Source organism: Streptomyces macrolidinus (assembly GCF_023887685.1).
Lineage (GTDB): Bacteria > Actinomycetota > Actinomycetes > Streptomycetales > Streptomycetaceae > Streptomyces > Streptomyces macrolidinus.
On sequence record NZ_JAMWMR010000011.1, the window covers coordinates 1 to 57,671 of the forward strand.

At 68.6% G+C, this 57,671-nt stretch carries 52 protein-coding genes and 1 pseudogene; 29 read left to right on the forward strand and 24 right to left on the reverse strand.

Annotated elements, in window-relative coordinates:
• Positions 1-148: 148 nt before the first annotated feature.
• On the reverse strand, positions 149-1,228 hold the full coding sequence (hisC, locus tag NGF19_RS14655) for a histidinol-phosphate transaminase (RefSeq protein ID WP_252425323.1): 1,080 nt from the start codon (positions 1,226-1,228) through the stop codon (positions 149-151).
• A gap of 382 nt (positions 1,229-1,610) precedes the next feature.
• Between hisC and NGF19_RS14660 the strand changes: the two genes are divergently transcribed.
• The 4 genes from NGF19_RS14660 (at position 1,611) to NGF19_RS14675 (ending at position 6,763) form a co-directional block, all read left to right on the forward strand.
• Positions 1,611-2,723: a LacI family DNA-binding transcriptional regulator gene (locus NGF19_RS14660; RefSeq protein ID WP_252425324.1), complete on the forward strand. Its 1,113-nt coding sequence runs from the start codon at positions 1,611-1,613 to the stop codon at positions 2,721-2,723.
• 271 nt (positions 2,724-2,994) lie between these two features.
• The gene (locus NGF19_RS14665; RefSeq protein ID WP_289734913.1) at positions 2,995-4,089 is read left to right on the forward strand and encodes a metallophosphoesterase; all 1,095 of its coding nucleotides are present in this window, start codon (positions 2,995-2,997) and stop codon (positions 4,087-4,089) included.
• 193 nt (positions 4,090-4,282) lie between these two features.
• Positions 4,283-5,179: a hypothetical protein gene (locus NGF19_RS14670; protein WP_252425326.1), complete on the forward strand. Its 897-nt coding sequence runs from the start codon at positions 4,283-4,285 to the stop codon at positions 5,177-5,179.
• 153 nt (positions 5,180-5,332) lie between these two features.
• A complete protein-coding gene (locus NGF19_RS14675; RefSeq protein WP_252425327.1) occupies positions 5,333-6,763 on the forward strand; it encodes a YibE/F family protein in 1,431 nt (476 codons plus the stop codon).
• A gap of 60 nt (positions 6,764-6,823) precedes the next feature.
• Here NGF19_RS14675 and NGF19_RS14680 read toward each other — a convergent pair whose 3' ends face one another.
• From NGF19_RS14680 to NGF19_RS14695, 4 genes and pseudogenes are all read right to left on the reverse strand, one after another.
• Complete coding sequence (locus NGF19_RS14680; protein ID WP_252425328.1) at positions 6,824-7,261, reverse strand: SsgA family sporulation/cell division regulator; 438 nt, start codon at positions 7,259-7,261, stop codon at positions 6,824-6,826.
• A 579-nt stretch (positions 7,262-7,840) separates the two neighbouring features.
• Positions 7,841-8,173, reverse strand: a pseudogene (locus tag NGF19_RS14685) (helix-turn-helix domain-containing protein); the annotation flags it as partial.
• Positions 8,174-8,421: 248 nt separating this feature from the next.
• Entirely contained in the window at positions 8,422-8,634 is a 213-nt protein-coding gene (locus NGF19_RS14690) for a DUF5326 family protein (protein ID WP_252425329.1), read from the reverse strand.
• A 168-nt stretch (positions 8,635-8,802) separates the two neighbouring features.
• The gene (locus NGF19_RS14695) at positions 8,803-9,120 is read right to left on the reverse strand and encodes a cupin domain-containing protein (protein WP_252425330.1); all 318 of its coding nucleotides are present in this window, start codon (positions 9,118-9,120) and stop codon (positions 8,803-8,805) included.
• A gap of 57 nt (positions 9,121-9,177) precedes the next feature.
• Here NGF19_RS14695 and NGF19_RS14700 point away from each other — a divergent pair, with 57 nt between their 5' ends.
• The 5 genes from NGF19_RS14700 to NGF19_RS14720 all read left to right on the forward strand — a co-directional run bounded on the left by NGF19_RS14700 (position 9,178) and on the right by NGF19_RS14720 (position 12,938).
• Complete coding sequence (locus NGF19_RS14700) at positions 9,178-9,558, forward strand: phage holin family protein (RefSeq protein ID WP_252425331.1); 381 nt, start codon at positions 9,178-9,180, stop codon at positions 9,556-9,558.
• Positions 9,559-9,571: 13 nt separating this feature from the next.
• Positions 9,572-10,063: a low molecular weight protein-tyrosine-phosphatase gene (locus NGF19_RS14705; protein WP_252425455.1), complete on the forward strand. Its 492-nt coding sequence runs from the start codon at positions 9,572-9,574 to the stop codon at positions 10,061-10,063.
• Positions 10,060-11,214, forward strand: coding sequence for a cystathionine gamma-lyase (locus NGF19_RS14710; protein ID WP_252425332.1), 1,155 nt, complete (start codon positions 10,060-10,062; stop codon positions 11,212-11,214). Before NGF19_RS14705 ends, NGF19_RS14710 begins: the two co-directional genes overlap by 4 nt.
• A 247-nt stretch (positions 11,215-11,461) precedes the next feature.
• A complete protein-coding gene (locus NGF19_RS14715; protein ID WP_252425333.1) occupies positions 11,462-12,367 on the forward strand; it encodes a LysR family transcriptional regulator in 906 nt (301 codons plus the stop codon).
• An 88-nt stretch (positions 12,368-12,455) separates the two neighbouring features.
• Positions 12,456-12,938, forward strand: a complete 483-nt coding sequence (locus NGF19_RS14720) for an NUDIX domain-containing protein (RefSeq protein ID WP_252425334.1) — start codon at positions 12,456-12,458, stop codon at positions 12,936-12,938.
• Positions 12,939-13,009: 71 nt separating this feature from the next.
• Here NGF19_RS14720 and NGF19_RS14725 read toward each other — a convergent pair whose 3' ends face one another.
• On the reverse strand, positions 13,010-13,633 hold the full coding sequence (locus NGF19_RS14725; protein WP_252425335.1) for an HAD family hydrolase: 624 nt from the start codon (positions 13,631-13,633) through the stop codon (positions 13,010-13,012).
• Positions 13,634-13,862: 229 nt separating this feature from the next.
• Here NGF19_RS14725 and NGF19_RS14730 point away from each other — a divergent pair, with 229 nt between their 5' ends.
• A complete protein-coding gene (locus NGF19_RS14730; RefSeq protein WP_252425336.1) occupies positions 13,863-14,729 on the forward strand; it encodes a GNAT family N-acetyltransferase in 867 nt (288 codons plus the stop codon).
• Between the two features lie 35 nt (positions 14,730-14,764).
• A complete protein-coding gene (locus NGF19_RS14735; protein ID WP_252425337.1) occupies positions 14,765-15,217 on the forward strand; it encodes a GNAT family N-acetyltransferase in 453 nt (150 codons plus the stop codon).
• Between the two features lie 61 nt (positions 15,218-15,278).
• On the opposite strand, the gene NGF19_RS14740 is transcribed toward NGF19_RS14735, so the two are convergent.
• Both NGF19_RS14740 and dnaB read right to left on the reverse strand, forming a co-directional pair.
• Complete coding sequence (locus NGF19_RS14740) at positions 15,279-16,664, reverse strand: serine hydrolase domain-containing protein (protein WP_252425338.1); 1,386 nt, start codon at positions 16,662-16,664, stop codon at positions 15,279-15,281.
• 80 nt (positions 16,665-16,744) lie between these two features.
• Positions 16,745-18,220 carry a replicative DNA helicase gene (dnaB, locus tag NGF19_RS14745; protein ID WP_252425339.1) on the reverse strand — a complete coding sequence of 492 codons (1,476 nt, stop codon included), beginning with the start codon at positions 18,218-18,220 and terminating at the stop codon, positions 16,745-16,747.
• A gap of 458 nt (positions 18,221-18,678) precedes the next feature.
• On the opposite strand from dnaB, the gene NGF19_RS14750 reads away from it, so the two are divergent.
• Complete coding sequence (locus tag NGF19_RS14750; protein WP_252425340.1) at positions 18,679-20,016, forward strand: MATE family efflux transporter; 1,338 nt, start codon at positions 18,679-18,681, stop codon at positions 20,014-20,016.
• 152 nt (positions 20,017-20,168) lie between these two features.
• Here NGF19_RS14750 and rplI read toward each other — a convergent pair whose 3' ends face one another.
• The 4 genes from rplI to rpsF all read right to left on the reverse strand — a co-directional run bounded on the left by rplI (position 20,169) and on the right by rpsF (position 21,899).
• A complete protein-coding gene (gene rplI / locus NGF19_RS14755) occupies positions 20,169-20,615 on the reverse strand; it encodes a 50S ribosomal protein L9 (RefSeq protein WP_252425341.1) in 447 nt (148 codons plus the stop codon).
• Positions 20,616-20,633: 18 nt separating this feature from the next.
• Positions 20,634-20,870 carry a 30S ribosomal protein S18 gene (gene rpsR, locus NGF19_RS14760; protein WP_003949403.1) on the reverse strand — a complete coding sequence of 79 codons (237 nt, stop codon included), beginning with the start codon at positions 20,868-20,870 and terminating at the stop codon, positions 20,634-20,636.
• An 81-nt stretch (positions 20,871-20,951) separates the two neighbouring features.
• A complete protein-coding gene (locus NGF19_RS14765; protein WP_252425342.1) occupies positions 20,952-21,533 on the reverse strand; it encodes a single-stranded DNA-binding protein in 582 nt (193 codons plus the stop codon).
• Positions 21,534-21,608: 75 nt separating this feature from the next.
• Positions 21,609-21,899 (reverse strand): 30S ribosomal protein S6, encoded by a 291-nt coding sequence (gene rpsF / locus NGF19_RS14770; RefSeq protein WP_004985983.1) that lies wholly within the window; start codon positions 21,897-21,899, stop codon positions 21,609-21,611.
• 263 nt (positions 21,900-22,162) lie between these two features.
• On the opposite strand from rpsF, the gene NGF19_RS14775 reads away from it, so the two are divergent.
• From NGF19_RS14775 to NGF19_RS14785, 3 genes are all read left to right on the forward strand, one after another.
• Positions 22,163-22,480 carry a hypothetical protein gene (locus NGF19_RS14775; RefSeq protein WP_252425343.1) on the forward strand — a complete coding sequence of 106 codons (318 nt, stop codon included), beginning with the start codon at positions 22,163-22,165 and terminating at the stop codon, positions 22,478-22,480.
• A 161-nt stretch (positions 22,481-22,641) separates the two neighbouring features.
• Complete coding sequence (femX, locus tag NGF19_RS14780; protein ID WP_252425344.1) at positions 22,642-23,760, forward strand: peptidoglycan bridge formation glycyltransferase FemX; 1,119 nt, start codon at positions 22,642-22,644, stop codon at positions 23,758-23,760.
• A 127-nt stretch (positions 23,761-23,887) separates the two neighbouring features.
• Complete coding sequence (locus tag NGF19_RS14785) at positions 23,888-24,919, forward strand: alanine racemase (protein ID WP_252425345.1); 1,032 nt, start codon at positions 23,888-23,890, stop codon at positions 24,917-24,919.
• 91 nt (positions 24,920-25,010) lie between these two features.
• On the opposite strand, the gene NGF19_RS14790 is transcribed toward NGF19_RS14785, so the two are convergent.
• Both NGF19_RS14790 and NGF19_RS14795 read right to left on the reverse strand, forming a co-directional pair.
• A complete protein-coding gene (locus tag NGF19_RS14790) occupies positions 25,011-26,516 on the reverse strand; it encodes a glycosyltransferase family 87 protein (protein ID WP_252425346.1) in 1,506 nt (501 codons plus the stop codon).
• Between the two features lie 129 nt (positions 26,517-26,645).
• Complete coding sequence (locus NGF19_RS14795) at positions 26,646-29,339, reverse strand: transglycosylase domain-containing protein (protein ID WP_252425347.1); 2,694 nt, start codon at positions 29,337-29,339, stop codon at positions 26,646-26,648.
• A 374-nt stretch (positions 29,340-29,713) separates the two neighbouring features.
• Between NGF19_RS14795 and NGF19_RS14800 the strand changes: the two genes are divergently transcribed.
• From NGF19_RS14800 to NGF19_RS14815, 4 genes are all read left to right on the forward strand, one after another.
• Complete coding sequence (locus NGF19_RS14800; protein WP_252425348.1) at positions 29,714-30,394, forward strand: PadR family transcriptional regulator; 681 nt, start codon at positions 29,714-29,716, stop codon at positions 30,392-30,394.
• Positions 30,395-30,438: 44 nt separating this feature from the next.
• Positions 30,439-31,521 (forward strand): inositol-3-phosphate synthase, encoded by a 1,083-nt coding sequence (locus NGF19_RS14805; RefSeq protein ID WP_252425349.1) that lies wholly within the window; start codon positions 30,439-30,441, stop codon positions 31,519-31,521.
• A 76-nt stretch (positions 31,522-31,597) separates the two neighbouring features.
• Positions 31,598-32,860, forward strand: coding sequence for an MFS transporter (locus tag NGF19_RS14810; protein WP_252425350.1), 1,263 nt, complete (start codon positions 31,598-31,600; stop codon positions 32,858-32,860).
• Between the two features lie 117 nt (positions 32,861-32,977).
• A complete protein-coding gene (locus NGF19_RS14815; RefSeq protein WP_252425351.1) occupies positions 32,978-33,472 on the forward strand; it encodes an LppU/SCO3897 family protein in 495 nt (164 codons plus the stop codon).
• Between the two features lie 105 nt (positions 33,473-33,577).
• On the opposite strand, the gene NGF19_RS14820 is transcribed toward NGF19_RS14815, so the two are convergent.
• Positions 33,578-35,047, reverse strand: a complete 1,470-nt coding sequence (locus NGF19_RS14820; protein ID WP_252425352.1) for a CCA tRNA nucleotidyltransferase — start codon at positions 35,045-35,047, stop codon at positions 33,578-33,580.
• A gap of 276 nt (positions 35,048-35,323) precedes the next feature.
• Here NGF19_RS14820 and NGF19_RS14825 point away from each other — a divergent pair, with 276 nt between their 5' ends.
• The 7 genes from NGF19_RS14825 to trxA all read left to right on the forward strand — a co-directional run bounded on the left by NGF19_RS14825 (position 35,324) and on the right by trxA (position 45,032).
• Positions 35,324-37,747 (forward strand): DUF6049 family protein, encoded by a 2,424-nt coding sequence (locus NGF19_RS14825; protein WP_252425353.1) that lies wholly within the window; start codon positions 35,324-35,326, stop codon positions 37,745-37,747.
• A 45-nt stretch (positions 37,748-37,792) separates the two neighbouring features.
• A complete protein-coding gene (gene murJ, locus NGF19_RS14830; RefSeq protein ID WP_252425354.1) occupies positions 37,793-40,063 on the forward strand; it encodes a murein biosynthesis integral membrane protein MurJ in 2,271 nt (756 codons plus the stop codon).
• 118 nt (positions 40,064-40,181) lie between these two features.
• Positions 40,182-41,879, forward strand: a complete 1,698-nt coding sequence (locus tag NGF19_RS14835) for a protein kinase family protein (RefSeq protein WP_252425355.1) — start codon at positions 40,182-40,184, stop codon at positions 41,877-41,879.
• 25 nt (positions 41,880-41,904) lie between these two features.
• Positions 41,905-42,618, forward strand: coding sequence for an RNA polymerase sigma factor SigM (gene sigM, locus NGF19_RS14840; RefSeq protein WP_252425356.1), 714 nt, complete (start codon positions 41,905-41,907; stop codon positions 42,616-42,618).
• Positions 42,615-43,544 carry an anti-sigma factor family protein gene (locus tag NGF19_RS14845; RefSeq protein WP_252425357.1) on the forward strand — a complete coding sequence of 310 codons (930 nt, stop codon included), beginning with the start codon at positions 42,615-42,617 and terminating at the stop codon, positions 43,542-43,544. Before sigM ends, NGF19_RS14845 begins: the two co-directional genes overlap by 4 nt.
• A gap of 136 nt (positions 43,545-43,680) precedes the next feature.
• Positions 43,681-44,652, forward strand: a complete 972-nt coding sequence (gene trxB / locus NGF19_RS14850; protein WP_252425358.1) for a thioredoxin-disulfide reductase — start codon at positions 43,681-43,683, stop codon at positions 44,650-44,652.
• 44 nt (positions 44,653-44,696) lie between these two features.
• The gene (trxA, locus tag NGF19_RS14855; protein WP_252425359.1) at positions 44,697-45,032 is read left to right on the forward strand and encodes a thioredoxin; all 336 of its coding nucleotides are present in this window, start codon (positions 44,697-44,699) and stop codon (positions 45,030-45,032) included.
• A gap of 100 nt (positions 45,033-45,132) precedes the next feature.
• Here trxA and NGF19_RS14860 read toward each other — a convergent pair whose 3' ends face one another.
• The 9 genes from NGF19_RS14860 to rpmH form a co-directional block, all read right to left on the reverse strand.
• Positions 45,133-45,750 (reverse strand): GNAT family N-acetyltransferase, encoded by a 618-nt coding sequence (locus NGF19_RS14860; RefSeq protein WP_252425360.1) that lies wholly within the window; start codon positions 45,748-45,750, stop codon positions 45,133-45,135.
• Positions 45,751-46,073: 323 nt separating this feature from the next.
• Positions 46,074-47,171, reverse strand: coding sequence for a ParB/RepB/Spo0J family partition protein (locus NGF19_RS14865; RefSeq protein WP_252425361.1), 1,098 nt, complete (start codon positions 47,169-47,171; stop codon positions 46,074-46,076).
• Positions 47,168-48,241: a ParA family protein gene (locus NGF19_RS14870; protein WP_289734995.1), complete on the reverse strand. Its 1,074-nt coding sequence runs from the start codon at positions 48,239-48,241 to the stop codon at positions 47,168-47,170. Before NGF19_RS14870 ends, NGF19_RS14865 begins: the two co-directional genes overlap by 4 nt.
• A gap of 303 nt (positions 48,242-48,544) precedes the next feature.
• Positions 48,545-49,261, reverse strand: a complete 717-nt coding sequence (rsmG, locus tag NGF19_RS14875; RefSeq protein ID WP_252425362.1) for a 16S rRNA (guanine(527)-N(7))-methyltransferase RsmG — start codon at positions 49,259-49,261, stop codon at positions 48,545-48,547.
• A gap of 157 nt (positions 49,262-49,418) precedes the next feature.
• Positions 49,419-49,931 carry a Jag family protein gene (locus NGF19_RS14880; RefSeq protein WP_252425363.1) on the reverse strand — a complete coding sequence of 171 codons (513 nt, stop codon included), beginning with the start codon at positions 49,929-49,931 and terminating at the stop codon, positions 49,419-49,421.
• A 15-nt stretch (positions 49,932-49,946) separates the two neighbouring features.
• On the reverse strand, positions 49,947-51,233 hold the full coding sequence (yidC, locus tag NGF19_RS14885) for a membrane protein insertase YidC (RefSeq protein WP_252425364.1): 1,287 nt from the start codon (positions 51,231-51,233) through the stop codon (positions 49,947-49,949).
• A gap of 3 nt (positions 51,234-51,236) precedes the next feature.
• Entirely contained in the window at positions 51,237-51,590 is a 354-nt protein-coding gene (gene yidD / locus NGF19_RS14890) for a membrane protein insertion efficiency factor YidD (protein WP_252425365.1), read from the reverse strand.
• Positions 51,587-51,961, reverse strand: coding sequence for a ribonuclease P protein component (gene rnpA / locus NGF19_RS14895; protein ID WP_252425366.1), 375 nt, complete (start codon positions 51,959-51,961; stop codon positions 51,587-51,589). Before rnpA ends, yidD begins: the two co-directional genes overlap by 4 nt.
• A gap of 18 nt (positions 51,962-51,979) precedes the next feature.
• Complete coding sequence (gene rpmH / locus NGF19_RS14900) at positions 51,980-52,117, reverse strand: 50S ribosomal protein L34 (protein ID WP_003956500.1); 138 nt, start codon at positions 52,115-52,117, stop codon at positions 51,980-51,982.
• A gap of 410 nt (positions 52,118-52,527) precedes the next feature.
• Here rpmH and dnaA point away from each other — a divergent pair, with 410 nt between their 5' ends.
• The 3 genes from dnaA (at position 52,528) to gnd (ending at position 57,632) form a co-directional block, all read left to right on the forward strand.
• On the forward strand, positions 52,528-54,378 hold the full coding sequence (dnaA, locus tag NGF19_RS14905) for a chromosomal replication initiator protein DnaA (RefSeq protein ID WP_308288485.1): 1,851 nt from the start codon (positions 52,528-52,530) through the stop codon (positions 54,376-54,378).
• A gap of 1,064 nt (positions 54,379-55,442) precedes the next feature.
• Positions 55,443-56,573: a DNA polymerase III subunit beta gene (gene dnaN / locus NGF19_RS14910; protein ID WP_252425367.1), complete on the forward strand. Its 1,131-nt coding sequence runs from the start codon at positions 55,443-55,445 to the stop codon at positions 56,571-56,573.
• A 183-nt stretch (positions 56,574-56,756) separates the two neighbouring features.
• Positions 56,757-57,632 (forward strand): phosphogluconate dehydrogenase (NAD(+)-dependent, decarboxylating), encoded by an 876-nt coding sequence (gnd, locus tag NGF19_RS14915; RefSeq protein ID WP_252425368.1) that lies wholly within the window; start codon positions 56,757-56,759, stop codon positions 57,630-57,632.
• Positions 57,633-57,671 lie beyond the last annotated feature (39 nt).

Below are 57,671 nucleotides of genomic sequence, written 5' to 3' on the forward strand. Positions count from 1 at the left end.
AAGTGCGGCCATCGGTCCCGACATGACTCACGCGGTCCTGGACATGACTCCGCCCCCAAGATCAGCAACGCGAGCTGAAGATCTTGGGGGCGGTACAAGCGATCCGCGCGGATCCCTCGGGCGACCCCCGAGCGATCCCTGGCGATCTCTAGAGATCCCGGTGGAAGTCCTCCGCCACCTTCATGAAGATGTCGTTCGCCTCGGTCTCGCCGATCGTCACGCGCACTCCTTCGCCCGCGAAGGGCCGCACGACCACACCGGCCTGTTCACAGGCCGCCGCGAAGTCGGTCGTGCGCTCCCCCAGCCGCAACCACACGAAGTTCGCCTGCGTCTCGGGCACCGTCCAGCCCTGGGCACGCAGCGCCTCGAGCACACGCGTGCGCTCGCACACCAGCGAACCGACCCGGCCGAGCAGTTCGTCCTCCGCGCGCAGCGAGGCGATCGCCGCCTCCTGGGCCAACTGGCTGACGCCGAAAGGCACTGCCGTCTTGCGCAACGCCGCGGCCACCGGCTCATGGGCTATCGCGAAGCCGACCCGCAGCCCGGCGAGGCCGTACGCCTTGGAGAACGTGCGCAGCACGCAGACGTTCGGACGCTCGCGGTACAACTCCACGCCGTCCGGCACCTCGATATCACGGATGAACTCCCGGTACGCCTCGTCGAGCACGACCAGCACATCACGGGGCACCCGGTCGAGGAAGCGCTCCAACTCGGCCCGGCGCACCACGGTGCCGGTCGGGTTGTTGGGGTTGCAGACGAAGATCAGCCGCGTCCGGTCGGTGATCGCGTCCGCCATCGCGTCCAGGTCGTGCACATCACCGGGGGTCAACGGCACCTGCACCGATGTCGCACCACTGACCTGCGTGATGATCGGGTACGCCTCGAAGGACCGCCAGGCGTAGATCACCTCGTCGCCCGGACCACTCGTGGCCTGCACCAACTGCTGGGCGACACCGACCGAGCCCGTGCCCGTGGCGATATGCGACTCGGGTACTCCGAAGCGCTCCGCCAGCTCGCACATCAGCCCCGTGCACGCCATGTCCGGGTAGCGGTTGAACGACAGGGCCGCCGCCGTCACGCTCTCCATCACGCCCGGCAGCGGTGGGTACGGGTTCTCGTTCGAGGACAGCTTGTAGGCCACCGGTCCGCCGGCCGCCGCAGGCTTGCCGGGCTTGTAAGTGGGGATACCCTCCAGCTCGGTACGCAGCCTCGGGCTCGTCTCGCTCACCGCAGTCCTCCTCACACGCGCCGGCTCATGGCCGCCACCGGCTTCCAATGCTTCTCACCTTATGAGGATTCGGCGCCGCTGCGAATGGGCTGTGGACAACCGGCTCCGCACCGGCACGCCAGGGGCGCATTGCCGCTCGCCGCGCGCGCGGGTGGCTCACGCCGTGGCGCGCATCCCTCGTGAAGGTGAGTTGAGACCGCGTCGGCATCCCGGCGCCTGGGCGGGCGCATGCGCACCGACACATCACGTACGGATGTGGTGACGTTCAATTCCCCTGCTATTCACCGCATTTGATGCTTGTTGACCATGCAGAAACGTGCCTGCCGAGGGGTGCATATGCGTCCGCGCCCCGCCACCGTATGCGCCCTACTATCGGCTCGCCATGACAGCAGCAGGGAAGCACCAGGTGAGCCAGGCGGAGACCTCCCGCCGAGGCAACCGGCCGGGCCGAGCGGGCATCAGAGACGTGGCGGCTGCCGCCGGGGTCTCCATCACGACCGTCTCCGACGCCCTCAACGGCAAGGGCCGGCTGCCGGACGCCACCCGACGCCATGTCCGCGAGGTCGCCGAACGGCTGGGCTACCGCCCCTCGGCCGCGGCCCGCACGCTCCGTACCGGCAAGTCGGGCCTCATCGGCCTGACCGTGACGACCTACGGGGATGAACCTTTCACCTTCACGGAGTTCGCGTACTTCGCGGAGATGGCCAGAGCCGCCACCTCGGCCGCGCTCGCCCGCGGCTACGCCCTGGTCATCCTGCCCGCGACCTCGCGCCACGACGTGTGGTCGAACGTCGCCCTGGACGGCACGGTCGTCATCGACCCGTCCGACCAGGACCCCGTGGTCAGCGAGCTGGTGCGCCAAGGGTTACCGGTCGTCTCCGACGGCCGCCCGGCAGGCGCCCTCCCCGTCACCGCATGGGTGGACAACGACCACGAGGCCGCGGTCCTCGGCATCCTCGACCATCTGGCCGAGGCGGGCGCCCGCCGGATCGGGCTGCTGACCGGCACCACGACGGACACGTACACCCACCTGTCCACGACCGCGTACCTGAGGTGGTGCGAGCGCGTCGGGCAGGACCCCGTCTACGAGGCCTACCCGGCCCACGACCCGTGCGCGGGCGCCGTCGCCGCCGACCGACTGCTGGCCCGCCCCGACCGCCCCGACGCGGTCTACGGACTCTTCGACCCGAACGGCACGGACCTGCTGGCCGCCGCCCGCCGCTACGGCCTGCGCGTGCCCGACGACCTGCTGCTCGTCTGCTGCAGCGAGTCCACCGTGTACGCCAACACCGAACCGCCCGTCACCACGCTCTCCCTCAAGCCGCGTCGGATCGGTACGGCGGTGGTGCAACTCCTCATCGACGCCATCGAGGGTGTCGAGACCGAACAGCCCATCGAGCGGGTGATACCGACGGAGCTGATCGTGCGTACGTCGTCCGAGCGGCGTCCGCCCCGTACGACGATCAGCCCGCCCCGGTCGCCGGAGAAGGGATAGGCCGGCGATGACCCGCGGGGGACACACAGGTCACCCGCACACGCCCGGGAACGACGGCCGGTGTCCCGACGGTGAAAGCCCTGCCCAATCGGGGCGAATGCCGCGGTGGACCCTGGTCCGTCCCCGATTCACCACCCCTGGGTCATCACACGGCGCGATCCGCATTCCTATGATGGGCCCACGACACCGCGGGCCGCTGCGACCAGGCAGTCCGATGCGGTGCACAGGCAGTCCGATGCGGTGCGGATGCGGCGCGATGGTGGAGGGGTCGATGACTCAGGGGGCCGGTCAGGGACCCGAGGTGGAGCGTACGGCGACGGTGCGTGACTTCCGGGTGCCCGCGTATGTCCACCAGGCCGGTCCGTACACACAGAGCACGTCCCCGGGCGAGGCCGCCGAACCCGTGGCCGCGCAGAAGTCGTTCGCCCGCGGGTACTCCGACGAGTACACGCCCACCGAGCGCGATCTGCCGGTGATCAACCGTGGTGACACGCTCCAGGTGACCGTCGACCCGGTGCCCGTACCCGCCCCGCAGACCTCCGACGGGCCCGGTCCGCTGTTCGTCGTCGGGGATGTCCACGGCTATCTCGACGAGTTGGTCTCGGCGCTCCAGGAGAAGGGGCTCATCGACGCCGCGGGGAACTGGTCCGCGGGCACGGCGCGGCTGTGGTTCCTGGGCGACTTCACCGACCGCGGGCCCGACGGCATCGGCGTCATCGACCTGGTGATGCGGCTGTCCGCGGAGGCCGCCGCGGCCGGCGGCTACTGCAAGGCGCTCCTGGGCAACCACGAGCTACTGCTGCTGGGCGCCAAGCGGTTCGGCGACACCCCCGTCAACTCCGGTGCGGGCACGGCCACGTTCCAGGCGGCCTGGCTGCTCAACGGCGGCCAGAAGAGCGACATGGACCGGCTCCAGGACCACCATCTGCAGTGGATGGCCCGCCTGGACGCCGTCGAGAAGGTCGACACGTATCTGCTGGTGCACTCGGACACCACCGCCTACCTCGACTACGGCGACTCCATCGAAGCGGTCAACGACACCATCCGCGAGACACTCACGCGTAATGACCCGGACGAGGTCTGGGACCTGTTCCGCAAGCTCACCAAGCGCTTCTCCTTCCGCGACGAGGGCGGCGCCGACGCCGTACGGTCCCTGCTGGACACCTACGGCGGTACACGCATCGTCCACGGCCACAGCCCCATCCCCTATCTGCTGGGCCAGGTCGGTTCGGAGGACGGCGAGGACGACACGGGTCCGGTGGTCGAGGGTCCACATGTCTACGCGGACGGACTGGCGATCGCGATGGACGGCGGCGTGACCATGAACGGAAAGCTGCTGGTCCAGCAACTTCCGCTGCGCGGCTGAGCGTTCACAAGCAGGGAATTCCCCGGAGTGACGGCTGCCGGAGAACGGTGACGGCCGGGGCAATTTCCGGAAACCCCCTGTCACCCTATGGCGTCACCGCTCTACCATCTGCTTATCCGTAGCAGGCTCCCCTCCGTTTCTGCCCGACGGCTCGTCAGCATGCCGAGCCCCAAGCCCTACGGAGCATCGGGGGATGCACATGAACAGCGTTCCGCAGCACCTGCTGAGCGAGGACCGCCAGGACTACGAGCGGATCCTCGATGAGGCGCTGCGCTCCGCAGCACACCGCCCTGAACCGACCGTTGCCGGACAGCGACTCACCTTCGACCAGCTCCGCACCATGGCGCTGGACGCCACCGCCCTGATCACCGCGGCGGCGGCCACCGAATACCAGCACTACGTGGAGGTCCGCGAGGAACTGCGGCGGCCTGCGCCGTCCGCCCCGAGCGTCAAGGAGAGTGCCGCCGACTCTTCTGAACCGGCTCCGGCTCCGAGCCCGAACTCGGCCTCGGAGCCGGATGGTCCAGGGCTCGCCGCTTCGGTGGGAGAGGCCGCGGCGAGTGCCGGAGCCGGTGCCGTCGTCACGGTGCTCGCCCCCGTCCTCGCCGGCGCCGCCGCGGCGATCTTCCTGCTCGTGGGCTACCTCCTCAAGATGGTCTATCCCGACGAGGCCTTCGTCCGGACCCTCCTGACCACCGGGTGGGTCTTCGGCGCGGTGACCGCGGCGGCGATGCTGGTCGCCGCGACAGGACTGCTGCTGACCGCGCTGCGCCACGGCTCCGCCACCGAGGAGGCCGCGGCCCGGGAGGCGTTGGCGGCGGAGGTGGCCCGGGCCAGGGAGGCCTGGCACGAGGCGCTGCGGGAGCGCGGCATCCTGCCGTTCCTCCGCCGCGCCCTCGTCGTCCCGGACACGACCGTGACGAGCCGGAAGGAGCCGGAACCGACCTCCAGCCGTATGCCGCACCTCGGCTACGACCGGCCGGGCTTCAGCAGCCCGGAGAACGGCCCCGCCTCTGGCCCGCGCCCCCGCTTCAGCAGCCCGGACTTCACGAGCCCGGACTTCGGGGGGCCGGAACACCGGCCGGAGTGACGGACGTCGTCCATCCGCCCTTCGCCGGTGCCGCCGCCGAGGGCGGTACCGGTACGTCCGCACGGGCGCGCGTACGTCCGGCACAGGCGCGCGTGCGTCCGGCGCGCGCGGGCCGGACCGTCCGGGGCCGCGCGTTCTTGCAATGATCGGGCGATGACCGCGCCGCAGCATCCGCCGCCCTTCCCGCCCGCCGAGCCGTCTCCGGTCCCTGGTCCGGGCCGACCACACCGTCATGACTCCGGTGAGGGGCACGGCTCGGGGGACGGCCGTGCCCATGGACCGGGCGGCGGGCACGGCCACTCCCACAGCCATGGCCCTGCCGCCCCTGTGTCACGGCATCTGCGCCGCCTCATCGCCGCGGTCCTCGTCCCGTTCACCGCGGCGGTCGTCGTCGGACTCGCCGTGCTCTGGCCCGACGGCCTGCCCACGCACCCGCGCAGCGGCGTCGGCTTCGACCGGCAGACCCAGCAGGCCACCGTCACCACCGTCACGGACATGCCCTGCGCGTCCGCGAACACGGCCCCCGGAACCGACCCCGCGTCCGGCTCCGGCGGCACCTCCACCACCGAGGGCGCCCCGACCCGACAGCAAGCCGGGGACTGCAAGAAGGCGACGATTCGCGTCGACACCGGCACGGGCAAGGGCCGTACGTTCACGGAGATCGTCCGGCCGGACCAGTCACGGCAGTTGCACCAGGGCGAGAAGGTCGTGGTCGCGTACGAACCCTCCGCGCCCAGGGACTTGCAGTACTCGGTGACCGATGTGAACCGCTCGTTCCCCATGGCGCTGCTCGCCGGGATCTTCGCCGTCGCCGTGGTCGTCGTGGGACGCATGCGCGGCGTCATGGCGCTGATCGCGCTGACGGTCAGCTTCCTGATCCTGAGCCTCTTCATCCTGCCCGCGATCCTCCAGGGCTCGAATCCCCTGCTCGTGGCGGTGATCGGCGCGAGCGCCATCATGCTGATCGCCCTCTACCTGTGCCACGGCCTCTCGGCGCGCACCTCCGTGGCGGTCCTGGGCACGCTCATCTCACTGTCCCTGATCGGCGTCCTGGGATCGCTGTTCATGGGCTGGGCCGCGCTGACCGGCAACACGGACGACAACACGGGCCTGATCCATGGGCTGTATCCGCACATCGACATGAGCGGTCTGCTGCTGGCCGGTGTCATCATCGGTTCGCTCGGTGTGCTCGACGATGTGACGGTGACCCAGACCTCGGCCGTCTGGGAGCTGCACGAGGCGAATCCGTCGATGGGCTGGCGCGGTCTGTACCGGGCGGGCATCCGCATCGGCCGTGACCACATCGCCTCGGTCGTCAACACGCTCGTCCTGGCCTACGCGGGCGCGGCGCTGCCCCTGCTGCTGCTCTTCTCGATCGCCCAGAGCAGCGTCACCACGGTCGCCACCAGCGAGTTGGTCGCCGAGGAGGTCGTACGCACCCTCGTCGGCTCGATCGGGCTCGTCGCCTCTGTGCCGGTCACGACGGCGCTGGCCGCCCTCGTGGTCTCGGCCGACCGCCCCGCAGTGACCGCCGCTGCTCCGGCACCGGCACGCGGCGGGAAGAGGCGCCGCCGCAAGCGCTGAAGCGGCCCGCACCGCGCGACGGACCGCGGGAGGCGAACCGTTACGGCGCCAGGATCGCCCTCAGCCCGCGCTCTGCTCCTCCGCCAGGATCCGGTCCAGGACCTCGTCCAGACGGGCGTCGAAGCCGGAGAGAGATCCTTCCTGCCCCAGTGGTACGAGCTTGTCCGTACGGTCGAGGAACGCCACGAGCGGCACCGCGCCCGACCGGAACAGGGCCTGGTCGGCGCCCACCTGAAGCCGGATCAGCACATCGCCGAAGGAGTCCGGTTCGGCGGGCGCGATGTGCACATCTCCGATACCGCACGGCCGACCCACCCCGTCGACCAGCAGCTCACGCCCGAACGCCCAGGTCACGGGCGCATCACCGGGAAGGTGAAAGGTCAGCCGCACGGCATAGGGATCACATGTCTCGTACCGCAGTTCCACCGGGATACGGAACGAAAGCTCGTCCGAGACGAGAAAGCTCATCATGACCTCTGCCTGTACCGACTCACGCATCGCCTACCCCGTCAGTTGCCGTCGACTGGCCAGGAATCGTCCCCCTGACACCTGCTGGAAGTTTGCTGAAAGTGCACAGCAGATCACAAGGCGTGAGTTTTCAGATGCTGATAGAGAAGGCGCGCGCCCTCGAGGCCTTCCCGGCCTCCCCCTGCGCCCCACCTGCGCCGAGCAGCGGTCGTTGGCCTGGTACGCGGGCGGACAGACACCCATCATGACGGCCACGTCACGTACCGCATAGGGGGTATCGCCCGAACGGGGTAACGGTCGACAGGGCCCCGGCCGGATCCGATCGCTTCGCCGGGCCGGGACCGTAGGCACGGGCCGCTCGCAGAAACGTGCCCCGCCGAACCCGGGCCGCTCGGCCGCGTCGGGCCGCCCGGGAAGTCGGCGACGCCGCGGATCTCGCTCCCGCTCCGCAGGAGAAGCAGTAGACCATGTGGGGCAGCGGAGGCGATCGGATCACGCCATTGTGCGAGGGCATGCGAAGGCGTGCGACGACGTCAGAGGGCGTCACCCTTCAGGCAAGGCATCCATGCAAGACATCCAGGCAAGGCGTCATCCCTCACGCTGGGACGTCTTCTGCCGGACCGCGTCGCTGCTCAGCCGCTCGGCTGCCTCGCCGAGGAAGAACAGGCCCTTCTCGCGGCGCAGATAGCCGTCATGGGTCAGGGTGCGCAGCAGGTGGTACGCCGTGGGAAGCGCCAAGCCGACCTCGCGGGCCAGTTGCTTGGCGGGCGCCCCGTACGCGTGGTCGGCGACGGCCTCCAGCAGCCTCATCGCCCGCTGCACGGATCCGATGAGCGTGGTGGAGTGCGGCTGCACGCGCGGGAGGCAGGCCTCCGCCGATGAGGTGCGCCGCTGTGCGGGCGGGGCGGGGGGAACTGGGGGTGCGGGGCGGGCCGTGGCCAAGGATCACTCCCGAAGCGCGAGGAGGGCCGCCCGTGCGGGGACACGGGAGGTGGATGCGCCACGCGCGGCGCCGGCCGCGCGCCGAACTCGGACTCTAACGGTCCACCGCCACCCAGCGATGGCCCTCAGGGGAAAACTTCCCTCGGCCGAGCGAACCTCGCCGCCCCGTTATCGACCGGCCGTCACCGCTCGCCCCTGACGCGCCGTTCCCCGCCCGCGCGACGACGGCGCGGCGCACTCCGAGCGGCTCACCAGTCACCGCGTGACGAGGAGTTCGACATGAACTTCCGTACGACGTAGATCAGTCCGCCGACCAGCGCGACGAAGAGCAGCACCTTGAAGAGGAGCGCGATGACGAAGCCGACGACGCTCGCTATCACGCTGCCGAACACGACCAGAGCGATGACCGGCACCGCGATCCACTTCACCCACCACGGCAAACTCGCGAAGATCTCTCGCATCGCCTTGTCCTTGTCTCTCCGCCCGCCGCCCCGCGTCCTGTTCGGGGGCTCCGCTTCCGGGCTCTTCGGTGTCCTGCCTTCGATGCTAGGGGCGCCAGGGGGCGGACGGGGCGCTCCGCATCCCTTGTCCTCCCCTGATCGTCCCCCTAGGGAACCCCGAGACGGGCCTCAGCTCTCGGGCGGAGAGAACACCACCAACACGCGCAGATCCTCGGTGATGTGGTGGAACTTGTGGGCGACCCCGGCGGGCACATAGACGACGCTGCCCCGCGCGACCTGGGTGGTCTCCGTACCGACGGTGATCGCGGCCCGGCCGCTCACGACGAAGTACACCTCGTCCTGGCGGTGGGGCTGTTGGGGGTCCAAGGCGCCCGCGTCGAGTGCGTACAGGCCCACCGACATGTTCCGCTCCCGTAGGAACTGAAGGTAGGCGCCGTCATGGGCGGCGCGCTCCGCGTCCAGTTCGTCCAGTCGGAATGCCTTCATCGTCCTTGTTCCGCCCTTGCTCGCTCGCTGCCGCCCCCGTCTGCCACGATCAGACACATGAAGCAATTCGTAGTCAAGACGATCGCCAACGCCGGGGCCCTGGCCGTAGCCGTCGGGCTGCTCGACAAGATCTCCCTGACAGGTTCCAGCACCGGTAAGAAGGTCGGCACGCTGCTCGTCGTCGCGCTGCTCTTCGGCCTGGTGAACTTCCTGGTCAAACCGGTCCTCCAGGTGCTGGCCTTCCCGCTGCTCATCCTGACGCTCGGCCTGATAACCCTGGTCATCAACGCCCTGATGCTGCTGCTCACCTCGTGGATCGCGGGCAAGCTGGATCTGAGCTTCCATGTCTCGGGCTTCGGGACCGCCGTGATGGGTGCCCTGATCGTCTCGATCGTCTCCTGGGCGCTGAACATGGCCCTGCCGGACGGCAAGGATTGATCGGGTGAGCCGTATGTCCTGGCGTATCTGCTTCGTCTGCACCGGCAACATCTGCCGCTCCCCGATGGCCGAGTCCGTCTTCCGCGCGCGTATCGAGGAGGCCGGTCTCGACGGTCTGGTCGAGGTCGACAGCGCCGGTACGGACGGCTGGCACGCGGGAGAGGGCGCGGATCCGCGGACCGTCGCCGTCCTCGAGGCGAACGGTTACGCCGGCGAGCACACCGCGCGGCAGTTCGATCCCGCGTGGTTCTCCCGTCTCGACCTGGTGATCGCCCTCGACTCCGGCCATCTCAAGGCCCTGCGCCGCCTGGCACCCGGTCCGGAGGACGCGGCGAAGGTCCGGCTCCTGCGCTCGTACGATCCCGCCGCGCACGAGGACCTCGACGTCCCCGACCCGTATCACGGAGAGACGGACGGCTTCGAGGAATGCCTCGAGATGGTGGAGGCGGCCAGTACGGGCCTGCTCGCCGCGGTGAGAGAACACATGGAGGGAGGGACCGCATGACGGCACCGGACTTCGACACCTCCGGCGCGCCGGGTGACGGTACGCGCGCGGTGCGGGCGGGGCTGCCCGAGCCGGTCAAGTACGAGCCGACGCTCCCGGGGCCCGTCTTCGCCGCCCACTACCACCTGCCGGGCGAGCCGACAGGTCCGTACACCTACGGGCGGGACGAGAACCCCACCTGGACCCGTCTGGAGCAGGCCATCGGCGAGCTCGAGGCGCCCGGCCGGGACGGCGTCGAAACGCTCGCCTTCGCCTCCGGCATGGCGGCGATCTCGGCGGTCCTCTTCTCCCAGCTCCGCGCCGGCGACATCGCGGTGCTGCCCGCCGACGGCTACCAGGTACTGCCCCTGGTCCGCGAGCAACTGACCGCGTACGGCATCGAGGTACGCACCGCGCCGACGGGGGCCGACGCCCAGCTCGGCGTCCTCGACGGCGCGAAGCTGCTGTGGATCGAGACCCCCTCGAACCCCGGCCTGGACGTCTGCGACGTTCGGCGGCTCGTCGCGGCGGCGCACGCACAGGGCACCCTGGTAGCCGTCGACAACACCCTGGCGACCCCGCTCGGTCAACGGCCGCTGGATCTGGGCGCCGACTTCTCCGTGGCCAGCGGCACCAAGATGCTCACCGGGCACGGCGACCTCCTGCTCGGCTACGTGGTGGGCCGAAACGCCGGGCCGATGGCCGCCGTACGCCGCTGGCGCAAGATCGTCGGGGCGGTCCCGGGGCCCATGGAGGCCTGGCTCGCGCATCGTTCCCTGGCCACGCTCCAGTTGCGTGCCGACCGGCAGACCGCCAACGCGCTCGCGGTCGCCGAGGCGTTGCGCGGCCGGTCCGAGGTGAGCGGGCTGCGGTATCCGGGCCTGCCCGAGGACCCCTCCCACGAGATCGCCGCGCGCCAGATGCGCCGCTTCGGCTGCGTGGTGTCGTTCACGTTGCCCACACGCGCGCGTGCCGACCGCTTCCTCGAGGCGCTGCGCATCGTCGACGACGCGACCAGCTTCGGAGGCGTCCGGTCCACCGCCGAGCGGCGGGGACGCTGGGGCGGCGACGCGGTGCCGGAAGGCTTCGTCCGTCTCTCGGCGGGCGCCGAGGACCCCGAGGACCTGGTCGCCGATGTGCTGCGGGCGCTGGACGAGTCGGCCACGCTCTGAGGCGCACCGCCGCTGCAGGAAGGTGCCCTTCGACGGGGCGGGTCCTGCGCCCTGGGAGCCCTTCTCCGCACAGCAGACGGTCCGAGCCTCCCCCCTCGTGGCTCGGACCGTCCCGGTTCTGCGCGCGAAGAACCGTGCGACCAAGGCTAGTTGACTCTGTGTCAGTGTCCAATCACAGTAGCGACAGAGACCTATCGACTTATTTATAGTTGAGCGCGGCCGAAGGTGCGGGGAGGGGAGGGGCACCATGGATGTGGCCCTGCTGCGCACCTTTGTGACCGTGCACCGAGCCGGCTCCTTCACCCGCGCCGCGGCGCTGCTCGGCCTCTCGCAGCCGGCCGTCACCTCCCAGATCCGTACCCTGGAGCGGCAGTTGGGCCGCCCTCTCTTCCTGCGCCGGGCCCGCGGAGTGACCCCCACGACCATCGGCGACGAACTCGCGCACAAGGCGGCGCCGCATCTGGACGCCCTCGTGGAGATCGCCGAGGCGGAGCTGGACGAGCATGCGACGCCGCGCACCCTCCATCTCGCGGGCCCGCCCGAATTCACCGCCGAACGCGCCCTGCCGGCACTTGCGGAGCTGACCGGCGACGACGGCCAGGGGCTTGCCCTGCGCGCCTCTTTCGGGAACGCCGACGAAGCACTGGAAGGGCTCGCCGCCGGGCACCATGACCTGGCCATCACCACGGCCCGGCCGCGCGGAGCCCTGCTCACCGCGACCCCGCTCTGCGACGAGGAGCACGTCCTGGTCGCCTCCCCACGCTGGACCTCCTGCCTGGACCCCGGCGAACTGCGCCGTATGAGCGCGCGGGTGCTCGAGGACTTCCCCGTGGTCGAGGTGCATGAGTCACTGCCGTTCGTCGCCCGCTACTGGGCGTCCGTCTTCGACTCCCGTCCGGCCGCCTCCGGCACCGTCGTCGTCCCTGATCTGCGTGCGGTCCTCGCCTGTGCCGCCACCGGCGCGGGCCTCGCCGTACTGCCGCGCTATCTCTGCGCCCCCGCGCTGGAGCGAGGCGATGTGGTGGCCCTCCATGAACCGGCGGTGCCCCCGCTGAGGACGTACTTCCTCGTGGTCCGCACCGGCACGATGGCCATGCCGCACATCGCGCGGGCGCACGAGTGGTTGCTCCGGGCCGCAGCGCACTGGAGTTGATCGGCAACTGCCCGGGGTCCGCCCGGGTTCGGCACCCTGGTGAGGCACGCGATGTTTCACGTGGAACATGCTGGGCCACATTTCACCCATGACCGTTCGCCCTGTGGTCAAGCGCACCGCCCGCGCCATCCTGCTCGATGGCGACGACCTGATTCTGATCAAGCGGACCAAGCCAGGCGTCGATCCCTACTGGGTCACACCGGGAGGTGGGGTCGAGCCGTCGGACACGACCGTCATCGACGCACTCCACCGTGAGGTGCACGAGGAACTCGGCGCCAAGATCACCGATGTGGTGCCCTGCTTCGTCGACACCGTCGAGCACATCGGCGAAGACGGTGGCGCGACCGGTGTGAAGGTCCAGCACTTCTTCGTCTGCCACCTCGAGTCCATGGACGCGCATCTGCGGCACGGCCCGGAGGTGGAACAGCCCGCCGGCACCTACGAGATCGTGCGGGTGCCCTTCACCCGGGTGGGCATCGCCTCCGTCCATCTCGTCCCGCTGTCGCTGCGGCACTACCTCGACGGAAACATCGAGGGCGTACGGGCCATGCACGCGCCTGACCTGGGCTGATACTCGGAAGCGGAGATTCCCTCCAGGACTCCGCTACCCACCGCCGCCCGGTCGGCCCTCATCTGCCCGGCCTATCGCACCAGTTCATAGGCATCCCACAGATCCCGCCCGGCGTAGGAGTGGGTCGCCCGGTCCGCCAGATGATGGTCCGCATTGACCGCGACGGAAACCGGCACGGCATCGAACAGGTCCTTGTCCGACATCGAGTCGCCATAGGCGACGCAGTCGGCGGACCGAACGCCGAACTCCCCGCAGAGTCGCTCCGCGATCCGCACCTTGGCGGCGGCGCTGAGGATCCGTGCCGGATCCACGGGTTCCGTGAAGGGCAGTGCGGGAAAGCGCGATCCGTAGGCCGCATGCGCGCCCCACTGCGTCAGCCGCTCCACGAAGAAGGAGGGGGAGAGCGAGATGACGGCGCAGTAGTCACCGTTCTGGCGGATCGCCGCCCACACATCCTCGATACGGGACAGCCAGGGGGCTGCAGCGAAGGCCGCCGCCACATGGTCGTCCGTGAGCTGCCCCCACAGGGCGTGTACCTGTATGGAGTACTCCGGGGGGTCGATGTGCCCGGCGGAGAGCGCCCGCTCCAGTGCCACGGTCTCCGCCTCCAGGCCGAGCTGCCGTGAGATCTCCACTGGTGCAGTGCTTCCGTGCAGCAGTGTCCCGTCGAGATCGAAGAGATGAAGTCTCGCCATGAGCGAGGAGGCTAGCGACTGTTCCCCTCATCGGTACAGAGAGCCCCCGGATCGTATCCGGCCGCGACCATTCATCTGCCGACTGCCGACCGGTCATACTCGGGCCGCTCGTTGTTTCACGTGAAACGCCTGCCCATGCACTCCATGGCGGCATGGCATGGCCAAAAGCCGGTATGTCGATCCACAATCGAGTGGACGCCAGTGCCCCCTGTCAGACAGCCTGATCGGCGTGTCGACACCTTCTCTCGCTGCTCTTCCCATCCGTCGTCTGACGCACCGCGATCTCCTCGCCTGCGCCGACCTGTCCGAGGATCGGGGCTGGCCCCGCGAGGAGCACAAGTGGGGACTGCTCCTCGCCGCCGGAACGGGCTACGGCATAGACGACCCCGAGGGCGGCCTCGTGACTGCCTGCGTCGTCACCGAGTACGGGCCCCAGTACCGACCGGAGCTGGGGAGCATCGGCATGGTGCTCGTCGCGGAACGGCACGCTCGTCAGGGGGTCGGCCGGCGACTGATGCAGCATGTGGTGAGTGAGTTGGGCACCACTCCCCTCACGCTGTACGCGACGCCGTACGGCCGCCCCCTCTACGAGGAACTCGGCTTCAAGGTCATCGGCCATTCCGAGATGCTGTGCGGGCACTTCACGGCGGGAGGACCGTCTCCCACCGTTGCCACTCGTGCCGCCACCGCCGAGGACCTCGCCACCCTCGTCCGGCTCGATGAAGAGGTCTTCGGCGTCGATCGCACGCATGTGCTCACGCGACTGCCCGCCTTCGCCGACCAGGTACGAGTCGCCGAGGAGAACGGGGAGATCACCGGATACGCCGCCGCCTGGCCCAATATGGACACCCATGTCGTGGGTCCGCTCATCGCGCGTGACACGGAGACGGCGAAAGCACTCGTCGCCTCCCTAGCCGCCCACACCGACCGTCCGCTGCGCACGGATGTCGATGTACGGCACGAAGAGCTGCTGGCCTGGCTGAAGGAGCGTGGGCTCGCCTCCGTCATGTTGAACGCGATGATGGCGTACGGCATCCCGGACCTGCCCGGTGACTGGACGCGGCGTTTCGCCCCCGTGACGGTGGCCGCCGGCTGATTCCTGTCCCTCAACTGCCGCTATAGGGTGCGCACATGGGAGATCTTGAGATACGTCGCGCGGTCGCGGATGATGTTCCCGCGATCGTCGCCATGCTTGCCGATGACCCGCTCGGTGCCCAGCGCGAGTCTCCGGACGACCTGGCGCCGTACCTGAGCGCGCTGGAGAGGCTGAGCAGCGATCCGAACCAGCACCTCATGGTCGCGGTACGTGAAGGACGGATCGTCGGCACCCTCCAGCTCACGATCATCCCGGGGCTGTCCCGCAAGGGAGCCACGCGTTCGATCATCGAGGGCGTGCGGATCCACGCGGACGAGCGCGGCAACGGTCTCGGAGCACGGCTCATCGAATGGGCCGTCGACGAGTCCAGGCGCCAGAACTGCCAGTTGGTCCAGCTCACGTCCGACACCACCCGTACCGACGCCCACCGCTTCTATGAGCGCCTGGGATTCGAGGCGTCCCACGTCGGCTTCAAACTGCCGCTCTGACACGAGCCATCCCAAGGGGCATGTTTCACGTGAAACATGCCCCTTTCGATAGCGGGAGGGCCTACGGAAGCCCCCTCCAGCCTTCCGGATCCACCCCACCCGGCACAGGAGCCGCTTCGTCATACGGCTGGCGGGTGAACACGAACGACCCCAGATCCAGGTGGCTCACGGAGCCGTCCGGTCGACGGACAACCGTCAGAATCTCCCCCGCGTAATAGCCGTCGAGCCCCGTCCAGGTGCCGTCTCCGCTCGGCCGCAGGCGCGAGCGGCGCCCCTTGCCGGACAACGGCTCCAGAGAGACACCGCCGTCCGCGGTCAGGCGCAGCGCGTAGCCCTGCGTCCCCCAGTACCACTGCCCCGCCAGTTCCAGCACCGCCCGGTCCACGTCGGGCAGCGGTCGCCACGGCTCGGGGATCCGGGGTTCCGCCTCGGCCACGACGCCGACGAGATCGGCGGCCACAGCCGAAAGTTGCGGCCCGGAGGTGCAGTTGGCGAGCACCACGGCCGCGATGTCGTCCTCGACGCTGAAGAAGAGGCTCGCGAGGAAGCCCGGCAGGGAGCCGGTGTGACCGACGAGGAGGCGACCGTCGTGGTGCCGGGTCTCCAGGCCGAGGCAGTAGGCGTATCCGTCCGCCACATCCGCGGCCGAGGGCGGCGCGGCGGGCCTGCGCATCTCCTGGACGGACTCCGCGCTCAGCACCCGATCGTCACCCCGGGAGAGGAAGACGGCGAAGCGCGCCAAGTCTCCTGTGGTCGACCACAGTTGACCTGCGGGTGCCATCCGGCCCAGATCCTCGACCGGCTCCGGCAGCATCACATCCGCCCAGGGGTGCACGGCCCAGCCACCCGCGTGCGGTGCCTGCGGCCGACCGCTCGTACGGTGCAACCCCAGCGGCTGGAGCACCTCGCGCTGGAGAACGTCCTCCCAGGGAGCCCCGCGCACCTCCTCGACCAACGCGCCCAGGAGCGTATAGCCGGTGTTGGAGTAGTGGAAGCGGCGGCCGACCGGGTGCCGCAGGGGCTGCTCGCCCAGCACATCCGAGAGTTCAGGGCGCAGCGTGCCCGGCGTGCGCTCCCACCAGGGCGCGGGCGACTCGGCCGCCAAGCCGCCCGTATGCGCGAGGAGTTCGGCGATGGTGGCCTCCCCCGCACCGGTGCCCGGCAGATGCTTCTCCAGCGGGTCACCGAGGTCCAGGAGACCCTCGTCGCGCAGCCGCAGGACGAGGACCGCGGTGAAGGTCTTGGTGATCGAGCCGATCCGGTACTGCACGTTCTCGTCCGGGCCGTGGCCGTCCACCGAGGTGCGGGAGCCGTGCCACACCGTCCGCCCGTCCCGAACGACCGCCGCCACCAGCGACGGCGCCCGCCCCTCGGTCTGCGCCACGGCGATACGGTGCAGCAGGGCCCGGCGCGTCGCGGGAAGCAGCTCATCCTGATAAGTCGTCATGCCCTCAGTCCACCCGAGCCCGCCCCTCACGTCGAGCGTTTTCCCAGGCCTTCGGACATCACCGACGCATCACTCCGGGATCAGGTCTGCGCCATGTCCACGAAACGGGAGTAGTGGCCCTGGAAGGCGACCGTGATCGTCGCCGTCGGACCGTTTCGGTGCTTGCCGACGATGATGTCCGCCTCGCCCGCGCGCGGTGACTCCTTCTCGTACGCGTCCTCGCGGTGCAGCAGGATCACCATGTCGGCGTCCTGCTCGATCGAGCCGGACTCACGCAGGTCGGACACCATGGGCTTCTTGTCCGTGCGCTGTTCAGGCCCTCGGTTGAGCTGAGAGAGCGCGACCACCGGCAGTTCCAGCTCCTTGGCCAGCAGCTTCAGGTTCCGGGACATGTCGGAGACTTCCTGCTGTCGGCTCTCGGACCGCTTGGAGCCGGACTGCATCAGCTGCAGGTAGTCGATGACGACCAGCTTCAGGTCGTTGCGTTGTTTGAGGCGGCGGCACTTGGCGCGGATCTCCATCATCGACAGGTTCGGCGAGTCGTCGATGTAGAGCGGGGCGGCCGACACATCCGGCATACGGCGCGCGAGCCGGGTCCAGTCCTCGTCCGTCATCGTGCCGGACCGCATATGGTGCAGGGCCACCCGCGCTTCCGCGGACAACAGACGCATCGCGATCTCGTTGCGGCCCATTTCGAGCGAGAAGATCACGCTCGGCAGGTTGTGCTTGATGGAGGCCGCCCGTGCGAAGTCCAGCGCGAGCGTCGACTTACCCATGGCGGGACGGGCCGCGATGATGATCATCTGGCCGGGGTGCAGACCGTTGGTGAGCTGGTCGAGATCCGTGAAGCCGGTCGGTACACCGGTCATCTCTCCCGAGCGCGAGCCGATCGCCTCGATCTCGTCGAGGGCCCCCTCCATGATCTCGCTGAGCGGCAGATAGTCCTCGGCCGTGCGCTGTTCGGTGACCGCGAAGATCTCGGCCTGGGCGCTGTTGACGATCTCATCGACATCGCCGTCGGCGGCGTATCCCATCTGCGTGATGCGCGTGCCTGCCTCGACAAGGCGACGCAGCACCGCGCGCTCGTGCACGATCTGTGCGTAGTACTCGGCGTTCGCCGCGGTCGGGACCGTCTGCACGAGCGAGTGCAGATAGGGGGCTCCGCCGACCTTCGTGATCTCGCCGCGCTTGGTCAGCTCGGCCGCGACCGTGATGGGGTCGGCCGGCTCGCCCTTCGCGTACAGGTCGAGGATCGCCAGGTAGATCGTCTCGTGCGCGGGCCGGTAGAAGTCATGGCCCTTGAGGATCTCCACGACATCGGCGATCGCGTCCTTGGACAGGAGCATGCCACCGAGGACGGACTGCTCGGCGTCCAGGTCCTGCGGCGGGACGCGCTCGAAGGACGCACCCGACTCGTTCCACGCCTCGCTGTCCCGGCCGCGGTCATGCTGCTCTTCGCGGCCCTGATCACCGTCGCGGCGCCGACGGGAGGCGGGTACACGACCGCTGGGGCTGCTGTCGGCCCACGGATCGTCCAAGGGCTCGGAAATGCTCACCGGGCCGCCTCCTCCCGTCCGCCATGGCGGACTCCGCCGTGCACCTCGTTTCCAGGCCACGACACTGACAAGTGAGTCGCATCTCCGATTTCGGACGCGTCGATTCTGCGCGTTCTCCATGGACGCGCGCGGAGCGGACGCCGGACCACGTTAGGCCTGTCGGCACCGTCAGCCAATCTGGTTATCCACAGGGCATGTGGACGACGGCCCCTACTCTGTGGACAACTCCTCAAAACCTGTGCACGACACGGTGGACAGCCCTGTGAACAAGCCCTCACACCCTTTCCCGAATCATCTCTGACCTGCATCTTTCCCGTCCACTGGCTGTGCAGAAGAAAAACTTGCCCGACAGGATCAAGATCATCGCCAGTCGTGCACAGTGCTCCGGCCCACACAAGGCAGAGTAAGGGGCAATCATCCATTGCATCTCTTACCTGTGGACGGTTAGATTGGAGGCCATGACACAGGCTCCCGCGACACCCCGCGCCATCCGACGCCGGCACGACCGGGAGATCGTGGCCCTGGCCGTTCCAGCCTTCGGCGCCCTCGTCGCGGAGCCGCTCTTCCTGATAGCGGACAGCGCCATCGTCGGCCATCTCGGCACCACGCAACTGGCCGGTCTCGCCGTCGCCTCGGCGCTCCTGACCACCGCCGTGAGCGTCTTCGTCTTCCTCGCGTACGCCACCACGGCCGCGGTCGCCCGCCGGGTCGGAGCAGGCGATCTGCGGGCCGCCATCGGCCAGGGGATGGACGGTATCTGGCTGGCGCTGCTCCTCGGAGCGGCCGTCGTCGTCTTCGTCCTGCCCACGGCTCCCACGATCGTCGACCTCTTCGGTGCCTCGCCGGACGCGGCCTCGTCCGCGACAACGTACCTGCGGATCTCGGCACTCGGCATCCCGGCGATGCTCGTCGTACTCGCCGCGACCGGTGTCCTGCGCGGTCTGCAGGACACGAAGACCCCCCTGTACGTCGCCGTCGCGGGCTTCGTCGCGAACGCTGCCCTCAACGCGGCCCTTGTCTACGGCGCCGACCTGGGCATCGCCGGTTCCGCCTGGGGCACCGTCATCGCCCAGTGCGGCATGGCCGCCGTGTACCTGTACGTCGTCGTACGCGGCGCCCGCCGCCATGGTGCCTCGCTGCGGCCGGACGCGGCCGGTATACGGGCCTGCGCGCAGGCCGGAGCGCCCCTGCTGGTCCGCACGCTCTCGCTGCGGGCGATCCTGGTGATCGCCACCGCTGTCGCCGCCCGGCTCGGAGACGCCGACATCGCCGCACACCAGATCGTCCTGTCGCTGTGGAACCTGCTCGCCTTCGCCCTGGACGCGATCGCCATCGCCGGGCAGGCCATCATCGGGCGCTATCTCGGTGCGGACGACCCTCGGGGCGCTCGGGCCGCCTGCCTCCGCATGGTGCAGTGGGGCTTCGTCTCCGGGCTCGTGCTCGGGCTGCTGGTCCTCGTCAGCCGCCCGCTGTACCTGCCCCTGTTCACCAGCGACGCCTCCGTCCACCATGTCGCCCTGCCCGCCTTGATACTCGTGGCCCTCGGCCAGCCCATCTGCGGCATCGTCTTCGTACTCGACGGGGTCTTGATGGGAGCCGGGGACGGGCCGTATCTGGCCTGGGCGATGCTGCTGACTCTGGCGGTCTTCACCCCCGCAGCGCTGCTCGTTCCGGTCCTCGGCGGCGGGCTGACCGCCGTGTGGGCGGCGATGACGCTGATGATGACCGTACGGATGCTCACCCTGTGGTGGCGTACCCGCTCGGGCCGCTGGCTCGTGACGGGTGCGACGCGCTGACCGGAACCACCGACCCCGACGGCCGATTCGTGGTGTTTCACGTGAAACACCACGGTTGCACAGGCCGCCTGCGAAGCCTGAACAGCCACGAAGAAGGGCCGTACCCCAGGGGTACGGCCCTTCTCTCAGCTCTTCAAGCCGAGTTGCGGCGATCAGGCCGCGATGACCTCGAGGCTGACCTTGGCGGCCACCTCGGGGTGCAGACGCACGGACGTCTCGTGAGAGCCCAGCGTCTTGATCGGCGCGCCCAGCTCGATGCGGCGCTTGTCGACCTCGGGGCCACCGGAGGCCTTGATCGCCGAAGCGATGTCGGCCGGGGTGACGGAACCGAAGAGACGGCCGGAGTCGCCGGAGCGGACGGCCAGACGGACCTTCACACCCTCGAGCTGGGCCTTGATCTGGTTGGCCTGCTCGATGGTCTGGATCTCGTGGATCTTGCGCGCACGACGGATCTGCGCGACGTCCTTCTCGCCACCCTTGGTCCAGCGGATCGCGAACTTCCGCGGGATCAGGTAGTTGCGAGCGTAACCGTCCTTGACGTCGACGACGTCGCCGGCGGCACCGAGGCCAGAGACCTCGTGGGTGAGGATGATCTTCATGATGTCGTCACCCTTCCCTTAGCGCGCGGTGGACGTGTAGGGCAGCAGCGCCATCTCACGGCTGTTCTTCACGGCCGTGGCGACGTCACGCTGGTGCTGCGTGCAGTTGCCGGTCACGCGGCGGGCACGGATCTTGCCGCGGTCGGAAATGAACTTCCGCAGCATGTTCGTGTCCTTGTAGTCCACGTACGTGACCTTGTCCTTGCAGAATGCGCAGACCTTCTTCTTCGGCTTGCGCACAGGCGGCTTCGCCATGGTGATTCTCCTGTGTGATCAAGAAGTGTGGGATACGCCCCGCCCTTGACCCGGTCCGGGCCCGAGGCCCGGCCCGAAGGCCTAGAAGGGGGGCTCGTCCGAGTAGCCGCCGCCGCTGCCGGAGCCGCCGCCCCAGCCGCCGCCCTGCTGGCCGCCACCCTGGCCACCGGCCGGAGTGCCGGTCGCCCACGGGTCGTCGGCCGGAGCACCGCCGCCCTGCTGACCGCCGCCGGGGCCACCGCCCCAGCCGCCGCCCTGCTGGCCGCCACCGCCGCCGTAACCGCCCTGGCTACCGCGGCCGGAGGTCTTGGTGACCTTGGCCGTGGCGTTGCGCAGGCTCGCGCCGACCTCGTCGACATCGAGCTCGAAGACCGTGCGCTTGATGCCCTCCCGGTCCTCGTAGGACCGCTGCTTCAGCCGGCCCTGCACGATGACGCGCATGCCTCGCTGGAGCGACTCGGCGACGTTCTCCGCCGCCTGACGCCAGACCGAGCAGGTCAGGAACAGGCTCTCGCCGTCCTTCCACTCGTTCGTCTGACGGTCGAAGGTGCGGGGAGTGGACGCGACGCGGAACTTCGCGACCGCCGCACCGGACGGGGTGAAGCGCAGCTCGGGGTCATCGACAAGGTTGCCGACGACCGTGATGACGGTCTCGCCTGCCATGGGGGAACCTCTCGGCGGGTTTGCTGCTGGCTGCTTGTGCTGCTACTCGGATCCCGGGATCCGCTGAGCGGAAGCTCAGTGGGTCTCGGGGCGGAGGACCTTGGTCCGGAGGACCGACTCGTTCAGGTTCATCTGGCGGTCGAGCTCCTTGACGACCGCAGGCTCGGCCTGCAGGTCGATGACCGAGTAGATGCCCTCGGGCTTCTTCTTGATCTCGTACGAGAGACGACGACGGCCCCAGGTGTCGACCTTCTCGACCTTTCCGCCGCCGTCACGGACGACAGAGAGGAAGTTCTCGATCAGCGGGGAGACAGCGCGCTCCTCGAGATCGGGGTCGAGGATGACCATCACCTCGTAGTGACGCATGTGGAACCCACCTCCTTTGGACTCAGCGGCCACGGTCGTTCCGTGGCAGGAGGGTCGTGATGCGTTCGCAACGGTATCGGCCGCCACTGACAATCGAGGCCAGTCGGCGGTTTCCCCGGCTCGGCCTGGGCAGACACCGGTGCAGACGGTACAGAGTACCCGCACACGAGCTTCCGGTTGAAATCCGCCCGTGAGGCCCGTCAATCTGTACACATCGGGTGTGTACGGCGCTACGATGCGCCGCCTTCCGCAGGAGGTGCCCCATGGCACAGGTATTGCGACCCAACACCACCGGCTCCCTCTTCGCCACGGACGGCAAGGCCCACCCCCTCCAGACCACGCTGCTCGTGGTGACTCTGGTGCTGGGGATCACGGCCTTCGTCACGGCGATGTTCCACCACCTGCATCTGATCAGCTCCTGGGCCGGCCTGGTGGGGATCTTCACCGGCGCGTACGGGCAGCTCGTCTCCGTCACGACCCGTGAGCGCTTCGGCCTGATCCTGGGGCTGGGGGCCTCCGCCATCGGCTTCTTCCTCGGCATGGCCCACGGCGGCCTCTTCGGAGGGCTCATCGGCGGCTGACACGACGTCGACCGGGCGGGCCCGCAGGGTCTGTTGAACGACCTGACGGGCCCACAGGTCCCATACGGCCAGACGGGGCGCTCGCAGGGCGCAGTAGGCTTCGGCGCGAGAGCCGGAGCCCCTGAACCCATGGGGACACACCAGCCCGAGGAGCGCCCCGAATGAGCCTGACCCTGAGGACGATCAGCCGCGAGCAGCATCTGGCATACATCCAGAGCCTGCCGGCGGCGAGCCACATGCAGGTTCCGGCCTGGGCAGACGTCAAGGCGGAGTGGCGCTCCGAGAGCCTCGGCTGGTTCGACAAGAACGGCGCCCTGGTCGGCGTCGGACTGGTGCTCTACCGCCAGTTGCCCAAGATCAAGCGCTATCTCGCATACCTCCCCGAGGGCCCGGTCATCAACTGGTTCGCGCCGAACCTCGACGACTGGCTCCAGCCGATGCTCACGCACCTCAAGCAGCAGGGTGCCTTCTCCGTGAAGATGGGACCGCCGGTGATCATCCGGCGCTGGGAGGCCCCCTCCATCAAGCAGGGCATCCAGAACCCGGACGTGAAGCGTCTGCGGGACATCGAGGCGGACTTCATCGAGCCGCGCGCCTTCGAGGTGGCCGACAAGCTGCGCCGCATGGGCTGGCAGCAGGGCGAGGACGGCGGCGCCGGATTCGGCGACGTCCAGCCGCGCTACGTCTACCAGGTTCCGCTCGCCAACCGCTCCCTGGAAGAAGTCCACAAGAACTTCAACCAGTTGTGGCGCCGCAACATCAAGAAGGCCGAGAAGGCCGGTGTCGAGGTGGTCCAGGGCGGCTACCACGACCTCGAGGAATGGCAGCGGCTGTACGAGATCACGGCGGTGCGCGACCAGTTCCGCCCCCGCCCGCTGTCGTACTTCCAGCGCATGTGGACGGCCCTCAACACCGAGGACCCCAACCGCATGCGCCTCTACTTCGCCCGGCACAACGGGGTGAACCTGTCGGCGGCGACCATGCTGGTCGTCGGCGGACACGTCTGGTACTCCTACGGCGCGTCCGACAACATCGGCCGTGAGGTGCGGCCTTCGAACGCCATGCAGTGGCGGATGCTGCGCGACGCCTACGCGCTCGGCGCCACCGTCTACGACCTGCGCGGCATCTCCGACTCGCTGGACGAGAACGACCACCTCTTCGGCCTGATCCAGTTCAAGGTGGGTACGGGCGGTCAGGCCGCCGAGTACCTCGGCGAGTGGGACTTCCCGCTCAACAAGCTGCTCCACAAGGCGCTCGACATCTACATGTCCCGCCGCTGACCCGACCGGATCACCGTGCCAGGCCGTTCCGACAGCCCGGCGCCACCCGTCGGTCCGGCGGATCCGTCACAATTCCCTCTCAGACCTCTGATACACGGCAGCCACGAGAAAGGTTCCGGGACCGGCCATGGCGCTCACGCTCTACGTCGACACCGCGCGCTGGCGGGCACACCACAAGCACGTGCAGGAGCAGTTCCCGGGACTCGTCCCGGTCTGCAAGGGCAACGGCTACGGCTTCGGCCATGAGCGGCTGGCGGAGGAGGCCACGCGTCTGGGCACGGACATCCTCGCCGTGGGCACGACGTACGAGGCAGCCCGCATCAAGGACTGGTTCAGCGGCGACCTGCTGGTGCTGACGCCGTTCCGCCGGGGCGAGGAGCCCGTGCCGCTGCCCGACCGCGTCATCCGCTCGGTGTCGTCCATCGACGGCGTCTACGGCCTCGTGGGCGCCCGTGTGGTCATCGAGGTGATGTCCTCGATGAAGCGGCACGGTGTCAGCGAGCAGGACCTGCCGCACCTGCACGCCGCCATAGAGAACGTCCGCCTCGAAGGCTTCGCCATCCACCTGCCGCTGGACCGCACCGACGGCTCCGACGCCGTCGAGGAGGTCATCGGCTGGATGGACCGGTTGCGCGCGAACCGGCTGCCGCTGCACACGATGTTCGTCAGCCATCTCAAGGCCGACGAACTGGCCCGGCTTCAGCAGCAGTTCCCGCAGACCCGCTTCCGCGCGCGCATCGGCACCCGGCTGTGGCTGGGCGACCACGAGGCCACCGAGTACCGCGGGGCCGTCCTGGACGTCACGCGCGTCGCCAAGGGCGACCGCTTCGGCTACCGGCAGCAGAAGGCGGCTTCCGACGGGTTCCTGGTCGTCGTCGCGGGCGGAACGTCGCACGGCGTGGGTCTGGAGGCTCCCAAGGCTCTCCACGGCGTGATGCCGCGTGCCAAGGGCGTCGCGCGGGCCGGCCTCGCGACGGTGAACCGGAACCTCTCGCCGTTCGTCTGGGCGGGCAAACAGCGCTGGTTCGCCGAGCCCCCGCACATGCAGGTCTCGATCCTCTTCGTCCCGGCGGACGCCACCGAGCCGCAGGTGGGCGACGAACTGGTGGCCCATCTGCGCCACACCACCACACAGTTCGACCGGCTCGTGGACTGCTGAGCCCGGCGCGGAGACACCCGCGAAGACACACGAAGGCCGTACACAGCCCCTGTGTACGGCCTTTCGTCCGATGCCCCTCGATGTCGTTCGCTCAGAGCGAACGGCTCTCCGCGGGCTCCGCGCCCCGGCTGCCCCAGTCCACCTGCGGCCCGTCGCCGCGGGACGTGTGCCGCCGCTGGTCGGCGAAGCCCAGTACGAAGGCGTCCGGGGCCCCGTCGAGCACCCCGCCGGACGGGTCGTCGTCACCGGCCCGGCGCACCATGTCCCGTTCCGGCAGGAGGATGTCGCGTACGACGACGGCGCAGAGGTAGAGCGTGCCCAGCAGATGAACGGCGATGGCCACCTGGTATCCGTCCGTCGGCAGGCCCTTGTGGGCCTCTCCGCTGGTCGTGTACGCGAGGTACATCCAGATCCCCAGGAAGTACGCCACCTCGCAGGCCTGCCAGATCAGGAAGTCCCGCCAGCGGGGCCGGGCGAGCGCGGCCAGCGGAACGAGCCACAGGACGTACTGCGGTGAGTAGACCTTGTTGGTGAGGATGAACACCGCGACGATCAGAAACGCCAGTTGTGCGAAGCGCGGGCGCCGCGGCGCGGTCAGGGTGAGTCCGGCGATGGCGACGCAGGCAGCCACCATCATGATCATCGCGGAGGCGTTGGCCGCGTCCGCCGTGATCTCGATGTCGAACCAGCGCGAGATGAACAGGAAGACCGAGCCGAAGTCGACGCCGCGCTCCCTGCTGAAGCTGTAGAACTTCGCCCAGCCCTCGGGAGCGAGGAACATCACCGGCAGGTTGACGACGAGCCACGCGCCCACGGCACCCAGCAGGGCCACCCCGTACTCCCGCCATTTGCCCGCCCGCCAGCACAGGACGAGGAGCGGTCCGAGGACCAGGAACGGATAGAACTTGGCGGCCGTGGCGAGCCCGACCAGGATGCCGAAGGCGAGAGCCCGGCCGCGCGACCACATCAGCATCGCGGCGGCCAGCAGGGCCACGGCGAGCAGGTCCCAGTTGATGGTGGCCGTCAGCGCGAAGGCGGGGGCGAGGGCGACCAGGAGGCCGTCCCAGGGGCGCCGACGGTGCGTACGCGCGGTGCACACCGCCATGACCGCGGCGCACACCATGAGCATCCCGGCATTGACCATCCAGTACATCTGCTCGCGGTCCTGAAGGGCGCCGCCGCCCAGGACCGGCCAGGAGGCGACCTCCATGAACACGCCGGTGAGCACCGGATACTCGAGGTAGTCCATGTCGCCGGGGAGCTTGTCGAAGTAAGGCACGAGCCCGTCGGCGAAACCGCGCCCCTGGTAGAGGTGCGGGATGTCCGAGTAGCACGCGTGTGTGTACTGCGCACCGGCGCCGAAGAACCAGCCGCTGTCGTAGCAGGGCAGCTTCTGGACCATCCCCAGGGCGAACATGCCGATCGCGACGAGCGCCACGATCCGCACGGGAGTCCACCAGGAGGTCCCGAGCAGTGCGCGCCGCCCGACGGGACCGCCGATCAGCTCACTACCGGCTGCGGCAACCTCGTCCTCCCTGGTCGGCCGCACGTGATCCGGCTCGGGCACGCTCGCTCGTGTCGTCTCTGCACTGGGCATGAGAGTCATCCTGCCGCATCCGCCCGGGGGAACGCCGAGGGCCGCCGTACCCGGTCGGTACGACGGCCCCTCGACGATCGGCGTTTCACGTGAAACGCCCTGTTTCACGTGAAACACGTTCAATGACGGCTATCCGTTCGAGCCTGCGAAGAACCCTCCAGGCTTACCTCGGGAATTTCCCGGGTCGGCCGTATCGGTAGGCACGGGGTCGGTCTCTCCGCCTGTTCCACCCTGTCCGCCAGGGCCTCCACCAGGGCCGCCGTTGCCGTTGCCGCCCGGTCCGCCGTTGCCGCCCGGTCCACCCGCTCCGCCGTTGTCGTTGCCACACTTCCAGTCCAAGTAGCCGCAGGAATCAGTCGGCGACGGGGAGGTCGTGGGCGACTCACTCTCCGTCGGAGTCGGTGTCGGGCTCGTCTCCTCGGTCGGGGTGGGCGTGGGAGTCGGCGTCGGGCTGGGCCGGGCGTTGACGACCTCACCGATGGGCTGCGGCGTCGGGAACGCCTTCACCGGCATGTTCCGCATCGCCTCGGCCATGTAGTCGTGCCAGATCTCGGACGGGAACGAGGCACCGTGGATCTTCGCCTGGCCACCCGTTCCGAACATCTTCAGGAACTTGCGCGAATCGGCCTTCGCCTTGTCGTCCATCCGGAACATGCTGACCGCGGTGGAAAGCTGCGGGGTGTAACCGACGAACCAGGCGGACTTGTTCCCGTCGGTGGTACCGGTCTTGCCCGCCACCTCGCGGCCGGGCAGCCGGGCCTTGGTACCCGTACCCTTCTCCACCACGGTCTTCAGGACGTCCGTGACGTTGTCGGCGACCAGCGAGGTGAAGGCCTGCTTGGGCTTGGCCTCGTGGGTGAAGACCGTCCCGTCCTTGCTGGTGACCTTCTCGACGGAGTACGGCTCGTTCTGCTTGCCGCTCGTCGCGAAGGTGGCGTACGCGCCGGCCATGCGGATCGCGCTGGGGTCGGAGGTACCGATCGCGAACGAGGGGTAGTTGGTACCGGTGAGCTGCCCCTCCTTCAGACCTGCCTCGAGCGCCGCCTCCTTGACCTTGTCCAGACCGACATCCATGGCCAACTGGACGAAGGCGGAGTTCACGGACTGCCTCATCGCCTCGCGGATGTCGATCTGATAGTCCGGCGGAGTGCCGTACGACTCATTACCGTCATTGGTCTGCGACCACTCCTCGCCCTTCTCGTTCCTCCAGATCGCCCCGTTGTACTCCTTGACCTTGAACTTGTTCTGACCGCTGAACAGGCTCTTGGGAGAGACGATCGTGCGCTGGTCCAACGTCTGCTCCGCCCCGAGGTCGGGGTTGCGGACGCCCCACTTCATCGCCGCCGCCAGCACGAACGGCTTGAACGTCGATCCCACCTGGACGTTGGTCTGGTCGGCGTTGTTGGTGAAGTGCTTGGTGGCGTCCTCGCCGCCGTAGATGGCCTTGATGGCGCCTGTCTGCGTGTCGACCGAGGCCGCGCCGAACTGGACGTGGGTATCGGTCTCCGGGCGCTCCTTGGGCTTGATGTTGGCCTTCTGGACCTTCTTGACCGCGGCTTCGAGCGCGTTGACCTTCTTCTTGTCGAAGGTCGTGTAGATCGAGTAACCGCCCCGTTGCAGATCCACGTCGGTGATCTTCGTGTTGCGGATCAGGTACGCCTTGGCCAGGTCGACGAGATAGCCGACCTGGCCACTCAGCCGGCCGTTCGACCGCGGGTTCTCGGTCTTGGGCAGGGTGGTGTACTTCTGCCGCGTCTGGGCGTCCAGATGACCGTACTCGACCATCTTGTCGAGGGTGTCCTGCATCTGCCGCAGGGCCCGCCGCTGGTTGTCCTCCGCTGTGGCGGCGGGGTCGACGGAGGTCGCACCCGCCGGGTCGAAGTACACGGCGCCCTTGAGCATCGCCGCCAGGAAGGCGCACTCGCCTTCGTTGAGTTCGTCGGCTTCCTTGCCGAAGTACGCGTGCGCGGCTGCCTGAATGCCGTAGGCACCACGGCCGTAGTACGCGGAGTTCAGATAGCCGGCCATGATCTTGTCCTTGGGGACCTTGGCGCCCACCTTGATCGCGACGAAGATCTCCTTGAACTTCCGCGAGATCGTCTGCGACTGGTCGTTCAGCATCGCGTTCTTGACGTACTGCTGGGTGATCGTGGATCCACCCTGCGTCTGACCGCCCTTGGCCATGTTGAAGAAGGCACGCGCGATGCCCTTGGGGTCGATGCCGCTGTCGGTCTCGAAGGTCTTGTTCTCCTGCGAGATGACTGCGTATCGCATCGCCTTGGGGATCTGGGAGATGTTGACGTTCTGCCGGTTGATCTCACCACCGGTGGAGACCATCTGGCTGCCGTCGGACCAGTAGAAGACGTTGTTCTGCGCGGTCGCCGTCTTGTTGATGTCCGGGACGCTCACCATGGCGTACCCGATGCCCGCGACGGCCACGAGGCTTCCTATGAAGCCGACGAACAGCCCTGTCACCAGCTTCCAGGAAGGAAGCCAGCGTCCGGCTCCGTCCTTGCCTGCACGCGGGTAGTCGATGAAGCGCTTCTTGCCGGGAGGGGCACCCCGCCCTCTGCCCTGCCCGCGACCACGTCCCGCGCCCTCGGCCGCTCTGCGACGGCCGCCTCCATTCCTCTGTGCAGCCCGCCGGGCCTCGGCACGGCCTGTGTACGGGCGGTCCTCACCTCCCCCTCCATGGGAACCGGAAGGTGATCCAGTGGCGCCTCGCGGTGCCGCACGGCGGCCGGAGGACGCCGATTGACCGCGTCGGGCCGCGGCACGTCCGCCTCCCTGCGGCTGCGGCGGTTTGCGACGGTGCTCGCTCATCGAACGACTACTCCTCGGGCAGGCGCATCCTCGCGCGCCTGGAAACGGCGGCTGGTTTCCGGTCCCCCCGACGTACGGATGGCGTCGCGTCAGCTCTCACCCGTACTGCACCAGGGACGAGGACGTCCCCAGGCGCCACTCGGTTCCCGGTGGTGTGCATGGCGCACAGACTACGCACCGTCAAAGCCTGCCTAGTCCCGAACTTCGTCTTAAAAAGGGCAACTTGCTTCCTAGGAATCAGCGATGTGACCCCGTTCACCATGGACCCTCTTGTCGCCGCAGGGGGCGCGTTCTATCGTCTTGATGTATCGAGTCGATACATCAGCTCGGCATAATGACCGTGTGGACGAGACAGTCGCAGGAAGGAGGCGCTCATGAGCCGGCGTTCCGGGATCCTCGAGTTCGCCGTCCTCGGCCTGCTCCGCGAGTCCCCGATGCACGGCTACGAGCTGCGCAAACGACTCAACACATCACTGGGTGTCTTCCGCGCGTTCAGCTACGGGACGCTCTACCCGTGCCTCAAGACGCTGGTCGCCAACGGCTGGTTGACCGAGGGATCGGGCAGTACCTCCGAGGAGGTCCTCGCCGCTACCCGCGCGGGGCGCCGCGCCAAAATCGTCTACCGGTTGACGGCCGAAGGTAAGGAACGCTTCGAGGAACTGCTCTCACAGACAGGTCCCGACGCGTACGAGGACGAGCACTTCGCCGCTCGCTTCGCCTTCTTCGGCCAGACGTCCCGCGATGTACGCATGCGCGTGCTGGAGGGCCGCCGCAGCCGGCTGGAGGAGCGCCTGGAGAAGATGCGTGTCTCCTTGGCACGCACCCGGGAACGCCTGGACGACTACACCCTCGAGCTCCAGCGCCACGGGATGGAGTCCGTGGAGCGCGAAGTGCGCTGGCTGAACGAGCTCATCGAGAGCGAGCGGGCCGGACGGGACCTCAGGGGTTCCGCCGGCGACGGCTCCACTCGGAACAGCACATCTGGAGAGACGGGCGGCCTGCCCCGGCACCGGGACAGCACCCGGCCGGATCCGTCCGACGACACCACCGCGTGAGGTCCAGTCGGGGCTTCACCTCGCACACACAGGGAGCAACCGGAATGGGTTCGGTTCGCGTAGCCATCGTCGGCGTGGGCAACTGCGCCGCATCGCTGGTGCAGGGAGTCGAGTACTACAAGGACGCCGACCCGGCGTCCAAGGTCCCGGGCCTGATGCACGTCCAGTTCGGCGACTACCACGTCCGTGACGTCGACTTCGTCGCCGCCTTCGACGTGGACGCCAAGAAGGTCGGCCTCGACCTGGCCGACGCCATCGGCGCGTCGGAGAACAACACCATCAAGATCTGCGACGTCCCGTCCACCGGCGTGACGGTCCAGCGCGGTCACACCCTCGACGGTCTCGGCAAGTACTACCGCGAGACCATCGAGGAGTCCGCCGAGGCCCCGGTCGATGTCGTCCAGGTCCTGAAGGACAGGCAGGTCGACGTCCTCGTCTGCTACCTGCCCGTCGGCTCCGAGGACGCGGCGAAGTTCTACGCGCAGTGCGCCATCGACGCCAAGGTCGCCTTCGTCAACGCCCTTCCGGTCTTCATCGCCGGCACCAAGGAGTGGGCCGACAAGTTCACCGAGGCGGGCGTTCCGATCGTCGGTGACGACATCAAGTCCCAGGTCGGCGCCACCATCACGCACCGCGTCATGGCGAAGCTGTTCGAGGACCGGGGTGTCATCCTGGACCGCACGATGCAGTTGAACGTCGGCGGCAACATGGACTTCAAGAACATGCTCGAGCGCGAGCGCCTGGAGTCCAAGAAGATCTCCAAGACGCAGGCCGTCACCTCCCAGATCCCCGACCGGGACCTCGGCGAGAAGAACGTCCACATCGGCCCGTCCGACTACGTGGCCTGGCTGGACGACCGCAAGTGGGCCTACGTCCGCCTCGAGGGCCGCGCCTTCGGTGACGTCCCGCTGAACCTGGAGTACAAGCTCGAGGTCTGGGACTCCCCGAACTCCGCGGGTGTCATCATCGACGCCCTGCGCGCCGCGAAGATCGCCAAGGACCGCGGCATCGGCGGCCCGATCCTGTCGGCGTCGTCGTACTTCATGAAGTCCCCGCCGGTCCAGTACTTCGACGACGAGGCCCGGGAGAACGTCGAGAAGTTCATCCGCGGCGAGGTCGCGCGCTAGGACCGTCGGTTCCCGGTTCTGACGGGTCCCCGGGCCATGTGCCCGGGGACCCCACGCGTATGTGAGGCTGTGCCCCATGTCCGTCGTGCGTGATCTGCGCGTTCTTCTGCGCTTCCGGGGCTTCAGACGCCTGCTCGCGCTGCGGCTGCTCTCCCAAGGGGCCGACGGCGTCTACCAGATCGCACTCGCCGCGTACGTCGTCTTCTCACCGGAGAAGGAGACCTCGGCCGCGGCCATCGCCTCCGCGATGGCCGTCCTGCTCCTGCCGTACTCCCTCGTCGGCCCCTTCGCGGGTGTCCTGCTGGACCACTGGCGCCGCCGCCAGGTCTTCCTCTACGGCAATCTGCTGCGCGTCCTGCTGGCCTGTGCGACGGCCGTCCTGATGGTGAGCCATGTCCCGGACTGGCTCTTCTACGTCGCCGCGCTGTGCGTGACCGCGGTCAACCGCTTCGTCCTCGCGGGTCTGTCCGCGGCGCTGCCCCGCGTCGTCGACGCCGAGCGCCTGGTGATGGCCAACTCGCTCTCCCCGACGGCCGGTACGCTCGCCGCGAGCGTGGGCGGCGGCCTCGCCTTCGTCGTGCGCCTGGTGGCCACCGACTCCGACGCGCCGGTGGTGCTGCTGAGCGCGGCCCTGTATCTGGGGGCGGCCCTCACCGCGCTGAGCCTGGCGCCCGATCTGCTGGGGCCCGACCGAGGATCGCCACCCCTGCGGCTGAGAACGGCCCTCGCCGGCACCACACGCGACCTGATGGCGGCCATACGGCATCTTGCGGAGCCCACGCGGCGGGAGGCCGCCTGGGCGCTCACGGCGATGACACTGATGCGGTTCTGCTACGGCGCGCTCCTGGTCCTGGTGTTGATGCTGTGCCGGTACGCCCTGTCCTCGACCCCGCAGGAGGGACTCGCCCTGCTGGGGCTGGCCCTGGGGATCTCCGGCGCCGGGTTCTTCGCCGCGGCCGTGGTGACTCCGTGGATGGCGAAGCGGCTCGGTCCCGGCCGCTGGATCGCGCTGTGCGCCGCGGTCGCCGCGGTTCTGGAACCTGCGCTCGGCCTGCCGTTCGCCACCGCCCCGATGCTGGTCGCGGCGTTCGTGCTGGGACTGGTCACACAGGGCGCGAAGATCTCCACGGACACGATCGTCCAGTCCACCGTGGACGACGGCTTCCGTGGCCGGATCTTCTCGGTCTACGACGTCCTCTTCAACGTCGCCTTCGTAGGCGCGGCCGGAGTCGCCGCCCTGATGCTGCCGCCTGACGGCCGCTCAGCCACTCTGGTGGTCACAGTCGCCGTTATCTACGCGGCAGTTGCTGCGGCTATGTCCCGGTTCGAACACCAGTAAGTGTCACATCAAGGAAACGGAGCCTCACGGGGCTTCTGGGTTGTCAGTACGAGCCGATACCTTACGGGCGTCTCAATTCGCGTCATGCGCACCCGTATTCGAGGGGGACCCCCAAAAGTGACCACTCCGCCGCCCCAGGGCCAGAATCCTTACGCCCAGCAGCCCACCCCGCCCATGGGGCAGCAGCCCGGTCAGCCGGGAGTTCCGCCGCAGGGTCCGTACGCACCGTTCCCGAACCAGGGTGCACCCGCGCCGATGCCGCCGCAGGCCGGGCCGGGCAAGCGCGTCAGCAAGAAGGCCATGCGCGTCATCGGCACGATCATCGTCGCTGTTCTCGTCATCGGCCTGAAGTTCGGAGCGGGCTGGTTCCTGAACCGCAATGACGCGGAGACCACGTCGGTGGGCGCCTGCATGCACCAGGAGGGCACGACCTCCGACCCCGACCTCAAGGAGGTCGACTGCTCGTCCAGCGATGCCCAGTACAAGGTCGTCGAGAAGTTCGACGGCAGCAAAGACCAGGACAAGTGCGAAGGCGTCAAGGACGCGGAGTTCGCTTACTTCCAGTACGGCGGCGGCCACGACGTGGTGCTCTGCCTGAAGACGAACAAGTAACACGCTGGTCTGCATGTGCCGAAGGGGCGCTGTTTCACGTGAAACAGCGCCCCTTCGGTGCTCCCGCGGTCCTGTTTCACGTGAAACGGGACCGCGGCTTGTGTCTCAGGACCCCTGCTCGGTCCACCACTCCTTGAGCGCCGCCACTGCCGCGTCGCGCCCCATCGGGCCATGCTCCAAGCGGAGTTCCAGCAGGAACTTGTAGGCCTGGCCGACGACCGGACCGGGGCGGATGCCGAGGATCTCCATGATCTCGTTGCCGTCCAGGTCGGGGCGGATCGCGTCCAGTTCCTCCTGCTCCTTCAGATGGGCGATGCGCTTCTCCAGACCGTCGTACGCACGGGAGAGCGCCGCCGCCTTGCGCTTGTTGCGGGTCGTGCAGTCGGAGCGGGTCAGCTTGTGGAGACGTTCGAGAAGCGGGCCCGCGTCACGGACATAACGGCGTACCGCGGAGTCCGTCCACTCGCCCGTGCCATAGCCGTGGAAGCGCAGATGCAGCTCGACCAGGCGTGAGACATCCTTCACCAGGTCATTGGGGTACTTCAGCGCCGTCATACGCTTCTTGGTCATCTTGGCGCCCACCACCTCGTGATGGTGGAAGGAGACCCGGCCGTCCTTCTCGAAGCGGCGCGTCCTCGGCTTGCCGATGTCGTGCAGCAGCGCGGACAGCCGCAGCGCCAGGTCGGGGCCGCTCTCCTCCAGCGCCATCGCCTGCTCCAGCACGATCAGCGTGTGGTCGTAGACGTCCTTGTGCCGGTGGTGCTCGTCACGCTCCAGTCGCAGCGAGGGAAGCTCCGGCAGGACATGGTCGGCGAGTCCGGTCTCGACCAGCAGCGTCAGCCCCTTGCGGGGATGCGCGGACAGGATCAGCTTGTTCAGCTCGTCCCGCACCCGCTCGGCGGACACGATCTCCAGACGGCCGTTCATCTCCTTCATGGCCGTCACGACCTCGGGAGCGACCTCGAAGTCCAACTGAGCCGCGAAGCGTGCGGCGCGCATCATCCGCAGCGGGTCGTCCGAGAACGACTCTTCGGGGGTGCCCGGGGTGCGCAGCACCCGGGCCGCGAGGTCGCCGAGCCCGCCGTGCGGGTCGATGAACTCCTTCTCGGGCAGCGCGACAGCCATCGCGTTGACCGTGAAGTCGCGGCGGACCAGGTCCTCCTCGATGGAGTCGCCGTACGACACCTCGGGCTTGCGGGACGTGCGGTCGTACGCCTCCGACCGGTAGGTCGTCACCTCGATCTGGAAGCGCTGAACGGCGTCGCCGACGCGGGCGTCCTTCTGGGCGCCGACGGTGCCGAAGGCGATCCCGACCTCCCAGATGGCGTCCGCCCACGGGCGCATGATCTTCAGGACGTCCTCGGGACGGGCATCGGTCGTGAAGTCCAGGTCATTGCCGAGCCGGCCGAGGAGAGCGTCCCGCACCGAGCCACCGACCAGGGCGAGCGAGAAGCCCGCGCTCTGGAAACGGCGGGCGAGGTCGTCGGCGACAGGGGAGACCCGCAGCAGTTCCGTCACCGCGCGGTGCTGCACCTGACTCAGGGCACTGGGATTGTCTTCATTGGCGTTCGGCACAACAGAAAAGGGTACGTGGCCCCGGCGGTCATGGGCGCCTGCATCAACCCTGCGGAAGCGTTCCGTACGCGTCCCTGTGCATGCCGTATCCGTGGTTCTCTTGATGCGGCTCGGTGCCGGACATACGTGATACGGCTTGTTACGGGAAATAGCGGACGGCCGGGGGCTTCGTTTCGATCTTGTGGGGCGGACCACGGCACTGCGCCTGCGCGCACATCGTTACGATGCGGGGACGCACATTCCGACGACCACTGACGACGAGGGACGGGCGAGCGCGTGGCCGAGGCGGCAGACTTCCAGGGGATGAGTCCCTCACCTGCCCGCCGGTGGCTCCGGCGCACCAGAGCACTGCTCGTGGGCGCGCCCCTGCTGGCCGGTCTCGTACAGCTACCCACCGGTGCGGTGGCCCATGCCGCCGAGCAGAGCGCGGTGACGGAGGTCGGCGGTTCTCGTACGGTCGCGGTCTCTCTCAACTCGCTCAGCCCCAGCCTGCCGACCGAAGGCGACACCCTCACCCTCTCGGGAACGGTCACCAACAAGAGCAAGCAGGCGGTCACGGACGCCCATGTGGGGCTGCGCATGGGCCAGCGCCTGACCAGTCGCACCTCCATCGACGACGCCACCCGGCGCACCGGATATCTGGCGGGTGTCGACGGCCCCGAGGTCGGCGGCAAGTACGTCGCCGACGTCGCCCGGCTCGCCCCGGGCGCCAAGCAGGACTTCAGCATCTCGGTGCCCGTCAAGGAACTGGACCTGGGCTCCACCGGGGTCTACGAGCTGGGCGTCTCGCTCTCCGGCCAGACGGTCGCACAGCCCTACGAGCAGGTGCTCGGTATCCAGCGGACGTTCCTGCCCTGGCAGTCCGGCAACGCCGACACCAAGACGAAGACGACGTACCTCTGGCCGCTGATCTCCTCGGTCCACCTGGCTTCGGAGACCCTTCCCAACCAAGAGCAGACGCCCGTCTTCCAGAACGACGACCTCGCCAAGGAGATCGCTCCCGGCGGCCGTCTCTCCCAGCTTCTGTCGCTGGGCAAGGACCTCGACGTCACCTGGGTCGTCGACCCCGACCTGCTCGCCTCCGTCGACGCGATGACGGACAGCTACAGCATCAAGGGAGAGGGCGACTCCGTCACGGCGGGCAAGCACCAGGCCGTCGCCAAGCAGTGGCTCGCCGACCTCGAGAAGACGGTCCAGCACAAGGAGGTCGTCGCCCTCCCCTTCGCCGACCCCGACCTGGCCTCGCTCGCCCACAACGGCAAGAACGTCACGGGCTCCCTCAGCCACCTCAAGGACGCCACGAACGTCGCCGCGAGCACCGTGGAGACCATCCTCCATGTGAAACCGGACACGGACTTCGCCTGGCCCGTGGACGGCGCCGTCGACCCCTCGATCATCAAGGTCGCCACGTCCGCGGGTGCCGACAAGGTGATCGCCCGCAGCGACAGCCTCAAGGAGACGGGCGGCCTGTTCTACACGCCCACCGCGGCGCGCCCCATCGGCGGTGGCACCACCGCGGTGGTCGCTGACGCCCGGCTCTCGACCGCGTTCCAGGGCGACATGGACGCGGCCGGTGACTCCACGCTCGCCGTGCAGAAGTTCCTGGCCCAGAGCCTGATGATCAGCCTGGAGGAACCGCAGAAGCAGCGCAGCATCGTGATCGCGCCGCAGCGGATGCCATCCGCCGGGCAGGCCCGGTCGATGGCCGACGCGCTCACCGCGCTCCAGAGCAGCGGTTGGTCACAGCCGGACGAGCTGTCCGCGGCCGTCGACGCCAGGCCGGACCCGAATGCCACGACGAAGGTGCCCGCGTCCGGTTACCCCTCCTCGCTCCGCAAGGCGCAGTTGCCGCAGTCCGCGTTCCAGCAGATCGAGGACACGCAGGGCAAGCTCGACAACTTCAAGGTGATCCTCACCGACCCCGCGCGGGTCGTCACCCCCTTCGGGCGGGCCATAGACCGCGCCATGTCCACGTCCTGGCGGGGGCACGCCACCGAGGCGTCCACCTTCCGCCAAGGTGTGGAGTCCTACCTCGATGTACTGGCCGACCAAGTCCGGCTGATCGAGAAGTCGGAGACCAAGCTCTCGGGCCGCAGTGCCACGATTCCCGTGACGGTGCAGAACAACCTCATGCAGGGGGTCGACCACCTGGTCCTGCGGCTCACCTCGAAGCAGCCGACCCGGCTGAAGATCGGTGACGGGCCGTACCTGGAGCAGCCCATCACCATCTCGGGCGGGCACAGCCAGTCGGTGAAGTTCCCCACAGCGGCCAACGCCAACGGCCGGGCCGCCGTGGTCGCCCAGCTCTACACGGAGGACGGCCAGGCCTACGGCCCCGCCGTCACCTTCGATGTGAACGTCACCGAGATCACGCCGACGGTGATGCTCGTCATCGCCGGTGGTGTCCTGTTGCTGGTGCTCGCCGGATTCCGCATGTACACCCAGCGCAAGCGCATCGCCGCACGGCAGGCCGAGGAGCAGTCCAAGAGCCCGGACTCCGCCACGGACGACGGGGGACCGAGCGAGGCCGGGGACGGTGCGGTGGGCACTGACGACACCTCAGGATCCACGGCGTCACCCGAGAAGGAATCGGCCGCGCGGGCCGGGGAAGACGACCCGGAGCACCAGGGTGACCCGGCCCCGGACACCGCTCCGGGAAGCTCCGACCCGTCCGGCACGGGTGAGAAGGTGGAGCGTTGAGCGATGTCGTGGCCGGTGGGCCAGGGACGATGAGGTGGGGTAACCATGAACGCGCCGTACGACGGTGACCGCGGGCAGGGCGCCGCGGGCAGCTCGGGCCACCCCGAGGGTCCGCCGCCGCACGGCTCCGGTCAGGTGCCGTGGCCGCCTCCGGCAGACGCGTATGTCCGGGACGCCTACGGCCAGGACCCCTACCGGGCGCAGGACCTGTCCGCGCAGGATCCGGTGACCGAGGCGCTCTACGACCACGCCGCGCCCCCTCCGCCGCCTGCGGGCGCGTACCAGCCGCAGCAGCCGTCGCACGGACAGCCGACGCCGCAGTACGACGCCCACGACCCGCGCGTATGGACCCAGCCGCCGACGTCTGCCGGTCCCGCGCAGCATCTGCCGTACGGGGAGGCTCCCCGTACGACGCAGTTCGGGGGCGTCAACGGCCTGGCCGCCCAAGCCGGTGAGGAGAGCCCCGAACCGGACGCCTTCGCTCATCTCTTCCGGGACCAGCAGCAGAGCGGCGGGCAGCCCTACGCCATGCAGCCGCCGACCGCACCCGGCTCGGGCCCCGCACCGGGGCCTTACCCCGGCCCCGCCTACGCCCCCGCACCCGCGTCGGCCGCGCCGTACACCCCCATGCCTCCCTCAACGGCGGAAGCCGCACCGGCAGCCGCGCCCGCGGAGGCGAAGAAGGGCGGGCGGGCCTCGGGCCTGCTGAAGTCCAGCGCGGTGATGGCGGCGGGCACGATGGTCTCCCGCCTCACCGGCTTCGTCCGTTCCGCGATGGTCGTCGCCGCACTGGGCATCGGCCTGCTCGGCGACACCTTCCAGGTCGCCTACACGCTGCCGACGATGATCTATGTCCTGACCGTGGGCGGCGGCCTCAACTCCGTCTTCGTACCCCAGCTCGTGCGAGCCATGAAGGAGGACGAGGACGGCGGCGAGGCGTACGCGAACCGGCTACTGACCCTGGTCATGGTCGCGCTGGGTGCCCTCACCGCTCTCGCGATCCTCGCGGCACCGCTGCTGGTCCGTCTGATGTCCCCGTCCGTGGCCGGCGATCCGGCGGCCAACGAGGTCGGCGTCACCTTCGTCCGCTACTTCGTCCCTTCGATCTTCTTCATGGGCGTCCATGTGGTGATGGGGCAGATCCTCAACGCGCGCGGCAGGTTCGGCGCGATGATGTGGACGCCGGTCCTGAACAACATCGTCATCATCGTGACGCTCGGCGCGTTCATCTGGGTGTACGGCACCGCGGCCGACTCCGGTATGAAGGTGTCGACCATTCCGGCCGAAGGCCAGCGGCTCCTCGGTGTCGGCATCCTGCTGGGTCTGGTCGTCCAGGCCCTCGCGATGTTCCCCTACCTGCGCGAGAGCGGATTCCGTCTTCGCCTGCGCTTCGACTGGCGGGGGCACGGGCTCGGAAAGGCCGCGGCCCTCGCCAAGTGGACGCTTCTCTTCGTCCTCGCCAACCAGGCCGGCCTGATCGTGGTCAGCCAGCTCTCCACCTCGGCCGGCAAGCACTCGCCCGTCGACGGCACCGGCTACGCCGCCTACGCCAACGCCCAGTTGATCTGGGGCCTGCCGCAGGCCATCATCACCGTCTCGCTGATGGCCGCCCTGCTGCCGCGGCTCTCCCGCTCGGCCGCCGAGAACGACCACGGTGCGATCCGTGACGACGTCTCCCAGGGCCTGCGCACCACGGCGGTCGCCATCGTGCCGGTCGCCTTCGGCTTCCTCTCGCTCGGCATCCCGATGTGCACGCTGATGTTCGGCTCCTCGGGCACCAGCGAGGCCACCAACATGGGGTACATGCTGATGGCCTTCGGCCTCGGCCTGATCCCGTACTCCGTGCAGTACGTCGTCCTGCGCGCCTTCTACGCCTACGAAGACACCCGGACGCCCTTCTACAACACCGTCATCGTGGCCGGGGTCAACGCGGGCGCCTCGGCTCTGTGCTACTTCCTGCTCCCGGCCCGCTGGGCCGTGGTCGGCATGGCCGCCGCCTACGGTCTTGCCTATGCCACCGGCGTGGGCGTCGCCTGGAGCCGTCTGCGCAAGCGGATCGGCGGCGACCTCGACGGCTCCCGCGTCCTGCGGACGTACGCGCGCCTGTGCATCGCCTCGGTGCCGGCCGCGCTGCTGAGCGGCGCGGCCTGCTACGGAATCGGGCACACGCTGGGCCAGGGCGTCGGCGGCTCGTTCGCCGCCCTGGTCGGCGGTGGCGTTCTTCTCCTCGGGACCTTCTACGTCGCCGCACGGAAGATGCGCATCGAGGAACTCAACTCGATGGTCGGCATGGTCCGCGGGCGTCTGGGGCGCTGAGGCGGGGGTAGGCGCACAACCATCGTCCGCCGCTGTGTGTCGTGCATAGCGACGGACTGTGGGCACAATTGGTTTCTGCGTCGGAGAGCGCGCAACGGATGGGGAGGCAGGAACGACGGTGGCGGAACGGAGCACGGCTGCCGTCGACGTGGCAGACACCAGCGGCGATGAGTCGCTGACCGCCAAGGCGGACCAGTCCACGTCCGACGGGGTGGCCCAGGAACGGGACACGGACGCCGACGAGGCGCGCGGGAACGGCGGGCCCGAGCGGCCCGGGGAGGCCTCACCACCCGAATTGCACAGCGGCCACAAGCTCGCCAGGCGCTACCGCCTCGAGGAGTGCGTCACCCGTCTGGACGGATTCAGCAGTTGGCGTGCGGTGGACGAGAAGCTCCGCCGCGCCGTCGGGGTGCACATCCTGCCCGCGAGCCATGCGCGGGCCCGCTCCGTACTGGCCGCCGCCCGTGCCTCCGCGCTGCTCGGGGACCCCCGCTTCGTGCAGGTCCTGGACGCCGTCGAAGAGGACGACCTCGTCTACGTCGTCCACGAGTGGCTGCCCGACGCCACCGAGCTGACCGCGCTGCTCGCTGCCGGTCCCCTGGAGGCCCACGACGCCTACCAGATGGTCACCCAGGTCTCCCAGGCGATGGCCGCCGCCCACCGCGAGGGCCTCTCCCATCTGCGACTGAACCCGGGTACCGTCCTGCGCGCCTCCACCGGTCAGTGGCGCATCCGCGGCCTCGCCGTGAACGCCGCGCTGCGCGGCATCAGCTCCGACACCCCGCAGCGCACCGACACGGAAGCCATCGGCGCGCTTCTGTACGCCGCTCTCACCCAGCGCTGGCCGTACGAGGACGACGCCTACGGCCTGTCCGGGCTCCCCAAGGGCGTGGGCCTGATCGCGCCCGACCAGGTGCGCGCGGGCATCCACCGCGGCCTGTCCGAGCTGGCCATGCGCGCTCTTGCCAACGACGGTGCCACCGCCTCCCGCCATGAGTCCCCGTGCACCACGCCCGAGGAGCTGGTGAAGGCGATCGGTGAGATGCCCCGCATCCGCCCGCCGGAGCCCACGTTCACAGCGCCGCCCGAGTACCAGCGCACGACGTACCAGCAGGGCACCTACGGCCGGCCCGCGCCCCCGCTCGGCGTCACACAGCCGGTACCGACCCCGCCGCCGCCTCTTCAGAGCCGCACCGGCAAGGCCCTCAAGTGGGCCGTCTCGGCGCTGCTCATCGCCGCGCTGGGCCTCGGTAGCTGGCAGCTCGCGGAAGCGCTCATGGAGCAGGGCAAGAAGTCGGACACGAACCAGACGCAGCCGCAGGACGACGACGGCAAGTCGGGGGACGAGAAGAAGAAGGTCGCCCCGCTGAAGATCCAGGGCGCGCAGGAGTACGTCGCGAAGGGCGAGGCCCAGCACCCCAACGACGTCGGCAAGACCTACGACGGCAACGCCTCGACGTACTGGAAGACCAACACCTTCCTGGACGGTCCGACCCTCGCGCCGTACAAGCCGGGCGTCGGGATCGTCTACGACCTCGGATCGGCGCAGGAACTGGATTCGGCGACCATCGGACTCCGGTACGGAGGCAATCACACGACGGTCGACCTGTACGCCGCCGAATCACCGACGTCGTCGAAGAAGATCGGCAGCGTCACGACGAGCGGAACCACCGCCACGGTGAAGCTGACCAAGCCGGTGAAGACTCAGCACGTCCTCGTATGGCTCACCGCCGTGCCGTACTCCGGCGAGGACCCGAGCGCTTACTCCAAGAGCGGCTACAAGCAGGCCATCACCGAAGTGAAGTTCTTGGGCTGACGTCTCACCGAAGGGGAGGGGGCTGATGGCGGACGGCACCGGATACGTCGACGTGAGCGACCCCGATCTGCTCGCCCGCCATGTCGAAGGCGACCCCGACGCCTTCGGTGAGCTCGTGCGCCGGCATCGCGACCGGCTCTGGGCGGTGGCGCTGCGGACGCTGGGGGACCGCGAGGAAGCCGCCGACGCCGTCCAGGACGCCCTGGTCTCCGCCTACCGGGCCGCCCACACCTTTCGCGGACGGTCGGCCGTCACCACCTGGCTCCACCGGATCACGGTGAACGCCTGCCTGGACCGCGCCCGCAAGGCGGCATCCAGAAGGACCTCGCCGGTCGACGACGCGGAACGGCTGGAGCAGCTCATGGAGCCGCACGAGGCGGCGTCCGCACCGGCCGAGCGCAATGATCTGCACCGCGAGTTACTCAAAGCCCTGGGCACCCTTCCCCCCGACCAGCGGGCCGCCCTTGTCCTCGTGGACATGCAGGGCTACCCGGTGGCGGAAGCCGCCCGCATCCTCGACGTTCCGACCGGAACGGTGAAGAGTCGTTGCGCTCGAGGCAGAGCCAGGCTGCTGCCGCTGCTCACGCATCTACGGACAGCGGACGGCGGCGAGGAAGCCGGGACATCGGACGTCGGGCGGAACCGGGTGCACGGGGCATCCGTCCCACCCCCGGCGGGACCACGTGACGCGGGAGCGAGCGATTCAGCGGCTGCGAAGGGCGGAGGTGAGCGAGCGTGACATCCACGACCGACATGGCCGAGCACCCGGAGGTCGAGGAACTCTCCGACCTCAGCGAAGGCATCCTTCCGCCTTCCCGCGACGCTGACGTGCGACGGCATCTGGACGACTGCGCTCCCTGCGCCGACGTCTACGACTCTCTGGCGGAGATCCGTGGCCTCATGAACACCCTCGCGGACCCACCGCGGATGCCTGACGACGTAGCGCTGCGCATCGACGCCGCTCTCGCCGCGGAGCCCCTCCCGGATGCGATCGCGTCCGCCTCCGACACCGCGACCGTTGCTCCTGCCGTCCTCCCTGTTTCACGTGAAACATCGCCCTCTTCTCCGTCCGATCGCCCCTCGGGTCATGCCCGTGCGGCCACCGGGCCAGGCCGTACGAAGCGCACCCGGCGGGGCACGCGCAGGGTGGTCGCCCTGGGAGCCGTCTTCACCGCCGCCGCCCTGGGCTTGGGCACACTGCTGGTGCGGACGCTGAGCGACGACACGAATACCGCTGCTGCGCCGACGGCCACACGGCAGCACACCGACGCGGCGCACACCTACTCCGAGGGCACCCTGAAGAGTCAGGTGGCAGGCCTGCTCGCCGCGAGCAGGCCGAGCGAGAAGCGTTCCGGGAGCACCAAGCCCTGGGGTATCGAGTCCGACCCCGACCCGACGGGGGCCGCGACCGGGCGACAGAACACGATGTCCCAGGGCGCCACCGTCCCCGTGCCGAGTTGCATAGAGCAGGGGATCCGGAGCAGCGAAACCGTGATCGCCGCCGACAAGGGTGTGTACCGGGGGACGGTCGTCTATCTCGTGGTCACGCCCGACGCCTCCGACACCTCGAAGGTCACGGCCTACCTCGTCGACGCGGCATGCGTGATGCAGGGCTCGGCATCGCCGGGCAGGGTGCTGCTGACCCACTCGTACACCCGCTCCTGAGGCATCCCTCCCCTGCCTTCGTGTGCCCCGCCACACCGGGAATGCGTGCCCCTTAGGATCCGTTGGGTGGGGTGAGAGTACTGATACAGGCTCCCACCGGCAGTAGCAGCAGTCTCCAGAGACGAGGAATCAGGCCGTGAGCGACGTTCGTAACGTGATCATCATCGGCTCCGGGCCCGCCGGCTACACGGCGGCGCTCTACACCGCGCGCGCGTCGCTGAAGCCGCTGGTGTTCGAGGGCGCTGTCACCGCGGGTGGCGCGCTGATGAACACCACCGAGGTGGAGAACTTCCCCGGCTTCCAGGACGGCATCATGGGCCCCGAGCTCATGGACAACATGCGCGCGCAGGCCGAGCGCTTCGGTGCCGAGCTGGTTCCGGACGATGTCGTCTCCGTGGACCTCACCGGTGAGATCAAGACCGTCACGGACACCGCCGGTACGGTCCACCAGGCGAAGGCCGTCATCGTCACCACCGGCTCCCAGCACCGCAAGCTGGGCCTGCCGAACGAGGACGCCCTCTCCGGACGCGGCGTTTCGTGGTGCGCCACGTGCGACGGCTTCTTCTTCAAGGACCAGGACATCGCCGTGATCGGCGGTGGCGACACCGCGATGGAGGAAGCGACCTTCCTCTCCCGCTTCGCCAAGTCCGTGACGATCGTCCACCGCCGCGACACCCTGCGTGCCTCCAAGGCGATGCAGGAGCGCGCCTTCGCCGACCCGAAGATCAAGTTCATCTGGGACAGCGAGGTCGCGGAGATCAAGGGTGACCCGAAGCTGGAGGGTCTCACGCTGCGGAACCTGAAGACCGGAGAGCTCAGCGAGCTGCCGGTGACCGGCCTGTTCATCGCCATCGGTCACGACCCGCGGACCGAACTCTTCAAGGGTCAGCTCAACCTCGACGAGGAGGGCTACCTCAAGGTGGACGCCCCCTCCACGCGTACCAACCTCACTGGCGTCTTCGCCGCCGGCGACGTGGTGGACCACACCTACCGCCAGGCGATCACCGCTGCCGGTACAGGCTGCTCCGCCGCTCTCGACGCCGAGCGCTTCCTCGCCGCTCTCGCCGACAGCGACCAGCAGGCCGAGCCCGAGAAGACCACCGTCTGACCCCCCTCTTCCCCCACCGCATCACCGAAGTTAAGGAGCCCACCGTGGCCGGCACCCTGAAGAACGTGACCGACGACTCCTTCGAGCAGGACGTCCTCAAGAGCGACAAGCCCGTCCTGGTGGACTTCTGGGCCGCCTGGTGCGGCCCGTGCCGCCAGATCGCCCCGTCCCTCGAGGCCATCGCCGCCGAGTACGGCGACAAGATCGAGGTCGTCAAGCTCAACATCGACGAGAACCCGACCACGGCCGCCAAGTACGGCGTCATGTCGATCCCGACCCTGAACGTCTACCAGGGTGGCGAGGTCGCCAAGACCATCGTCGGCGCCAAGCCGAAGGCCGCGATCGTCCGTGACCTCGAGGACTTCATCACCGCCAAGTGACCGGTGACCGCCGCCTCGGCACGGCGGCATGTTTCACGTGAAACACGGATGGGCCGGCCCTTCGGGGCTGGCCCATTGTCATGCGGAAGAGAAGTGACAGTCACAGCGGTCGCAGCGCCGGTTCCTTCTGTACGGCTCCGAGGAGGCGGTCGAGCGCCAGCTCCACATCCTCCTTCCAGGAGAGCGTGGTCCGCAGCTCCAGCCGCAGTCTCGGGTACGTGGGGTGCGGGCGCACGGTCTTGAACCCCACCGCCAGGAGGTGGTCGGCGGGCAGCAGGCACGCAGGCTCCTTCCAACGCGCATCACCGAAGGCTTCGATCGCCTTGAAGCCGCGGCGCAGCAGATCCTTGGCAACCGTCTGGACCATCACGCGGCCGAGCCCTTGTCCCTGATAGCCCGGCATGACGAAGGCAGTCATCAGTTGCACCGCGTCCGGCGACACCGGACTCGTGGGGAACGCGGTGGAGCGGGGTACGTAGGCGGGCGGCGCGTACAGCACGAAGCCCACCGGTACGTCGGCCACGTAGACCACCCGGCCGCAGGAACCCCAGTCCAGCAGCACGGCGGAGATCCAGGCCTCCTTCTCCAGAGCAGCGGTACCGGCCTTTACCGCGGCTTCGCCACTGACCGGGTCCAGCTCCCAGAAGACGCATGAGCCGCAGCGATGGGGGAGGTCCGGAAGGTTGTCCAGCGTGAGCGGTACGAGCCGACGCCCCATGAAGGCAGTTCCTCGCTTCCTTCGCCCGCCGCGTCGCGGGCGGCTGTCAGAGCACTCCGCTCCCGGAGCAGGCTGCCGACGAACCCGCCGACCGCCCCCAGGCTCAGGCCTGCGGCCACCAGACCGCCACGGCTCACGGTTCGCATGGCCCCCGCCTCCCCGATCACGGCCCTGCCGGATGGATGCGCCCTATCTGATCGCATCGTATCCAGGATGCGATTCCGTCGACACCGCCTGAAAGCAAAGAGCGGGTCGTGTCCGGTGTGTACCGGGCACGACCCGCCTGGCGGTCGGTCGTTCGGACATCGACACGCTTCGTCCGCTCAGTCCTCGGACTCCTCGGCACCGCCGTCCAGGCCCTGCTGGATGACCGGCCCCTCGCCCGGAGCAAGCGTGCCCAGGATCCTCTTCAGATCCTCCATCGACGCGAACTCGACGGTGATCTTGCCCTTCTTCTGACCGAGGTCGACCTTGACCCGGGTCTCGAAGCGGTCGGAGAGCCGCGTGGCCAACTCGTTGAGCGCGGGAGAGACCCGGCTCCCGGCACGCGGCCCCTTGGACCGGGTGGCGCTCTGGGGCCGCGACCCCATGAGGGTGACGATCTCCTCGACGGCCCGCACGGACAGCCCCTCGGCCACGATGCGGTGGGCCAGCCTGTCCTGCTCCTCCGAGTCCTCGACGGACAGCAGAGCCCGAGCATGTCCTGCGGACAGGACACCGGCGGCCACCCGGCGCTGCACCGCCGGGGACAGCTTCAACAGTCGCAGGGTGTTGGAGACCTGCGGACGGGACCGGCCGATACGGTCCGCGAGCTGATCGTGCGTGCAGTTGAAGTCCTTGAGGAGCTGGTCATAGGCGGCGGCCTCTTCCAGCGGGTTCAACTGCGCCCGGTGCAGGTTCTCCAGAAGGGCGTCCAGAAGGAGCTTCTCGTCCTCCGTCGCGCGCACGATCGCCGGGATGGCTTCGAGGCCGGCCTCTCTGCAGGCTCGCCACCGCCGCTCGCCCATGATGAGTTCGTAGCGTCCCGGGCCCATCTGCCGGACCACGATGGGCTGGAGAAGCCCGACCTCCTTGATGGAGGTGATCAGCTCGGCGAGCGCGTCGTCGTCGAACACCTCACGGGGCTGCCGGGGGTTCGGGGTGATGGAGTCGAGGGGCAACTCGGCGAAGTGGGCCCCCACGGGAGGCGCGGGCGTTCCCGCAGGGCGGTGCGCCGACGGCTCCTCGGTTTCACGTGAAACAGGCGGGAGCGTGGCCACCTTCGCAGCCGCCACTCCCCGGTCCGTCGCCAGCAGGGGTGCCGAGGAGACGGACGCACCGCCACCCAGCCCACCCGCGGCTGCCGACTTCTCTCCTGTCGGGGCAGCAGGGATCAGTGCGCCCAGACCACGGCCCAGTCCACCCCTCCGTCGTTCGCTCACTGCATCCCCTCCGCCATGCTCTGTTCCGTCTGGGCGCCGTTGTGAGCGTGCTGTGCGTCGTACGCGACGCCCACACCCTTCAGCGCGATTTCGCGTGCCGCCTCAAGGTAAGAGAGAGCACCGCTTGATCCTGGATCGTAGGTCAGCACCGTCTGCCCATAGCTCGGCGCCTCGGAGATACGGACCGAGCGCGGGATGCTCGTCCTCAGCACCTCGTCGCTGAAGTGGCTGCGCACCTCTTCCGCGACCTGGGACGCCAGGCGCGTCCGGCCGTCGTACATGGTGAGCAGAATGGTCGACACATGCAGAGCGGGGTTGAGATGCCCCCGCACCAGGTCGACATTGCGCAGCAGTTGCCCGAGGCCCTCCAGCGCGTAGTACTCGCACTGGATCGGGATGAGCACCTCCTGACCGGCGACCAGTGCATTGACGGTCAGCAGGCCCAGCGAGGGCGGGCAGTCGATGAGGATGTAGTCCAGCGGCTGCTCATAGGCCTGGATCGCCCGTTCCAGTCGACTCTCTCGCGCGACCAGGGACACCAGCTCGATCTCCGCACCGGCGAGATCGATCGTGGCGGGGGCGCAGAAGAGACCTTCGACATCGGAGACCGGCTGGACGACCTCCGCGAGCGGCTTGCTCTCGACCAACACGTCGTAGATGGAGGGGACATCCGCGTGATGGTCGATCCCCAGCGCGGTGGACGCGTTGCCCTGAGGGTCGAGGTCGATCACCAGGACGCGGCCACCGTGCAGAGCGAGGGAGGCGGCGAGATTGACCGTCGTCGTGGTCTTCCCCACCCCGCCCTTCTGATTGGCCACCACGATGACACGGGTCTGACTGGGGCGTGGCAGCCCTTCACCGACCCGACCCATCGCCTCCACCGCACGTTGGGCAGCACGACCGATGGGTGTCTCGTCCATCGGGGGCGGTGTTTCACGTGAAACACCCTCCCCCATCGACTCGGTACGGGGACCGGGGACCGGATCGGTCATCGGTCCCGCGATGTTGGCGTCGGACCGCAAGGATTCACTCTCCTCGACTTCAGGCTCACAGTGAACAGAGCCTCCCATGCCTTCGGGGTCGTGAACCAGTGAGGTCCGGTCTTCTGTGGAGAAATCCACCTCTGTGGACAACTCCGTTCCCTCTACGGGGGACAAGGCTCCGCGAGGCGACGGTTCTTCGAGGGATCCGAGGGGCCTACGGTCACGGGGTTCGGCCGCAGCCCGGCCACGACTGATGATGCCGTGCAGCAGTGAGCGACGTTTCACGTGAAACACGATGCACAGCAGCTCTGACCGAACCCCCGCGACACTCCGTGTCAGGCAGGTTTGGGTGCTGGGGTGGAGTACCTGAACGTACCCGGATGTCCACCGTCAGCGACGACGGCGGGCCCGTCCCGCCCGAGCCGCCTTCGCTCGCTTCGCCGCGAACCGCACACCGCCGGGGCTCTCCCCGACCTCCACCCGCACCACGGTCGACAGCGGATCCACGATCCCGTCACCGACATGCAGGATGGACGTCTCCACGGCGCCGAGCTTGCTCAGAGCGGAAGCAGCGCTCTTCAGCTCTTCCTCCGCGGTATCGCCCTTGAGAGCAAGCATCTCCCCATAGGGACGCAGCAGCGGGATACCCCAGGTGGCCAGGCGGTCCAGCGGGGCCACGGCACGGGCGGTAACGACATGGACCTGCGGGATCTTACCCATGACCTCCTCGGCACGGCCGCGGACGACCGTCACATGGTCGAGGCCGAGCATCTCGACGACCTCGGTGAGGAAGTTGGTCCGCCGCAGCAGCGGCTCGAGCAGCGTGATCTTCAAGTCCTCACGGACGAGCGCAAGCGGGATGCCGGGCAGACCGGCGCCCGAACCGACATCGCACACGGTCACGCCCTCGGGCACGACCTCGGAGAGGACCGCACAGTTCAGCAGGTGCCGCTCCCACAGACGGGGCACTTCCCGCGGTCCGATCAGACCACGCTGCACACCTGCCTCGGCAAGCAGCTCCGCATAGCGGACCGCGTCCGCGTAGCGATCACCGAACACCTCGCGCGCCTGCTCGGGAGCAGGGGGAAGCTCTGCTGCTTCCGTCACGGGGACCGTCCTTCCGTACCGCATGAGCGCACTGAGCGCAGAACCAGGGCTATCAGGGCTCCCGGCTGCCATGACCACAGCCGTGAGGAACTACCAGGCTGACAAAGTTCGGCCCCGCCTGCGCAACAGACGGGGCCGGAGAAGCGTACGGGCCGAATCAGGCGGGCAGCACGACGACGAAGCGCTGCGGCTCTTCGCCCTCGGACTCGCTGCGCAGGCCCACGGCCTTGACCGCGTCATGCACGACCTTGCGCTCGAAGGGCGTCATCGGCTTGAGCTTCACGGGCTCGCCGGTGCTCTTGGCCTCGGCCGCCGCCTGGGCGCCGAGCTTCGAGAGCTCCGCGCGCTTCTTGGCGCGGTAGCCGGCGATGTCGAGCATCAGCCGACTGCGGTCGCCGGTCTCCCGGTGCACGGCCAGGCGCGTGAGCTCCTGGAGGGCTTCGAGCACCTCGCCGTCGCGGCCGACCAGCTTCTGGAGGTCGCGGCTGTCCGTGTCACTGATGATCGACACGGAGGCGCGGTCGGCCTCGACGTCCATGTCGATATCGCCGTCGAGATCGGCGATATCGAGCAGACCCTCCAGGTAGTCCGCCGCGATCTCACCCTCCTGCTCCAGGCGAGTCAGGGTGTCTGCGCCCTCGGCAGCGGCGGAGGTGGTGCCTTCCGTCACGGGATGGACTCCTTCTTACTTCTTGGACGGGGACTTGGGCCGCTGCGGACCCTTGCGCTGGCCGGACTGGGCCCTGCTGCGGGTACCGTCACCGGGCTTGGACGTCGCCTTCTTGGCGCCACCGGCCGGCTTGGCTTCCTTCTGCTGGGCTTCCTGCGGCTCGTCGGACTCGCTCTCGGAAGAGTCGGGCTCGGATCCGCCCGCGGGCTTGGGACCGCCGGACTGGCGCTGCGCCTTGCTCTGCCGCTTGGGCTGCTGACGCTTGGGGGCGGCGGTGGTCGTCCCGTCCTCGGCGGTGTCGACGGCCACGGCGTCGCTCTTCACCACGGAACCGTCGGACTGGGCCGCGAGACCCGCCTTGCTCAGACCGTTGATGAACTTGCGCTCGAACTCGTTGCGGTCACGGCCCTTGGCGACGATGGCCTTGACGATGACCTTCTCACGCCGGTTGCGGGTCTTGCCGTGGTGCGTGATGTGCTTGTGCAGACGCTCCAGGTAGGAGGCCTGAGCCTTGGAACCCGGGGTCGGGTTGTTGTGGATCACGTACATCTGCTGGCCCATGGTCCACACGTTGGTGGTCAGCCAGTAGACGAGGACACCGACCGGGAAGTTGATACCGAAGACGGCGAAGATGATGGGGAAGACGTACATCAGCATCTTCTGCTGCTGCATGAACGGCGTCTTCACCGTCGTGTCGACGTTCTTCGTCATCAGCTGACGCTGCGTGTAGAACTGCGACGCCGACATCAGGATGATCATGATCGCGGTGACGACCCGCACATCGGTCAGCGAAGCACCGAGCTGGGAGACCTTGTCCGCGCTGTCCGTGAACTTGGCGGCCAGCGGGGCGCCGACGATATGGGCCTTCTGCGCGCTGGCGAGCAGGCTGTCGTCGATGACGCCGATGGTCTTGCCCGACGCGATGCCGTTGAGCACGTGGTACAGGGCGAAGAAGAACGGGGACTGCGCCAGGATGGGAAGGCACGAGGAGAGCGGGTTGGTACCCGACTCCTTGTACAGCTTCATCATCTCTTCGGACTGACGCTGCTTGTCGTTCTTGTAGCGCTCCTGGATCTTCTTCATCTCGGGCTGGAGCGTCTGCATGGCCCGGGTCGCCTTGATCTGCTTCACGAAGAGCGGGATCAGGCAGATACGGATCAGGATCACCAGGGACACGATGGACAGGCCCCAGGCCCACCCGGTGTCAGGCCCGAAGATCGCTCCGTACACCTTGTGGAACTGGACGATGACCCAGGAGACGGGCCAGGTGATGAAACTGAAGAGGCTGGCAATCGTGTCCACTAATCATGCTCCTTGGGCATGGGACGAGGTCTCTGCGGCCGGGCTCGAAGGAACGTTCCCCTCGATGGCCGGTTCGGCGGCGGAGGGCCCGCCCTTGCGTGCACGCCAGGCGTCACGCAACATTTCGTGCCACCGCGGACGCTTGCGCGGCGGAACATGGTCCACGCCGCCCAACGACCACGGATTGCACCGTAGGATCCGCCAGGCGGTGAGCGCCGTCCCCTTGATCGCACCGTGCCGGTCGATGGCCGTATAGCCGTAGTGGGAACACGACGGGTAGTACTTGCATACCGGCCCCAGCAGCGGACTGATCGTCCACTGATAGAGCTTGATCAGGGCCAGCAGCGGGTACTTCATCGCGCGCCCCCTCCTCCCGTCAGCCGTTGAAGAGCGGCGTCCAGGTCTCGGGCTAGCTGTGCATGGTCGGCGTCGCCCGCACCGGGCAGCGCTCGTACGACTACCAGGCTACCGGGGGGCACCAAGGCCACTCGGTCACGCATCAGATGCCGAAGCCTGCGCTTGACCTTGTTGCGGACGACCGCTCCACCCACAGCCTTGCTCACGACGAAACCCGCACGCGTCGGGGGAGCGCTCTCCCCAGGCGCGTGCGGGTCCGTGACACCGCTACGAAGGTGGACGACGAGAAGCGGGCGTCCGGCCCGACGTCCTCGGCGTACCGCGGTCGCGAAGTCCTCGCGCCGCCTCAGCCGTTGTTCGGTAGGCAGCACGTCATGACCTGTTCGCGATCAGGCGGACAGGCGGGCGCGACCCTTGCTGCGGCGGGACGCCAGGATGGCGCGGCCGGCACGGGTGCGCATACGCAGCCGGAAGCCGTGGGTCTTCGCGCGACGACGGTTGTTCGGCTGGAAGGTGCGCTTGCTCACTCGGGGGCTCCAGTAATGATTCGGTGGGTGGCGGGGTGCCGCCTGGCTGTCACCGTGCGCCCACGAGTAGCTCGCATTACGCCCGAGTGCACCGCTTTCCGATCACCGAAATGCGCCCTTGGTGGACACTGTGCGTGATCTACGCCCATCGGAGGCAGGCGGCAGCAGCCATCGACAACTCGACCTCGCTACGGTACGTGGGGCCGCACCGTCCGGTCAAACCCGTGCCCCGTGAGGGACACTTGTCCACAGGCTGGGGACAACGACTTGAACCACGCCGGTCGCCCTGACTACCGTGGCCGGACTCCGATTCGTTCCCTTGTCCCCACCCCGGCGGTTCCGCCCCGCCTCGACCCACCCCGACTTTCCGCGACCCCTCTGTTCGCGGGACCTGTGAGAGAGCGTGCCCTGTGGCTGACGTACCTGCCGATCTTGCCGCAGTGTGGCCGCGCGTACTCGAGCAGCTTCTCGGTGAGGGGCGCGGGCCCGGGGTCGAGGCCAAGGACGAGCACTGGATCAAGCGCTGCCAGCCGCTCGCGCTGGTCGCCGACACCGCCCTCCTCGCCGTCCCGAACGAATTTGCGAAAGGCGTTCTCGAGGGCCGACTCGCGCCGGTCGTCAGCGACACCCTGAGCCGTGAGTGCGGTCGCCCGATCCGTATCGCGATCACCGTCGACGACTCCGCGGGCGAGCCCCCGGCCCCGCAGCCGCGCTACGAGGAGCCCGATCTCTCCGCGCCCCAGCGCCGTGACGCGTACGACACCCAGAACGGCTACGAGGGATACGGCCGCCACCGCGCCGACGACCACCGCGCGCCGCGCGCCGACCAACTGCCCCCCGGCTCCGGCGACCAGCTCCCCGCTGTCCGCCCCGCCTACCCGGGCGAATACCAGCGCCCCGAGCCCGGCGCCTGGCCGCGCCCGTCCCAGGACGACTACGGCTGGCAGCAGCAGCGGCTCGGCTTCCCCGAGCGCGACCCGTACGCCACACCGACGCCGGACTACCGCGCGCAGTCGCTGGAGCGGTCCCCGTACGAGCAGCAGCGCCCGGACTACGAGAGCGCACGCCCCGACTTCGACCAGCACCGCCCCGACCGCCGCGAACTCCCCGAGTCCTCCGCCGCCGACGGCCAGGGACACCGTGGCGGTCCGGCCGGGCCGGGATCGACCACCGGCGCGACCGGCCCGCTGGCCGCGAAGCCCGCGCCGGCGACCGGTGCGGGCGAGCCCACCGCGCGCCTGAATCCGAAGTACCTCTTCGACACGTTCGTCATCGGCGCGTCGAACCGCTTCGCGCACGCGGCGGCGGTCGCCGTCGCCGAGGCGCCGGCCAAGGCGTACAACCCCCTGTTCATCTACGGGGAGTCGGGGCTCGGCAAGACGCATCTGCTGCACGCGATCGGGCACTACGCGCGCAGCCTCTACCCCGGCACGCGCGTGCGGTACGTGAGCTCCGAGGAGTTCACCAACGAGTTCATCAACTCCATCCGCGACGGCAAGGCGGACGCGTTCCGCAAGCGCTACCGCGACATGGACATCCTGCTGGTCGACGACATCCAGTTCCTCGCGCAGAAGGAGTCGACGCAGGAGGAGTTCTTCCACACCTTCAATACGCTCCACAACGCCAACAAGCAGATCGTGTTGTCCTCGGACCGGCCGCCCAAGCAACTGGTCACTCTGGAGGACCGGTTGCGCAACCGCTTCGAGTGGGGGCTGATCACCGACGTCCAGCCGCCCGAGTTGGAGACGCGGATCGCGATCCTGCGCAAGAAGGCGGTGCAGGAGCAGCTCAACGCCCCGCCGGAGGTGCTGGAGTTCATCGCCTCCCGTATCTCGCGCAACATCCGCGAGTTGGAGGGCGCCCTGATCCGGGTGACGGCGTTCGCGTCGCTCAACCGGCAGCCGGTGGACCTCGGGCTGACGGAGATCGTCCTCAAGGACCTGATCCCCGGCGGCGAGGACACGGCACCCGAGATCACCGCGCCCGCCATCATGGCCGCCACCGCCGACTACTTCGGGCTGACGGTGGAGGACCTGTGCGGCACCTCACGCGGACGCGCCCTGGTGACCGCCCGGCAGATCGCGATGTATCTGTGCCGTGAGCTGACCGATCTGTCGCTGCCGAAGATCGGGGCGCAGTTCGGCGGCCGGGACCACACGACGGTGATGCACGCCGACCGCAAGATCCGTGCGTTGATGGCCGAGCGGCGGTCGATCTACAACCAGGTCACCGAGCTGACGAACCGCATCAAGAACGGCTGACGGCGGACCTGGTCCAGGACCACCGCGAGCGCCCCCGGGAAGCCTTCCCGGGGGCGCTCGCGCCGTTCCCGGCAGGCGTCCCGGCGGGACCCACGGTCACGCCACGGCAGCCCCGTGCTCGGCCCCATGGCGGCCTCACGAGCCCTCGCCCTCACTCGCCGATGCCGCTCCCGCTCGTCGCACCCGCACCCACATCCACTCCCACAGAGCGCCTCTCGGGACCGCGCGGCGCCGCCGCCACCCCTCTCACCGCTCCGCCCCCACGATCTCCCCCGACAACCGGTGTTCGAATACCTGCCGGGGTTACGGTCGTCCTCCACAGATTCGGTGACTTTCTTCCATCCACATCCTGGGGACTGCGAAGTTATCCAGACTGTGTCCACAGGCTGTGCTGTTGAACGACGATCAGCCCAGCTCAGTCACCTGTGGATCGGTGGACAAACGATCTCCACAGGGTGTGGACAAGATGATGATCCACAGGCCGTGCGTCGAGTTGTCCACCGGCAACCCACAGGATGGGGCGGGTTGTCCCCAGCGATCTCCCGGTTCTCCACATCGTTGTCCACTGTTCGGCAACGTGACGTGCCCTCTCACCGGGGCGAGTGAAAGGCGTCACATCAAGGTGCCGGAGAGGCCTGTGGGAAAGGCGGCGAAATCTGGGGACAAGGCTGGGGAGAACTAGGCCCAACCTGTGCACGGGGTGTGCAGAACTTTCTGTTCTCCACAGACAGGCCCGGTTGTCCACCGGCTCCACCCACAGGGTCGGTGGACAAAATCTGGCCGCTGAGCTGGGACAACGCGGTTATCCACCGTTTCCACAGGCCCTACTACTACTCCCACTCAGAGAGAGCAGGGAATCCGTTTCGAAGTGGGGCCTGTGCACAACTCGCGCTCCGGTTCACGGCTGCCCCTCGTCACGACTTGACCCCGAGAGGCACCTACTGTCAGTGCGGTGCGTCAGACTGGTTCCTGGTGTCCTGCCCCGCTCCGGGAGCCGCGACACCAGTCAGACGACGAAGGCCAAGCAGGGCGAGAGCGCCGGCAACAGCAGGAGGCGGCTTACGGTGAAGATCCGGGTGGAACGCGACGTACTCGCGGAGGCAGTGGCCTGGGCTGCGCGCAGCCTCCCGGCCCGTCCGCCGGCGCCGGTCCTCGCCGGCCTGCTGCTGAAGGCCGAGGACGGTCAGCTCAGCCTGTCGAGCTTCGACTACGAGGTCTCGGCGCGGGTCTCCGTGGACGCGGAGGTCGAGGAGGAGGGCACGGTCCTCGTCTCCGGCCGGCTCCTCGCCGACATCTGCCGCGCCCTCCCCAACCGTCCGGTGGAGATCTCCACAGACGGTGTACGGGCGACGGTGGTCTGCGGCTCCTCCCGCTTCACCCTCCACACCCTGCCTGTGGAGGAGTACCCCGCGCTGCCGCAGATGCCGAACGCGACGGGCACGGTCCCCGGCGAGGTCTTCGCCGCTGCCGCCGCCCAGGTCGCCATCGCCGCCGGTCGTGACGACACGCTGCCGGTCCTCACCGGTGTGCGCATCGAGATCGAGGGCGACACGGTGACCCTGGCCTCGACCGACCGTTACCGCTTCGCGGTCCGCGAGTTCCTGTGGAAGCCGGAGAACCCCGACGCGTCCGCGGTCGCCCTGGTGCCCGCCAAGACGCTCCTGGACACCGCCAAGGCGCTCACGAGCGGTGACACGGTGACGCTGGCGCTGTCCGGCTCGGGCGCGGGCGAGGGCCTGATCGGCTTCGAGGGCGCCGGGCGGCGGACGACGACGCGCCTCCTGGAGGGCGACCTCCCGAAGTACCGCACGCTGTTCCCGACGGAGTTCAACTCGGTCGCCACCATCGAGACCGCCCCGTTCGTCGAGGCCGTCAAGCGTGTCGCGCTGGTCGCCGAGCGCAACACCCCCGTGCGGCTCAGCTTCGAGCAGGGCGTGCTGATCCTGGAGGCCGGATCCAGCGACGACGCACAGGCTGTGGAGCGGGTCGACGCCCAGCTCGAGGGCGACGACATCTCGATCGCCTTCAACCCCACGTTCCTGCTGGACGGTCTGAGCGCGATCGACTCGCCGGTGGCCCAGCTCTCGTTCACGACGTCCACCAAGCCCGCGCTGCTGGGCGGCAAGCCGGCCGTGGACGCCGAGGCGGACGAGACGTACAAGTACCTGATCATGCCGGTGCGGCTGAGCGGCTGACGACCGTCCGAAGCGTGTCCCGGGCCCGTGCGATCAGCGGTCCACAGACCCGGGACCGAAGCCGTGGACCGGGGTGCGCGAGCGAGCGTCCGCGCTCTCGGATGTGCATGACCACCCGGGTTTACGCTCGGACACAGGTACGAACGTGCCTCTCATGCCACATCGCAATCTAAGGAACACTTGATGGAGCTCGGTCTCGTCGGCCTCGGCAAGATGGGCGGCAACATGCGCGAGCGGATCCGCCGCGCAGGCCACACCGTCATCGGATACGACCGCAACCCTGACCTCGCCGATGTCCAGAGCCTGGAAGAGCTTGTGGGCAAGCTCCCCGGTCCCCGAGTGGTGTGGGTGATGGTTCCGGCCGGTGCCCCGACGCAGTCCACGATCGACGAGCTGGCCGAACTCCTGGAGCCCGGCGACATCGTCGTGGACGGCGGCAACTCCCGCTGGACGGACGACGAGAAGCACGCCGAGGAGCTGGCGGCCAAGGGCATCGGCTTCGTCGACTGCGGTGTCTCCGGCGGCGTCTGGGGCCTGGAGAACGGCTACGCGCTGATGTACGGCGGCGACGCCGAGCACGTCGCCCGGGTGCAGCCGATCTTCGACGCCCTCAAGCCCGAGGGCGACCTGGGCGCGGTGCACGCGGGCAAGGTCGGCGCGGGCCACTTCGCGAAGATGGTCCACAACGGCATCGAGTACGCGATGATGCAGGCCTACGCCGAGGGCTGGGAGCTGCTGGAGAAGGTCGACTCCGTGGAGAACGTCCGCGAGGTCTTCCGCTCCTGGCAGGAGGGCACGGTCATCCGCTCCTGGCTGCTGGACCTGGCGGTCAACGCCCTGGACGAGGACGAGCACCTGGACGAGCTGCGCGGCTACGCGCAGGACTCCGGCGAGGGCCGCTGGACCGTCGAGGCGGCCATCGACAACGCCGTGCCGCTCCCGGCCATCACGGCGTCGCTGTTCGCCCGGTTCGCCTCGCGCCAGGACGACTCCCCGCAGATGAAGATGATCGCCGCCCTGCGCAACCAGTTCGGCGGCCACGCGGTCGAGAAGAAGTAATCCACAGGACCGCCCGGCGGTCCACAACCTCGGGGAGAT

Coding starts and splice junctions, on each gene's coding strand:
- NGF19_RS14775 (WP_252425343.1), top strand. CDS start 22,163: ATGGCACAGGTATTGCGACCCAACACCACCGGCTCCCTCTTCGCCACG.
- NGF19_RS14740 (WP_252425338.1), bottom strand. CDS start 16,664: ATGACGACTTATCAGGATGAGCTGCTTCCCGCGACGCGCCGGGCCCTG.
- NGF19_RS14675 (WP_252425327.1), top strand. CDS start 5,333: ATGACCGCGCCGCAGCATCCGCCGCCCTTCCCGCCCGCCGAGCCGTCT.
- rpsR (WP_003949403.1), bottom strand. CDS start 20,870: ATGGCGAAGCCGCCTGTGCGCAAGCCGAAGAAGAAGGTCTGCGCATTC.
- NGF19_RS14765 (WP_252425342.1), bottom strand. CDS start 21,533: ATGGCAGGCGAGACCGTCATCACGGTCGTCGGCAACCTTGTCGATGAC.
- NGF19_RS14870 (WP_289734995.1), bottom strand. CDS start 48,241: ATGGGAGGCTCTGTTCACTGTGAGCCTGAAGTCGAGGAGAGTGAATCC.
- NGF19_RS14695 (WP_252425330.1), bottom strand. CDS start 9,120: ATGAAGGCATTCCGACTGGACGAACTGGACGCGGAGCGCGCCGCCCAT.
- NGF19_RS14665 (WP_289734913.1), top strand. CDS start 2,995: ATGACTCAGGGGGCCGGTCAGGGACCCGAGGTGGAGCGTACGGCGACG.
- NGF19_RS14805 (WP_252425349.1), top strand. CDS start 30,439: ATGGGTTCGGTTCGCGTAGCCATCGTCGGCGTGGGCAACTGCGCCGCA.
- NGF19_RS14710 (WP_252425332.1), top strand. CDS start 10,060: ATGACGGCACCGGACTTCGACACCTCCGGCGCGCCGGGTGACGGTACG.
- yidD (WP_252425365.1), bottom strand. CDS start 51,590: ATGAAGTACCCGCTGCTGGCCCTGATCAAGCTCTATCAGTGGACGATC.
- NGF19_RS14660 (WP_252425324.1), top strand. CDS start 1,611: ATGACAGCAGCAGGGAAGCACCAGGTGAGCCAGGCGGAGACCTCCCGC.
- NGF19_RS14785 (WP_252425345.1), top strand. CDS start 23,888: ATGGCGCTCACGCTCTACGTCGACACCGCGCGCTGGCGGGCACACCAC.
- NGF19_RS14860 (WP_252425360.1), bottom strand. CDS start 45,750: ATGGGGCGTCGGCTCGTACCGCTCACGCTGGACAACCTTCCGGACCTC.
- NGF19_RS14800 (WP_252425348.1), top strand. CDS start 29,714: ATGAGCCGGCGTTCCGGGATCCTCGAGTTCGCCGTCCTCGGCCTGCTC.
- NGF19_RS14690 (WP_252425329.1), bottom strand. CDS start 8,634: ATGCGAGAGATCTTCGCGAGTTTGCCGTGGTGGGTGAAGTGGATCGCG.
- gnd (WP_252425368.1), top strand. CDS start 56,757: ATGGAGCTCGGTCTCGTCGGCCTCGGCAAGATGGGCGGCAACATGCGC.
- NGF19_RS14720 (WP_252425334.1), top strand. CDS start 12,456: ATGACCGTTCGCCCTGTGGTCAAGCGCACCGCCCGCGCCATCCTGCTC.
- NGF19_RS14810 (WP_252425350.1), top strand. CDS start 31,598: ATGTCCGTCGTGCGTGATCTGCGCGTTCTTCTGCGCTTCCGGGGCTTC.
- NGF19_RS14705 (WP_252425455.1), top strand. CDS start 9,572: ATGTCCTGGCGTATCTGCTTCGTCTGCACCGGCAACATCTGCCGCTCC.
- NGF19_RS14725 (WP_252425335.1), bottom strand. CDS start 13,633: ATGGCGAGACTTCATCTCTTCGATCTCGACGGGACACTGCTGCACGGA.
- NGF19_RS14715 (WP_252425333.1), top strand. CDS start 11,462: ATGGATGTGGCCCTGCTGCGCACCTTTGTGACCGTGCACCGAGCCGGC.
- NGF19_RS14670 (WP_252425326.1), top strand. CDS start 4,283: ATGCACATGAACAGCGTTCCGCAGCACCTGCTGAGCGAGGACCGCCAG.
- femX (WP_252425344.1), top strand. CDS start 22,642: ATGAGCCTGACCCTGAGGACGATCAGCCGCGAGCAGCATCTGGCATAC.
- sigM (WP_252425356.1), top strand. CDS start 41,905: ATGGCGGACGGCACCGGATACGTCGACGTGAGCGACCCCGATCTGCTC.
- NGF19_RS14700 (WP_252425331.1), top strand. CDS start 9,178: ATGAAGCAATTCGTAGTCAAGACGATCGCCAACGCCGGGGCCCTGGCC.
- rplI (WP_252425341.1), bottom strand. CDS start 20,615: ATGAAGATCATCCTCACCCACGAGGTCTCTGGCCTCGGTGCCGCCGGC.
- NGF19_RS14750 (WP_252425340.1), top strand. CDS start 18,679: ATGACACAGGCTCCCGCGACACCCCGCGCCATCCGACGCCGGCACGAC.
- NGF19_RS14735 (WP_252425337.1), top strand. CDS start 14,765: ATGGGAGATCTTGAGATACGTCGCGCGGTCGCGGATGATGTTCCCGCG.
- NGF19_RS14795 (WP_252425347.1), bottom strand. CDS start 29,339: ATGAGCGAGCACCGTCGCAAACCGCCGCAGCCGCAGGGAGGCGGACGT.
- rpsF (WP_004985983.1), bottom strand. CDS start 21,899: ATGCGTCACTACGAGGTGATGGTCATCCTCGACCCCGATCTCGAGGAG.
- murJ (WP_252425354.1), top strand. CDS start 37,793: ATGAACGCGCCGTACGACGGTGACCGCGGGCAGGGCGCCGCGGGCAGC.
- NGF19_RS14790 (WP_252425346.1), bottom strand. CDS start 26,516: ATGCCCAGTGCAGAGACGACACGAGCGAGCGTGCCCGAGCCGGATCAC.
- NGF19_RS14680 (WP_252425328.1), bottom strand. CDS start 7,261: ATGCGTGAGTCGGTACAGGCAGAGGTCATGATGAGCTTTCTCGTCTCG.